The sequence below is a fragment of the Bacteroides clarus YIT 12056 genome (assembly GCF_900129655.1).
GTDB lineage: Bacteria > Bacteroidota > Bacteroidia > Bacteroidales > Bacteroidaceae > Bacteroides > Bacteroides clarus.
The window spans coordinates 1-57,671 of the sequence record NZ_FQWK01000001.1 but is presented as its reverse complement, the minus strand read 5'-3'; the positions used below and the strand labels follow the sequence as shown (position 1 = coordinate 57,671).

Genomic DNA, 57,671 nt, shown 5'->3' with positions numbered 1-57,671 from the left:
ATTGATATGCTTCTTGAACAAGATGTTATAACCTTCCACGGAAACATTCACCTGCGGATAGGCAACCAGCGCCTTGGCTGTCGCTTCGGTAATGGCAGGCATATAGGTCAGTTTCACCCCTTCACGTTTAAGGAAAGCCTCCTTATTCTTCTCACGCCACTTCACAAGTTTCGTCATATCCACTTCCACCAGCGTGGTTACGTGCGGAGAAGTATGTTTGGACATCACCATGTGGTCGGCAATCATCCGGCGGACACGATCCATCTCTTTCACCTCGATGCCTTCTGCGGAAGAGGTTGCAGTCGCGGACGAGGGCCGAGACGCTACCGATGCCGATGTGCCTTGTACGGGAGATACCGCCGATACCGGTTTCGGCGCGGCAGCCGCGCTCACCTTCGGAGCCGGCGTCACATCCGGCTTCGCAACGGCAACGCCCGCCCCGCCATTCTGTTTCCGTATGATATATCGCTTGATATCCTTTTTGCTCAAACGCCCCTGATAGCCTGTACCCGGTATCTTATCCAACTCCTCTTGCAATATCCGGGCTTCGCGCGCCAATTGGAGAACCACCGGAGAATACCAGCGCTCATCTTCCGACTTGGCGGCTTGCGCCTCAGGCAGTTCCCGCGCCGCGGCCGAAGCATCGGACGCAACATTATCCGCCGCAGCGACCTTAGTGCTTTCCGCCGTACCGGCAGGAGATTCGGAAACCTCATCGTCTCCACCCATATCCACCACAGCCACTACCGTACCTACCGCAACGGTATCGCCCTCCTGAAACAATATCTCCACTATCTTACCCTCCACCGGCGAAGGAATCTCCGCACTGACTTTGGCTGTATTCACTTCAAACAGCACATCATCTTCCTTGATGACGTCCCCCACTTGTACCGACCAGGAGACAATAGTCCCTTCGGTTATACTTTCGCCCAGCTTGGGCATCTTTATCTCAAATCTCGACATATAGTTAAGTTTTAGGTTATTAGTTCTTATTATGTAAACAAATCGCCCGGAAGTAAAGTTTACCTCACACCGAAACCGATACGGCCTTATCGTATATCCACTCCCCGCAGGCGTATTTTTCGGCCTTCAGCCGTTCAATCTCCTTCAAATCCCCGGGAGTGAAACGATAGATACGGCTGTCTCCCTTCTCAAAGAAGAAGTGAAACAGCAGACGGGCGAAGCGTCTCAGAGGCAGGACGGGCGACAGATGCTCACTGATATTCGTCACCGTACTTCTCACAGACGGAACGGCACGCAGCACGCGTGAACCGGGCAATAAATCCCCGTCACCGCCCTTTCCGCATAATGCGGCGTCCAGCGCCTGCAAGTTGGTGGAATACAATAAAGTACAATGATACATCACCCTGTTCTTATGGATGCACTGCGCACTGCCCGACACTTTCCGCCCGTCTACATAGATACCCATCCGCTTGTCGGTATACGCCACAATGCCGAGGGTTTCAAGGAAATCCACGGTCTGCCGCAGGTAGTACTCAAAGTCGGGACGCTCCACCGTTTCTATAAAGCTCAGATTGAGGTTACCCTCATCGTGGTACACAGCCCCGCCACCGGAAAAACGGCGCGCCAACGCGATATCGTTCGCGCGCAGATACGCCTCATCCGTTTCCTTCCGTACACTCTGGTGCTTGCCTATCACCACAGAAGGGGCGGACTGCCACACCATAAAGAAATTATCTTTCTTTTTCTTGAGAAGGTACTCTTCCGCCGCCAGATTGAAATACACATCCGTACAGCGGTTATCTATGCAGGATGTCATGCAAACAGTGTTTCGTGAAATATCTCTCCCACCGTAGGATGCGGGAATACGCTCTTTTGAAACTCCTCCACCGTATAGCCGTGCTGAACGGCAATGCCCGCCACTACGACCATCTCCGATGCCGGATTGCCCAGCAGGTGGCAGCCGATAATCCGTTCGTCATCGTCCAGTACCAGTTTGCACAGCCCGTTTCCCAATTCGTTTTCGGCAACGAAACGTCCGGAATACGCCATAGGCAGCTTCTGTATGTGATAGCCGGTGCCGGCGGCTTTCAGTTCTTCTTCGGTCTTCCCCACTCCGGCGACTTCCGGATTGGTATAGACCACACCCGGTATGCAGTCGTAGTTCATCATATCCTCTACTCCCAGAATATGGTTAACCGCCACTTCACTCTCACGAATCGCGGTGTGCGCCAGCATGGAGCGCCCCGTTATATCGCCGCAGGCGTAAACGCGGGGATGGGACGTTTGCATATGCTCATCCACCTTCACGCCGTTGCGCAGCAACTCGATATCCAGTTTGTCCAATCCCGCCTTATCAAGATTCGCCTTACGGCCTACGCTTACCAAAACTCTTCCGGCCTCTATCAGGGAAGCCTTGCCGTCCTTTTCGACAGTCACCCCCTCTTGGGACACCGCCGTTACTTTCGTATTCAGATAGAAGTTCACGCCCCGTTTCAGATATTCCGCACGCAGCATGCCGCTCGTTTCCTTGTCCATCGCCCCCAGTATCTCGGGCATCATCTCCACAACGCTCACCTTCACCCCCATACTGTTGAAGAAAGAGGCGAACTCCATGCCGATAACGCCGCCGCCGATGATAACCAGCGATTGGGGGAGCTCCTTGCTCTCGAGCGCTTCTTTGGAAGTCCAGTAATCCGTATCGGACAAACCGGGTATCGGCGGGACAACCGTATCGGAACCGGTACACACCAGCAGATAGGTTGCTTCGTAGGTTTCACCGCCCGACACGATGCGGAACATTCCGTTCTCCTCACCCGCTATCACGGCTTCCCGCTCCACTATGGCGACACCATACGAGCCGACTGTCATCTTCACGCCGCCCGTCAGTTTCTTTACAACTTTGTCTTTGCGGTCGATTATCTTTCCCATATCGAAAGCCGCCGCATCGGGAACGGTTATACCGTATTTGGCGGCGCCTTTCATAGTATCCCACAGCTTGGCGGAATACAACAGTGTCTTTGTTGGAATACATCCTTCATTCAGGCACACGCCGCCAATGGCTTTCTTCTCAAACAAGACGGTCTTCAAACCGCCGGCAGCCGCTCTCTCGGCCGCTGTATATCCGGCAGGCCCGCCGCCGATAATGGCTATATCATATCTCATAACGTTAAGGTTTTAAGTTAGTTATAAACTACTAACAAATAAGAGAGTGACAGAGTTCTGCATTCGGGCGAAATTCATTTCCCCGCATTATAAGGATGATACAAAAATAATCCGTACTTTTGCGGGCAAACCCTGTATCTTTATGACAACTCCCGAAATAGCAATCGTCGCTCCCAACACACTGACCTCTTTGGGATTGCAGAACCTTCTGGAAGAGATTATCCCGATGGCCACCATCCGCGTGTTCCGTTCTTTCGCCGAACTCATGGACGACACGCCCGACATGTACGCCCATTACTTCATCTCTTCCCGGATATACTTCGAGCATACCTCTTTCTTCCTGCCCCGCAAACCCAAAACCATCGTACTGGCAGGCGGCGACAACCAGCCCCAGCTATCGGGAGTACCCACCCTGAACATCTATCAGGACGAGAAAAGCCTCATCAAAGATATTCTCCAACTGCACCGGTACGGCCATCACCACGGGCATCCGGGCAAGCAACCGGACGGCTCCCGCTCCTCCATGCCGCCCCATGCCGCCAACGGCGCCGACGACCACGACCTGTCCGCCCGCGAAATAGAAGTGCTGGTACTCATCACCAAAGGGCTCATCAACAAAGAGATTGCCGACAAACTGAACATCAGCCTCACCACCGTCATCACCCACCGCAAGAACATCGTGGAGAAGCTGGGCATCAAGTCCGTATCGGGACTGACCATTTACGCCGTGATGCACGGCTACATTGACGCCGACGGGATATAATAAAGCGCTTCCCCCTCATAATCCTCATAAATTAGGATTGCACGGACTGGAGATTTCGCGTTACTTTGCAGCCGAAATAAAACCAGTTATGAAACAATATAAGATTATCACCCTGATTCTGATGCTCCTCACTGCCGGCAATGCGCTTGCAGAAGACCTGGACACCCTGAAAGTAGTGGACGTTGAAGAAATCCTCGTCATCGCAGCGCCCAAAGAAAACCGCAAGTTGCGCGAGCTGCCCACGGCCGTCACCCTGCTTTCGCAGGAAGACATGCAGGCTGCCCGGGTGGGCTCCATCAAGAACCTGACAGGACTTGTTCCCAACATGTTCATCCCCGACTACGGCTCACGCCTGACTTCCGCCGTTTACATCCGAGGCATCGGCTCGCGCATCAACACGCCGTCCATCGGACTGTATGTGGACAACATCCCCTACATCGACAAATCCGCTTTCGACTTCGACTACTCCGACATCGAACGCATCGACGTATTGCGCGGCCCGCAAGGAACCCTGTACGGACGCAACGCGATGGGCGGGCTGATTAAGATTCACACCAAATCGCCTTTCTCCTATCAGGGCACAGACTTCCGCATGGGCGCGGGCACGCACAATGCCTACAACACTTCGCTGACGCATTACCACCGGGTGTCCGAGCGTTTCGCTTTCTCCACCGGCGGCTTCTATGACTACGAAGGCGGTTTCTTCCGCAACGCGGCGCTGAACAATAAGAAAATAGATAAAGGGCAGTCGGCCGGAGGACGCTTCCGCGGCATCTACCTGCCTTCCGAGAACTGGAAAGCGGACTTGAACATAAGCTACGAATACAGCGACCAGGGCGGCTATCCGTACTATTATACAGGCAGCGTCAATCCCGCCGCCCAAAGCGAAGACATGAAATCCTATATCGGTACAATCTCCAACAACCGCGAAAGCAGTTACTACCGCAATCTGCTGAATACAGGGCTGAACCTCGAATACCAGGCGCAGCGCTTCACCCTGAGCGCCGTAACGGGTTATCAGTTCCTGAAAGACCGCATGTTCATCGACCAGGATTTCACCGCAAAAGATATTTATACGCTGGAACAAAAGCAGCGCATCCATACCCTGAGCGAAGAGATTGTGATGAAAAGCAAAGGTAACGGCCGCTGGCAATGGGCCACGGGTGTATTCGGCTTCTACCAATGGCTGACAACCGACGCACCGGTGACCTTCAGAGAAGACGGCATGAATATGCTGGGGCAGATGCTGGGCAGTGTAATCCCTTCCAAAATAGAAGTTACCATGATGCCGGGCATGGGACTCAATATCCTGCCGTCCTTGCAACTCGGCAGCGGCAATCTGCTCATTAACGGCAATTTCGACACGCCGCTTCTCAACGGAGCGCTGTTCCACCAATCCACTTTCCGGGACTTATTCGGTCTGACGGGATTATCCTTCACAGCCGGATTGCGTCTGGACTACGAGAAGATGAAGATGAACTACGACTCCGGTACCGCAATGGACTATACGGTAGGTATCAAGGGAGAAATGGTACGGGGCGGACAGGTTATCAAAGAAATACCGATGATGCCCGAAACGGCGCTCACCGTACAGTCACGCTACCGGGGTTCCATCGATAAGGATTACCTGCAACTGTTGCCTAAGTTTGCCCTTCAATACGATTTCAAAGACAATCTGGGCAACGTTTACGCAACCGTAAGCAAGGGCTACCGTTCGGGCGGATATAACATCCAGATGTTCTCCGACCTGTTGCAGTCCAGCCTGCAAAACGACATGAAGCGACAGACGAAAGAAGAAGTACTGAAAGCCATAGAAAACTCCCCCGGCGCATCTTACAAAGATTTTATCAGCGAAAAGTTCCCCGATGCAGGCGAGAACCCCGACGCCCGCTCCGCCACCGAGTACAAGCCGGAGCAAACCTGGAACTATGAAATCGGAGCCCACCTGAACCTTTTCAATAACCGTCTGCGCACCGACGCCGCACTCTTCTGGCTGGAGACGCGCGACCAGCAAATCTCACGTTTCGCGGGAGCGAGCGGCTTGGGACGCGAGACGGTCAACGCGGGCAAGAGCCGCAGCCTCGGCGCCGAACTGGCTCTGGCTGCCGCCATCACCACCGACTTCACGCTGAACACCAGCTACGGCTATACGTACGCCACCTTCAAGGATTACGTAACCAACGCCCGCGTCAACGGCCGACTTCAGGAAATCAGCTACAACGGCCACTACGTACCTTTCGTCCCCAAACATACGCTGACCGTAGGCGGGCAGTACATTTTCCGCATCAATCCGGGATATTGGCTGGACCGCATCCAACTGAATGCCGGCTATACCGGTGCAGGACGCGTCTACTGGACGGAAGAAAATACCGTCAGCCAGTCGTTCTACGGTACGCTGAACGGACGTGTCAGTTTACAGAAAGGCCGCGGACAGATAGATTTCTGGGTGCGTAACGCGCTGGACAAGGATTATGCCGCTTTCTACTTTGAGAGCATGGGCAACGGGTTCATGCAGAAAGGACGCCCCATCCAGGCGGGAATCGAGCTGCGCTGCAGATTTTAGCAAATGAAACCGAACGTTTTCGGCAAGCCTGCGAACAGGTTTCGCAAGCCACTTACCATAAACAGGTTACGTGTACCAAAGTAATACCATGCTTTGGTACGCGAAATACCAACCGTTGGTACGGGAAGTACCACACATTGGTACATGAGGTACCACGCTTTGGTATGCGGAGTACCAGCCGTTGGTACATGGAATACCGGCCGTTGGTAGACAACATACCCGCCTTTGGAACGGAATGTACCAACCGCCGATACCGATGAAATACTTATTCATTGATTGCCCCGCAATGCGGACAAATTCCTTTCGCCCCTATCTTCTGTCCGCAATTGCCGCAGCGATAGCGGGATGCAGCCAGTGACGAACGCAGTTTCCTGAGGAATACCCACACAAATACGGCGATAAACAAATAGCCGATATATATCTGGGTAGTCAATATAAAGAAGAAATAACAGAAGATGCAACAAGAGGCCAGCCCCAACAGATAGAACACTGCCGCCGCCGGACTCAGCAGACGGAACAAATCGTCAAGCACCGCCAGCAGCACAATGACAAACAACCAAAGGCTCATAAGGAACACAGAAAGCACGAACGGTACTTTAAACGGCGATAGCGTAGGATTGAAATAAAAATGCTGCCACGTCTCCGGCACAAATACCTGCATAGACTCGTACACGGTGGCGCTGAACGCCAGCAACAGACATAGCAGCAACGGATATACACTGTCTATATCATTGAAGCAGACCATTTGCAACTGCCTGCGCCGGAACGCACGAAACAGCCATACCGCCACGAACAAGGCGAAAATAACAATGAAATAGGACGCATGCGTATCGCTGAACAGGTAAATAGCCTGGGAGATACTATCCGTAGGAACAAAAGCCCGCATCATATCCTTTTCCCGAAGCCAGCCCTGCACTTCCTGAGAATGGGCGAGTTTCACCCATACGCTATCCACGCTGTCCGCGGGATGAATGGCAAACTCCGCCACTACCACCCTGTCCCCTTTGTACAGCGTGTTGTAACAATCCTTTACAGGCAGACAGGCTATCGTCACCGAATCATCCTGTACCTCCAAGTTCGTATTCCACGTATAATGACGCTCATACAGATAGGCCAGCGAATCGCGGGTCTTTGCTCCCAGTTTTCCGTTTTCCAAGTCGGGACGGGGGTAATGGCAGGACGTAAGAATAAAAACAGTAAATATGAAGTATAAAGTATAAGGTATGAAGCATAAAGGGCGGGGCACACGCCGGACGGTGGTGTCGCGTTTACAGCTACTTATGTTTACTTCCTCTTTCTTCATATTACACATTTCCGATACTCATTCGTAATCATCCTATTCTGAATCGTCTTGTACAGTCTGTCATTCAGAGCGGAGAGAATACTCTTTTTTTAGATGTATAGAGGGAAGAGATTCTTCGCTTCGCTCCGGATGGCTGATAGTATAAGCTGATTATATGCATTTACTTATACTGTATACCTTATATTTTATACTTCATACTTTCTCTTCACTTACTTTCATCTGGCAGTTCTTGCAGTCAAAGGCGAGACGGAAGCGTTTGCCGTCCGTTCCTACCAGATAATAAGGTTCCCGGTACGGGGACTGTCCCTTTTGATGCGTAGGACACCAGCCCATGCTATAACGCAGGCAATGTTTGCAGAACATAAGTACGGCTTCGGGCACGGCCTGTTTCTCGTAAGCCGGTTCTATGGAAGCTACCCCGTGAGCCTGATAAAAGCCGCGGGCGGCAGTATTCATCACATTACCCAAATAGGTCAGGGACGTTATCGGGAAACGGTGGCGGGTAGGTTTCCACACGTGCAACTCACGGCGGTAAGTAATACGACGGGCGGCAATCAGCCTGTCTATCGCTTGGCGGCGCCAGTCGGCTATCACCGAGGCGGGTATGAACCAGTTCTGCGACAGGTTGATTGCAATGGCGGGAGCCGCTTCCGGGGCACTGTCCCGTACCTCGAAAGGAGTATTTCCCAATTTACCGAGCTGAGTTCGCAGGTTGTCCTGTTGCGGAGTACGCGCAAGCTCTTTTGAAGAGGGGAAAGACAAGGTTATACGATTGTCGTCCTCGTCCTCGGCGGTCAGCGCAAAGCCCGAAAGGGTATCTGCCAGTTCCCATTTTATGCCGATTTTACGCTCGGCGGACTTACGGGCCAGGACGCGCTCAAAGTCCTGGTCGAAATTACGGTAAAGACGGGTGCGCGGTTTGATGCGGGGCATATCGCCTGCCGGATACAATTTATTGCCGTCCACCCGATTGATGCGGAAACCTTGCAAACGTCCCTGTTCGTCGAGAAAGCAAACACCGTCTCCGTTATGGAAGGGTTTCACTCCGGCCACGGTAAGGTAGTTGCCACGCTGCTCTTTCATCGTTCCCATCTCCTCGCCCAAGGATTTCGGCGTATCGAAAGAGGATATTTCCCGGTCGCGGCCTTGCAGAAAGTAATGGGTGAAGCCGCGGCTGAAACTCTTGTCCAATTGTGGCTTGAAACCGAAACGGCAAATGCCCGAGGAAGCGCGTACATACTCCTTGCGGCGAGCAAAGACAGCATCCAGTTTCTGACGGTAAGTGGCTGTGACATTCTTCACGTAAGAAACGTCTTTCAACCGCCCCTCTATTTTCAGGGAAGAAGCGCCGGCATCCAGCAGGTCTTCCAGCACTTCACTTTGGTTCAAGTCTTTCAAAGAGAGCAGGTGCTTGTCGCGGACGATGGTTTTTCCGTCCGCATCCACCAGACTGAACGGCAGGCGGCAGAACTGGGCGCATTCTCCCCGGTTGGCGCTTCTGCCAAAGCATGCCTGACTGACGTAGCACTGTCCGCTATAACTTACACAAAGCGCGCCATGTACAAAGACTTCCAAAGGCGTCTCCGGACAGGCCTCATGGATATTGCGTATCTCCTGCAATGAAAGCTCGCGCGCCAGCACCACTTGGCGAAAGCCCGCATCCGCCAGGAAACGAACTTTCTCCGGCGTACGGTTGTCCATCTGCGTACTGCCATGCAACGGTATGGGCGGCAGGTTCAGACGGGTAATGCCCATGTCCTGCACAATCAGCGCATCTACACCGATACGGTACAATTCCCAAATCATCTTTTCCGTTTCCGCCAGTTCTTCTTCTTTCAGAATGGTATTTACCGTGACATAGATACGTACATTGTATAAATGGGCGTATGCCGTCAAAGCGGCAATGTCTTCCAGCGAATTAACCGCCGCAGCACGTGCGCCGAACTTCGGAGCGCCTATATATACCGCATCCGCACCATGATTGACGGCTTCAATGCCGCACTCCAGATTCTTGGCGGGCGCCAACAGCTCTATTTTCCGTTGCTTTATCATACTATTTGATATCTTCAATGTTGAACGGGGTTTCCTGATATACAAAGTAGTTCAGCCAGTTGGAAAACAACAGGTTGGCATGCGCGCGCCAACGCACCAATACGCCTTTGTCCGGATTATCATCCACATAGTAATTGCGGGGCATCTCGATGGGCAACCCCTTATCCAAGTCGCGACGGTACTCCGTATCGAGCGTCAGCGGGGAGTATTCGGAATGACCGGTTACGAAAAACTCACGTCCGTTACGCGCCATCACCATGTAGACTCCCGCGTCTCTCGACTCCGAGAGCAGTGTCAGTTCGGGAACTTTCAGAATATCTTCCTTGCGAACTTCCGTATGGCGGCTGTGGGGCACATGGAACACATCGTCAAAACCACGGAAAATGGGATAGAGAGGTTGCAGCGTACGATGCTCGAATATACCGAACATCTTTGCGTCCAACGAGTATTTGGGCACTCCGTAATGATGGTAAAGTCCGGCTTGCGCCGCCCAACAGATATAAAGGGTGGACGTGACATGCGTACGCGCCCAATCGAAAATCTCGGTAATCTCGTCCCAATAGGTCACTTCCTCAAAATCCATCTGTTCCACAGGAGCGCCGGTGATAATCATGCCGTCATACTTCTCGTCACGCATCTTCTCAAAATCCGTGTAGAAAGTTTTCATATGCTCTATCGGAGTATTCTTTGAGGTATGGCTCTTGATTTTCATAAACGAAATCTCCACCTGCAACGGAGTATTGGACAGCAAACGCACCAAATCGGTTTCCGTCGTAATCTTTAACGGCATCAGATTCAATATGACAATCCGCAACGGACGAATGTCCTGTTGGGTGGCACGTGAATTATCGATAACGAAGATGTTTTCCTCTTTCAGCAGCTCTATCGCGGGAAGTTTATCGGGTAAATTTAAAGGCATAAGCTCTGTTCTATGGTTTAACTAATTACTGTTTACGATTTTAGCGTGTAAAGTTAGATAAAAAATCAGAGCGATATAAATAAATTGCGGAAGTTTTTGTTGAATTATATCCTTTATCGGAATCTCCATACCATATTTTTGCAAATAGTTCATTGGAAAGGGGATAATCTTGTGAATTATAGTACCTTTGTGACCGAAACTCAAAGCATCGATTACATAATGGCGAAAATTATCGTTCAAGACACGCTGATTACCGTTCTTAATTTTGAAGAACAAGATTATATATCTCTTACCGACATGGCTTCTGCCAAAGAGGGGGACAGCAGAGCGGCGGATGTGATTAAGAACTGGATAAGAAGCCGTTATACGATTGAATTTCTTGGCACATGGGAAGTCATCCATAATCCTAATTTTAAAGTGGTCGAATTCGACCACTTTAGAAAGAGCGCAGGACTACCGTCTTTTGTACTAAGTGCTTCCGAATGGATAGAACGCACCAATGCCATCGGTATCATCGTAAAGAAGGGGCGTTATGGCGGAACGTACGCCCATAAGGATATCGCTTTTGAATTCGGTTCCGCAATCAGCGTACCTTTCAAGCTCTACCTTATCGAGGAATTTCAACGATTAAAGACTGAAGAACAACGTCAACTCGGTTGGTCGGTAAAACGTGAGCTGTCGAAAATCAACTATCGCATACATACTGATGCCATAAAACAAAACCTTATTCCACCGGAAGTCACACCGGCGCAAGCAAGTATTATTTATGCCAATGAAGCCGACGTGTTGAATGTAGCCATGTTCGGTATGACAGCAAAACAATGGCGGGAAACAAATCCTGACCTAAAAGGTAATATTCGTGATTATGCTACTGTCAATGAACTGATCTGCCTGTCGAACATGGAAAACCTGAATGCCGTTTTTATCGAGCAGGGTATGACACAAAGGGAACGTCTTGTCAAGCTAAACCAAATAGCGATTCATCAAATGAACATATTGGGAAATGGCGATAATAATAACCATAGGTTATTGGAATAAAGAGTTATGGGATTAGGTTAGGAATATACTTCACGTAACCTGTTTTTTTGAGGTAGCAAAAATTCAATCCACCTTGCTGCATATTACTCAAATTTGTAATAACGCAGTGTATATACTTTAAATTGAACGGCTGTTTTTGTGATTATTCCAAAGATTTAGTATACTTTTGTACCCTTGTCTTATAGAGATATAAAAAGAAGAAGAAAAGTACCGGGCTATCAAGCGTGACAGCCAACAATAGAAATCCGGAAGCGTAAATAACTTTCTCATAACATTTGTGGTTCTGCCCAATCTGATATATCAATAACACATAAGCTTTTGAGTACGAACCAAAGACGAAGTTTTTTCGTCTTACAAAACTACTGTAACATGAGTATAATGAAAAACGCTTTCAAGAGGATAAATAATGTACTATATCTGATTATAGCCTTATTAATAGCCTCTTGCGTCAACAAGATAGACGATGAAATCAAGGAAGGTAATATCCCGATTTCCTTTTCCGTCAAAACAAGTAAAACTACCACCAAAGCAGCCAAAAGCACTTTTGAAATCGGAGACAGAACCGGAGTCTTCGCCATGCTGACGGGCAACTCTTTGGATAAGCAACGATATATTGACAACCTGCTGCTGGAATGCGGTGAAGGCAGTAAGCTGATACCCAAGAAAGAAGTATACTATCCGGAAGGTGATGCCACACTGGATTTCATCAGTTATTATCCGTATCAGACCGCAAGTGTCTCCAAAGGAAGTTCCTTACTGAACGTTGCTGTCCAAACCGACCAGAGTAAAGCCGCCGACTACAGCCTCTCCAATTTCATGACCGCCCGTATCGAGGATGTATCCAACAGCGAGAAAACCGTAAAACTGGAATATAAGCACCAGTTTGCGAAAATAAAGTTAGTCCTTACGCCCAAAGAGGGCGAAGATGCAGACGATATGCTCAAAGCCAATCCCAGAATCATAGCTACGGGATTCAAAACGCAAGCCGTATACGACCTGCAATCAGATAAATTATCCGATATCGATGATGCCAGCGAAATGGATATTATTCCTTTCGGCACGTGGAAGAAAGAGGGTAACTCTTTATCCGGTAAGGAGTTTATCGTTATTCCGCAGACACATTCCGACAGCGGACAGGCTTTTACATTGGAATGGAACGGCAAAATCTATATCTGCTCTCTCCCGTCGGCAGCCATCAAGGAGGATACGGAATTGGAAATTCGTATCAACGCGCTGCAAAGTACAAGCGAAACCCTGACCGGAGTTATCGCCGGCATCAAGGAATGGGGATTCAGCGAGCAAGGAGAGAGCGAAAACAGATATGACATCACCGCCATCCATACAGCCTCACTGTCATTCAAAACATCCGACGTTTACAGAATATATCATCAGGGAAAGCCCGTGGCAGAAGTATGCCGGGAGTACCTTTACGCAACCGCTGCCGATGCTGTCGATTCCAAAGCGATTGTAGTCTATCCCGTACAAGACAATGAGCGGACGGACTTAATGAACGGTATCGTTTTACAACTGCCGGACAAGACCGCCATGATACACGGCGGCAGGGTGAGCTGGAATGAATCGGAAAACTCACTGGCCTACACCTCCGGGCACTCCCAACCTATCGAAAAGTTCTATATAGACGCAAGCAAAAAGATAGTCACTGAAAAACCTGCCGCTGCAACGCTGGCTATCAACGTCAGCAGTTATGTGATCAGAGATATACGAAACGGGATTTTACAAACCTATCCTATCGTGAAAATAGGTACACAGTATTGGATGAAAGAAGATTTACAAGCCGTCTATTATAACGATAGCAGAAGCATGCCTCTCGGAAAAACCCTTGGTGGAGGCGAAAGTTACTTCAAATGGGCCGATTGTGACGCCTGCTTTTATAACGGTGAAGCAGTCCTGACCGAGAAGCTGGCTCCGCTGGATTGGAAACTGCCTGCTCCAAATGATTGGAGCAGGTTGAAAGAATACGTGGGGGAGAATGCTTCCGCACTAAAAAAGGCGGACGCATGGAGCTCCGACGTTTATTCCGCAACCAATGAAACCGGATTCGGTATTCAGCCCAGAGGACTGCTTCTGGAAAGAGAAAACAAAACAACCTTGGTAAACGCAAATTCATCTACCGCCTACTGGGTGTACAACAGTACACAAAAGCAATTGGATACGGTCGTAATGTTTACGAACGGCAATAACGACATCGCTTTAAAGAATGCCGTCAAACCGGAAGGCAAAGATTATTATAATGCGTTTTCCGTTCGCTGCATAAAAGAATAGCCTGCCCGGCGGGCATTTCTCATTTCTTTTTCGTATTTTTGTTCCCAATGTGCAGGATTCTGCTAATTAGACAAAGACAACGAAGAAGAAATGAGAGTAATCGATCTGATAAACAGTAACGAAAAAACAGCTTTTTCTTTTGAGATATTGCCCCCTCTGAAAGGTACAGGCATCGAAAAGTTGTACGAAACGATAGATACATTACGGGAATTCGACCCTAAATACATCAATATAACCACACACCGCAGCGAGTACGTGTACAAAGACCTCGGCAACGGACTGTTTCAACGCAACCGGCTTCGTCGCCGTCCGGGAACCGTATCCGTGGCGGCAGCCATCCAGAACAAATACAATATAACGGTAGTGCCGCATATTCTTTGCAGCGGTTTCAGCCGTGAAGATACCGAGTACGTATTGCTCGACCTGCAATTTCTGAATATCACAGACCTTTTGGTGTTGCGCGGAGACAAGGCGAAGCACGAATCCGCCTTTACACCCGAAGGCAACGGTTATCATCACGCCATCGAATTGCAAGAGCAGATTAACCAATTCAATAAGGGTATCTTTGTAGACGGTTCCGAAATGAAAGTCACCAATACTCCTTTCTCATACGGAGTGGCCTGTTATCCGGAGAAGCACGAAGAAGCTCCCAATATCGATACGGACATTTACTGGCTGAAGAAGAAAATGGAGACCGGAGCGGAATATGCCGTTACCCAATTATTCTATGACAACCGGAAATATTTCGATTTCGTAGAACGCGCCCGCAAAGCCGGGGTTACCATCCCCATCATACCGGGCATCAAGCCATTCAAGAAGCTGTCACAGCTCAGCATGATACCCAAAACATTCAAAGTGGACTTACCCGAAGAACTGACAAAGGAAGTCTTGAAATGCAAAAATGACGCCGAAGCGCAACAAGTGGGTATCGAATGGTGCGTACAGCAATGCAGGGAATTGATGGAACATCGTATTCCCAGTATCCATTTCTACTCCATAGGCGCGGTAGACAGCATTAGAGAAGTAGCCAAACAGATTTATTAACCAAATAGCGGTACCGTGTTTTTTAAAGATGTAATCGGCCAGGACGCAGCCAAACAGCGATTGATACAAGAAGTGCAGGAAGGACGCATTCCCCATGCGCAATTGTTCTGCGGACCGGCGGGAGTAGGCAAACTTCCGCTGGCTATGGCGTATGCCCGTTACATCTGTTGCCCGAACCGTACTGAAACCGATGCCTGCGGCACGTGTCCTTCGTGCGTGAAGTGGAATAAACTGGTGCATCCGGACGTACACTTCGTATTTCCCATTGTGAAAAGCGCCAAAGGGAAGAAAGAAGTCTGCGACGACTACATAGCAGACTGGAGACGTTTCGTTCTGAACAACCCCTACTTCTCATTGAATCACTGGCTGAACGAAATGGGAGCAGAGAACGGACAAGCGATTATCTACGCAAAGGAAAGCGATGAAATCACCCGTAAACTCAGCTTGAAATCCAGTGAAGGCGGCTATAAGGTAACCATTGTATGGCTGCCGGAAAAGCTGCACGAGGTCTGCGCCAATAAGCTATTGAAACTGTTGGAAGAACCGCCAGAGAAAACAATCTTCCTTTTGGTTTCGGAAGCCCCCGAAATGATATTATCCACGATACTCAGCCGTACGCAACGTTTCAATATCCGCAAAATAGAAGAAGCGAGCATAGCAAACGCACTGCAACAAAAATACGGCGTACAACCGGTGGACAGCCAGACCATTGCGCATCTGGCGAACGGGAACTTCATCAAGGCGCTGGAAACCATCCACCTGAATGAAGAGAACGAACTCTTTTTTGAATTGTTCGTCAAATTAATGCGTCTCTCCTATCAACGGAAAATACGGGAAATGAAGCAATGGAGCGAACAGCTGGCAGTCATGGGACGCGAACGCCAAAAGAATTTCCTGGAATATTGCCAGCGCATGATACGGGAAAACTTCATCTATAACCTGCATCGGAAAGAGATGAATTATATGACGCTACCCGAACAGAACTTCGCAACCCGATTCGCCCCGTTCGTCAATGAGCGGAATGTTATGGGCATCATGGATGAGCTCAGTGAAGCGCAGGTTCATATCGAACAGAATGTGAATGCCCGTATGGTATTCTTTGATTTTTCACTGAAAATGATTGTTCTGTTGAAGCAGTAAGAAAAAATATCATCGGAAGATATTTCCGGATGACAGGATGATAAAACAATAAGATAAGAGAATAAATATAAAGAGCATTTGAATCGTAAATAAAATAAAGAAATGGAATTTAAACTACATAACGGAAGCGGTAGTCTCTGCTGCAAAAGCTGCGGCAGGCAAGACAAACAGCTGAACACCTACGACTGGCTCGCCGATATTCCGGGCAATGCCGAAGAATCGGACATGGTGGAAGTTCAGTTCAAGAATACCCGTAAGGGCTATTTCCGCAACAGCAACAAAATTCCTTTGGAAAAAGGTGATATAGTGGCCGTAGAAGCTACTCCCGGGCATGATATAGGCGTAGTAACCCTTACGGGACGGCTTGTTCCGCTACAAATGCGTAGAGCAAACATCAAGTCGGAAGCAGATATCAAACGTATCTACCGCAAAGCCAAGCAGGTGGATATGGAGAAGTATAATGAAGCGAAAGCGCGCGAACACAGTACGATGATTCGTGCCCGCCAGATAGCTCTTGACCTCAACCTCAACATGAAAATCGGAGATGTGGAATATCAGGGAGACGGCAACAAAGCGATCTTCTACTACATTGCCGATGAACGCGTAGACTTTCGCCAGCTGATTAAAGTGCTTGCCGACGCTTTCCATGTACGTATCGAGATGAAACAGATCGGTGCACGTCAAGAGGCCGGACGTATCGGCGGTATCGGACCTTGCGGCCGTGAGCTGTGCTGCGCTACCTGGATGACGTCTTTTGTTTCCGTTTCAACCAGCGCCGCCCGTTTTCAAGACATCTCACTGAACCCGCAAAAGCTTGCCGGACAATGCGCCAAACTGAAATGCTGCCTCAACTACGAAGTGGACTGCTACGTAGAAGCGCAAAAACGCCTGCCTTCCAAAGAAATCGAATTGGAAACCAAAGACGGCGTATTCTATTTCTTCAAAGCCGATATTCTCAACAATCAGATAACTTACTCCACAGACAAGAATATTCCGGCCAATCTGGTTACCATCAGTGGCAGACGGGCTTTTGAAGTTATCGGTCTGAACAAGAGAGGTATCAAGCCGGAAAACCTATTGGAAGAGACACACCGCGCCGAGCCTAAGAAACCGGTAGACTTATTGGAACAGGAAAGTCTGACCCGTTTCGACCGCAACCGTAAGAACAAAAACGGCGGAGACGGCAATAACAATGGAAACGGTAACGGAAACAATGGCGGTAACCGGAATAAAAAGAGAAAAAAGAGCCCCAATAACCGACCGCAAGGCGGTGAACAGTCTGCCGCTCCGCAACAACAAGAGCAACCCAGACAGCAGGGAGACGAAAAACGACCGCAAGGAGATGAAAGACGCTCACAACGGAATAACAACAATCGTAAACGTCCTCACAACAACAGACCCAAACCTCAGGGAGATAAACCTGTTCAAAATGACAAACCCGCTCAAGAATAAGATAAAGTTTCTGAGATATATCATACTTCTGTTTATCGTAAGCGCATCAGGCGCTTGCGATAAACAGACTGTATATCACGCGTTCCAATCCATTCCGCAAGCGGGTTGGAAACGGCAGGACACACTGTTCTTCAAGGTCGCCGTACCCGACTCGCAAACTTACTACAAGCTGACTGTGGAAATCCGAAACCGTAACACCTACCCTTATCAAAACATAAACTTATCCGTTTGCTATGACAGCCCTGAATCTAAAAAGTTACAGGCAGACACGCTGACAGCCGTCTTAGCCGACAAAGAAGGAATATGGAAAGGAGATGGTTGGGGCGGTTTATATCAGTCCGCGTTTCCCGCCGGAAGCATCAAAATAGAGAAACCCGGCGATTATCTTTTCAAAGTAGCTTATACATTGCCTGACGATATTCTGCCCGGCATCAATGATGTCGGAGTCAAATTGCAAAGATAACATTATACCAGCCTCCTGTTTCTCCCCGCATCGATACGCAGGAATATAAACAACAGTATTGTAAAGCCCCATAACGAAGAACCGCCATAGCTGAAGAAAGGCAGCGGAATACCGATTACGGGTGTCAGGCCAAGCACCATACCGATATTTATAAAAAGGTGAAACAAAAAGATGCTCAGCACCGAATATCCGTATACCCTGCCAAACGCGGACTGCTGCCGTTCTGCCAATGCAATCAGACGAAGTATCAGGGTCAGAAACAAAAGTAACACAATCGTTGAACCGATAAAGCCTTCTTCTTCGCCTACGGTACAGAAAATGAAGTCCGTATCCTGTTCGGGGACATATTTAAGCTTAGTCTGCGTGCCGTTCAAAAAGCCTTTTCCGGTCAGGCCACCCGACCCGATGGCAATCTTCGACTGATTTACGTTATAGCCCGCTCCCGCCAAGTCCTCTTCCATACCCAACACAACCTTGATACGAATCTGCTGGTGAGGTTCCAATACTTTATTGAAGAAATAGTCGCTGGAATAGAGAAAACCTATCGAGCCTATGGCAAACAATCCGATAAGAAAATAGCTCCAATGACGTTCGCTCAAAGCAAGAAAGAATAAATAACAGGTTACGACTACGCATAATCCCCATTGCACCCATACCAGATTAAAGGGAGTCATATACTCCGAAACCAGATAAGCAATAAGCAACACGACAAAAGAACCACCGATGATATTACGGACAGGCTCCCATTTCTTCTTATACACCCATACCATTCCACCGGCAAAGAGCAAAACCATCGACAATACTGCAAACTCTCCGATAGGCGTTGGAGTATCCGCTATGAAAACCTGATCAAAGCGAATTCCCACCACAAAATATACCACAGCGCAAATACCTGAAAAGAGTACCACCCCGGGCATGCCTTCACGATAAAGCATCAAAAAGAAAGCCGTATAAACCAATGCCGAACCCGTTTCCCTCTGAAGGATAATCAGCATCATCGGCAAAAGGATAAGGAAAGCCAGCATCAACGCATTCTTCCAGCTTTTTATGGTAAACGAGTAGGCGCTCATATACTTAGCCAATGCCAATGCCGTGGCAAATTTGGCAAATTCGGCCGGCTGCAGACTGACAGGCCCTAAAATAAGCCATGAACGCGAACCTTTGGTATCAGGAGCGATAAAGATGGTTACAACCAATAAGAGAATGAGCCCTATATATATAATGTAGGAAAACATATCATAGAGCGTATCTTCCAGCATCAGCAAGATGAATCCCAATCCGAATGAACAGACAATCCACATGAACTGCTTGCCCGCACGAGTGGAGAAATCAAGAAAATCACGGTCACCATAGTCGTAACTTGCCCCGCAAACGCTGAACCAGCCGAATACAATCAACATCAGGTAGATTACAATCGTCACCCAATCCAATGATTTCCATATATTGTCTCTTCTTACCATTTATACCGCTAATGTTTGACTGTTTACTACCTTTCCTCGTCTCCGTACAAAATGATACGGTTACTGAACTCCTCCGCACGTATCTCGTTCTCCGGTGATAACTTGCCATGCAAATACTGATCCATCATCATTGCACCGATAGGAACACCGTAAGTCGCACCGAAACCGCCGTTTTCCACATACACCGCAATCGCAATCTTCGGGTCGTTCATCGGAGCGAATCCCATGAATACCGAATGGTCTCTACCCCGGTTCTGTGCCGTACCGGTTTTACCGCATGCCTCCACACCCGGCAGCATTGTACCTACCATACGACAAGTCGCACTACCCGTACTTCCTGTAACAGCGGCACGCATGCCTTCCACGACCTCATCGTAATATTCCCGGTCAACCGAAGTGACACGTGGAATACGATAGATGCTGTCCAGTTCATTATCTTGTATTTCCTTTACAATGTGCGGGGTTATGAAATGTCCCCGATTGGCAATGGTCGCGCCTAAATTGGCTATCTGCAACGGAGTGGCAAGAATCTCCCCCTGCCCGATGGCGATACTGATAACCGTAAGCCCGTTCCAGGAACCACGATATGCCTTATCATAGAACTTCGCATTAGGAATCAAACCGCGTTGCTCTCCGGGAAGGTCGGTACCGAGACGATAGCCGAATCCTTGGGAAACCATATGGTCTTTCCATACCGTTATGGCATTTTGAGGAGAGCCGTACTTCTTGTCGCTGAACATCCGGAACAGTCCCCAGCAAAAGTAAGAGTTACATGAAGTTGCTATGGCCGGAATCAGCGGCAATGGAGAACCATGTCCGTGACATCCCACATGTAAGCTTCCATAATTGAATCCGTGTGCACAGGGAAAAGTCGGATAATCCTCGTGAATGATTCCTTCCTGCAAGAATGTCAAGGCCTGCGCAGTCTTAAAAGTAGAGCCCGGTGGATATGCTCCCATGATTGCGCGGTTCAGCAAAGGCTTCCGTTTGTCTCTTTGCAACATCCGGTGGTTCTTTCCACGCTGGCGTCCAATCATCAGGTGAGGATCGAAAGTAGGAGAAGAAACCATGCAAAGTATCTCTCCCGTAGCCGGCTCAATGGCTACAATAGCTCCGATTTTATGTTGCAACAAACGTTCGCCCAGCCTCTGCAATTCAATATCGATACCTAAAGTCAGGTTCTTGCCGGGCACGGAGGGGCGGTCGAGCTTCCCATCCATGTAATGTCCCTGGATGCGTCCATGCGCATCACGAAGCAGAATCTCCACCCCCTTTTCACCACGAAGATACTTTTCGTAAGATTTCTCGATACCTTGCTTGCCTATATAGTCTCCCCGGATATAGTAATTATCCGCTTCAATATCTTTCTTTGACACTTCGCCTATGTCTCCCAACGCATGTCCGGCGGCATCATAGGTATACTGCCGGATAGTACGCCGTTGGATGTAGAAGCCGGGAAACTTGAATAGTTTCTCCTGAAATACACCGCACTCTTCTGCCGAAAGTTGTGTCATAAACACCTGATGCGTATATTTGGAATAACCGGGATTCATCCAACGGTTCTTTACATCCTTCATCCGCTTCTGAAACTGCTCGAGCGTGATGTTCAACGCACGACAAAAATCCAGCGTGTCAAGCTGTGTCACTTCGCGAGGCACGAACGTGATGTCGTATGCAGGCTGGTTAAAAACCAGCAGTTTACCGTTACGATCGTAGATAGCGCCGCGCGAAGGATATTGAATCTTATTCAAAAAAGCATTGCTGTCCGCATTCTTCTTGTAATCATCCGTCATGATTTGCAAGTCGAACAGACGAATCACGTAAATAAGGACAATGACGACAGCCGCCATACCTATCACATATTTCCGTTTCTCCAGCGTATAATCCTTCATACCATCGCGACCTATGAGTTATAAATACGAATACACATAACCAAGCAACCTCTTTTTACTTCTTCCGTATACCCTCTACCGCCATTATACAAGTTACAGTCAGCAAAGCGCTTGTTACAATTCTCAACAACAACGTGCCGATGTGGGCAAAGGAGAAGAATTCGAGGGTAAGCAACATCCCGTGATGTACCAAGACACTGACAACCAAATATTTCAGAAAAGGAGAGATTCCCATTGTACGGACTGCCGGAACCAATGTATCCAGCGTATCGCGAGGTACGAACAAACGTAAGAATGTAGGACGCAAAAAGGCCAACAGCACCGTAGCCGCCGCATTCATTCCCGGAGTATCGGAAAAGACATCAACCGCCAGCCCGAGAAAGAAAGCCCATAACATCAATGCATTACGGGGCACATCCGACTCAAACTTCAAGATCAGATATATATATAAAAACGGAGTGGCATATCCGGCAATATGCACATTGTTCAGTATCAGCACCTGCAATAACACCAAACCGATAAACCACCCTATCTTATGCAAATAATTGATTATCATTTTTCCCCTTCTTTTTCCAGCATGTCCTGTTCCTCCTGCCCGCTACGCGAAATGACACGCACATTGCTCACTTTACCGAAATCCGTAGCCAGCTTTATCTTCAACAGATACGACAGCCCGTCATGAGAATCGGACATATCATCGACCGTCCCTACCATAACCCCTTCGGGGAACACCGTAGAGTAACCGCTTGTCACTACCGTATCACCCAGGTTAAATTCCGCGTGACGAGGCAAATCTTTCAGATAGGCGAAACGCGAATCTCCGCCTTCCCACTTTAAATAGCCGAAATAATCACTGCCCACAATCTTGCAACTGATGCTCGACTTGCTGTTCAGCAACGGAATAACCAGCGAATAGCGGGGAGAAGTCTTATACACGATACCTACTACCCCGTTTGCATCCACTACACCCATCTCCGGACGAATGCTGTCTGACGAACCACGGTCTAATGTGATGTAATTATCCGCCCTGTTCAGGCTGTTCTTAATGACATTCGCCTTGAATATGCGGTAATCATCCGGAGCAAGACGGGCCATGCTATATAACTTTACCGAGTCCAGACCTCGTTCCTGCAGGCTTCTTTCAAGAAAAGCCACCCGTTGTTCCAGCCACATATTCCGGTCGAGCAAATCCTCGTTGACCGATTTCAAATGGAAGTAAGAACTGATGCCTCCCGATATCTCATAAACTTTCCCTGCCACTCCGTTTGCCGAGGTGAAATACACACTCTGCTGATAATGATTGAAGCGGAACAATAAAACAAAACTGGTAACCTCCAACAGAAGAAAGAGGAACCAGTAATTGTATTTAATAAGAAAGTTCAGTAAATTTCGCATACCTATCTCATCAGGAATGAGAAGCGGTCAACATTCTTCAATGCAATGCCCGTACCTTTGGCAACGGCATGCAAAGGGTCTTCCGCAATGTGGAACGGTATGTTAATTTTATCGGTCAGACGTTTATCCAATCCGCGAAGCAGCGCACCACCACCGGCCAGATAGATACCGTTGTGCACGATATCGGCATACAATTCGGGCGGCGTATTCTCCAATGCGCTCAAGATAGCGGTCTCAATCTTAGAGATAGACTTCTCCAGACAGTGCGCCACTTCCTGATAGCATACGGGTACTTCCATAGGAAGCGCCGTGATACGGTTCGGGCCATGAACGATATAATCTTCGGGAGCATCCTCACCCAATTCGGTCAAGGCTGCGCCTACATTAATCTTGATACGTTCCGCCATACGCTCACTGACCTTCACGTTGTGCTGGCGGCTCATGTACTCCTGAATATCGGCAGTCAAATCGTCACCGGCAATACGGATAGAGTTATTGGAAACAATACCGCCCAATGAGATAACGGCGATTTCCGTAGAACCGCCACCTATATCCACGATCATATTACCCTCCGGCGCTTCCACATCGATACCGATACCGATAGCGGCGGCCATCGGCTCAAATATCAGGTAAACGTCGCGTCCGCCGGCATGTTCGGCAGAGTCGCGCACGGCACGAAGCTCTACTTCCGTACTTCCCGAAGGAACGCCTATTACCATACGGAGCGAGGGAGAGAACAGACGATTGCGGTTGTTCACCATTTTAATAAGTCCGCGTATCATCTGCTCGCAAGCATAGAAGTCGGCAATTACACCGTCGCGAAGCGGACGGATAGTGCGTATGTTCTCGTGGGTCTTTTCGTGCATCATCTTTGCCTTTTCACCCACGGCGATCATCTTGTCCGTACGACGGTCCAAAGCTACTACCGAAGGCTCATCCACTACTATCTTGCCATTTGTGGTGATGATAGTATTGGCAGTGCCAAGGTCCATCGCTATTTCTTGTGTAAAAGAGAATAATCCCATGTTTCTTAAATGAAAAATTAGGAATGAAGAATTAAGAATACTATGCGGAATACCAACGCAAGCAAAGACAGCGCAGCCAATTCCTCATTCTTAGTTCTTCATTCATCATTAATATTAGTGTTTAAAGTGACGGAACCCTGTTATCACCATTGCAATGTCATGTTCGTTGCAATAATCAAACGAGAGTTCATCCTTGATGCTTCCGCCCGGCTGAATTACAGCCTTAACGCCTTCATTACCTGCAATTTCCACGCAATCGGGGAAGGGGAAGAAAGCATCGCTCGCCATTACGGCGCCGTTCAAGTCGAAGCCGAAGTTCTTGGCCTTCTCAATGGCCTGTTTCAAGGCGTCCACACGGCTGGTCTGACCTACACCGCTTGCCAACAACTGTTTGCCTTTAGCCAATACAATAGCGTTGGACTTGCTGTTCTTCACTATCTTGTTCGCGAAAAGCATATCTTCGATTTCCTGTGCAGTCGGAGCTTTGGTCGTCACAGTTTTCAAGTCTTCGGAAGTCTCGATCTTCAAGTCACGGTCTTGAACCAAAACGCCATTCAACAAAGAGCGGAACTGTTTCTTAGGCAGAGCAGCCTGCTTGCGAACCAGAATTATACGGTTCTTCTTCTGACCGAGAATTTCCAGTGCATCCACGTCATAATCGGGAGCTATGATAACTTCAAAGAATATCTTGTTGATTTCTTCGGCAGCCGCCTTGTCAATCACGGCATTTGTGATGAGCACACCGCCGAATGCAGATACGGGATCACCTGCAAGCGCATCGTTCCATGCTTCCAGTACAGTAGAACGTGAAGCCAAGCCGCAGGCATTGTTATGCTTCAGGATAGCGAAGGTCGTATCCGTAAATTCATCAATCAAATCAACGGCGGCATTGATATCGAGCAAGTTGTTATAAGAGATTTCCTTACCGTGAATCTGGTCGAACATGGCATCGATATTTCCATAGAAATAACCTTTCTGATGCGGGTTTTCACCATAGCGCAAAGTCTTCTGGTTATTGGCGGATTGACGGAAAGCAGACCCTTCTTCACCATCGAAATAGTTGAAGATAGCCGAATCGTAATGAGAAGATACGGCAAAGGCTTCCTTAGCAAACCAACGGCGTTCTTCGAGCGAAGTAGTGGCGCCATGCTCCATCAGTATATCGCGAAGCGGCTGGTACTGGGCTTGGGAAGCAACGATAACAACGTCATTGTAATTCTTGGCTGCGGCACGAATCAATGAGATACCGCCTATATCGATCTTCTCGATAATAGCCGGTTCTTCGGCACCGCTTGCAACAGTCGCTTCAAACGGATACAAGTCTACGATTACGAGGTCTATTTCGGGTATTTCATATTTTTCTATTTGCTGCATGTCTTGTTCCAGTCCGCGGCGGCAAAGGATACCTCCGAATATCTTCGGATGCAAAGTCTTTACACGTCCACCCAGAATGGAAGGGTATGTGGTAAGGTCTTCCACCGCCTTGCAGGGATAGCCCAAAGATTCGATAAATTGACGGGTTCCACCGGTTGACAGGAACTCTACACCTTCTTCATGCAGTTTGGTAATGATTTCGTCCAAACCTTCTTTATGGTAAACGGATACCAGAGCTGTTTTGATTCTTTTAGTTTCAGACATGGATTTGCGTATTAAAGTAATGCGTACATTTTACTATTTGATGTGCAAAGTTACGAATTTTGTTTATTCATACATACATTCATACACAATAAATTAGGTATAATTAAAAAAGGAAGTTATTATTAAATCCGGCACCTTCGCACAATGACATAAAAAAAGCCCCGCTGAAAAGGCATCCATACCTCTCCAGCGGGACTGAAATCTTTTATGGCAACCGGTCTGTTACCAGATGGAAACCCGTTTTTCTACCGGTACAAACATCGGATCATTTTCCGTCACATTGAAAGCTTCATACCAAGCGCCTATTTGCGGCAAAGCGCCGTTTACACGCCATTTACCCAAAGCATGCACATCGCTCTTAGTACGGTTCAGCACTTCTTCCGGACGGATATTGTTTCCCCATACGCCCGCGTAGGCAAGGAAGAAACGTTGTTCGGGAGTGAAACCGTCCATTACAGGCAGCGGATTAGCGGCCGTAGCTTTCTTGAATGCCTGATAAGAAACCTGCAAGCCGCCATGGTCGGCAATATTCTCTCCCAAAGTCATACGGCCATTGCCATACACACCCGGAGCGACTTCAATGCTGTCGAATACATTCACCATAACCTGGGCACGTTCGTCGAAACGTTTGGAATCCTCTTCAGTCCACCAGTCTTTCAAGTTTCCGTCCTTGTCATATTGGCGTCCCTGGTCGTCGAATCCATGAGTCATTTCATGACCGATCACCACTCCGATGGCACCATAGTTGAAAGCGTCATCCGCATTCATATCGAAGAACGGATATTGCAAAATACCGGCAGGGAAGCAGATTTCATTCGTTGTAGGATTATAATAGGCGTTCACTGTTTGCGGGGTCATCAGCCATTCGTCTTTATCCACCGGTTTGCCGGCTTTAGCCACCATCTCCGCATGACTCCATTCATTGGCACGCTCCATGTTCGCCCAATATGAATCATCTTTGATTTCCAGTGTAGAATAATCCTTCCAGGTATCAGGATAACCTATTTTCACATGGAAAGTAGCCAGTTTTTCCAACGCCTTTACCTTTGTAGAATCACCCATCCAAGCAAGGTTTTTGATGCGCTCACCCAAGCTTTCCTGCAAATTCTTCACTAAAGTCACCATACGTGCTTTGGCAGCGGCAGGGAAATATTTCTCTACATACATCTGGCCTACGGCTTCACCCAAAGCGGAACTTACAGTACCGACAGCTCTCTTCCAACGGGGTTGCATCTCTTGTGTGCCACTCATCGTACGTTGGTAGAAATCGAAATTCTGCTCCGCCATGGCATCATTCAAAGTACCTGCGGCGGCGTCAATCAATCTCCATTGCAAGTAGAGCCCTTGTTCGTCAACAGGCAGAGTATCCAGAATATCGGCGGCGGCTTTCAAAGAAGCAGGCTGGCCAACGATAATTTCCTTCACATCTTTCAAATCCAGAGCAGAAAGATAAGCGTCCCAATCGAAGGTAGGATAAGCTTTCTTCAACTCTTCCATGCTCATTTTATTGTAATTGGCATGCGGGTCACGCAACTCCGTACGCGAACGGAAAGCCTTGGCAAGACGTGTTTCCACATCCATCACGACATCCACACCTTTTTGGGCAGTAGCCTCATCGAAACCTGCCAACTGATACATCTTCTGTACGTGCGTACGGAAAGCGTCACGAATCTTAGCGGTAGCCGCATCATTTTCCAAATAGTATTCACGCTCACCCATACTCAGACCCGTTTGATAGGTCTGTACAGCATTCATGCTACTATTCATTTCATCCGCCCCTACATACAGAACGTTATAGGAAACAATACCTTTCTTCTGCATCTCGCCCAACAAGGCATAAAGTTCTTTTTTGTCTTTTAAAGCCCCCAGCCTGTCGAGTTCAGCCTTAATAGGAGTTATACCATCCTTATTCAGCTTCACACTGTCCATTACGATTTTGTACAAATCACCGACTTTCTGCGCTACACTTCCGGCTTCATGCTGAGTGGCAGCCAGTTCTTCGATAAGCCCCTGAATCTGCTTACGGTTATTTTCCGCAAGAATGGTAAAAGAGCCATACTGTGAGTACTCGGCAGGAATCGGATTGTTCTTCATCCAACCGCCGCAAGCGTATTGGTAGAAATCTGTTCCGGGCAAAGCCGTTGTGTCAAGATCGGCAAGATGAATGCCGGCCGTAAGTTCAGCCTGGTTCTTGCCAGTACCGCAAGCACCTGCCATCAGGCAAAATGCTGCAATGGGTAAAAAATGAAATACTCTCATACTTATATAAAATAAATGTTATTACGTTATCACTCCTTTTTCATCTCCTCCAGTTCACAGGAAGCAGAATCCCATTCTTCCATTACACGGTCTAACTGGGCTTTCAGTTTCTGGTGCTGTTCGTAAAGCGTCATATCCGAAGCACCTTCCGGTGTAGCCATTTTAGCTTCCAGAATAGCAATAGCCGCCTCCGTCTGCTCTATCTCCGCTTCACAATCCGCTACACGACGTTCCAGTTTTTTGAGCTTCTTATTGAACTCTTTTTGTTCCTCGTAAGAAAGCTTCGCGGCAGAAGGTTGCGCTGCTTCAGCATTACCGCCGGCAGCCGCTTTCCCCGCAGCCGGTGAAGCAGATAATGAAGGAGACTTCTGCAAATCGTTCAAGCTCTCTATCTGCTTTTTCTGCAAGAAATCATAGATACCGCCAAGGTGTTCTTTCACCAACCCGCCACCGAACTCATATACTTTAGTCGCAAGTCCATCCAAAAAGTCACGGTCATGGCTGACAATTATCACCGTACCGTCAAAATCACGGATGGCCTCCTTCAGTACATCTTTCGAACGCATATCAAGATGATTCGTCGGTTCGTCGAGAATCAGGAAATTCACAGGTTCCAGCAACAGCTTAATCATGGCGAGACGGGTACGTTCCCCACCGGAAAGGACTTTTACCTTCTTGTCCGAAGCCTCTCCGCCAAACATGAATGCTCCTAAAATATCGCGTATCTTCAGCCGGATATCTCCCACCGCCACCCGGTCGATGGTATCGAAAACCGTCAGGTTTTCATCCAGCAGTTGCGCCTGATTCTGCGCGAAATAACCAATCTGCACATTGTGCCCCAAAGTAAGCTTCCCGGTATAATCCGTAATCTCATCCATGATGCACTTTACGAGTGTGGACTTACCTTCGCCGTTTTTGCCGACAAAAGCCACTTTCTCACCGCGGTTAATAGTGAGATTTACATCGTGAAATATGACATGGCTTCCGTACGCTTTGGCAACATTTTCACAGATAACGGGATAGTTACCGCTACGGCTGCTGCACACAAACTTCAACCGTAAAGAAGAATTATCCTCTTCGTCCACTTCGATGCGCTCTATCTTCTCCAGTTGTTTGATACGGCTCTGTACCTGTACAGCCTTAGTGGCCTTATAGCGGAAACGCTCGATAAAGTCTTCCGTATCCTGTATCTGTTTTTGCTGGTTTTCGTAAGCACGAAGCTGCTGTTCTCGGCGTTCCTTACGGAGTACCACAAACTCATCGTACTTCACTTTATAATCATAGATACGCCCGCAAGTTATTTCAATCGTACGGGTAGTGACATTATTCAGAAAAGCGCGGTCGTGACTGACAAGCACCACTGCGTTGGCACGGGTGGAGAGGAAGTTTTCCAACCACTGGATACTCTCGATATCGAGATGGTTCGTAGGCTCATCAAGCAGCAACACATCCGGACGGCGAAGCAACAACTTGGCAAGCTCGATACGCATACGCCAACCACCGGAGAACTCACTCGTAGAACGGTCAAAATCCTCGCGGCTAAAGCCCAGTCCCTGAAGGGTACGTTCTATTTCGGCACGATAGTTTGTACCGCCCATCATCAGAAAACGCTCGTTTTCATGGGTAAAACGGTCTATCAATTTCTGATAATCTTCACTGTCATAATCGGTGCGTTCGGCCAACTGCCGGTTCATACGCTCTATATCAGCCTGCATCTCAAAGATATGCTCAAAAGCAAGTTCCGCCTCTTGCATGACGGTACGCTCATCACTGAGTATCATCACCTGAGGCAAGTACCCGATCGTACATTCACGGGGAACGGCCACAACACCGGAAGCGGGTTGCTGAATGCCGGCCAATATTTTGAGCATGGTGGACTTACCCGCCCCATTCTTACCGACAAGAGCTATGCGGTCTTTCTTATTAATAACATAAGAAACGTCTTCGAACAGAGGGGTAGCGTTAAATTCCACCTTCAGTCCTTCTACAGATATCATAGTGTCAATGAATTAATCGTTTAAGGCTGCAAAGGTAGCGATATTATTTTTATTCTCACGCAATCGTGTATTCAAAGCATACAACTACATTCATTTAAATTTCAATACTTGCTATATGACGTATCAAATGATATGGCGAACGGTCTGTCGAGGATTTTATAGTTACAATGCGATGTTTATCGCATTCAGATGTATTTTGAGGCAAGCTCAGTCCCATACTCAGGGTACCTCAGTCGTATACTGAGACAGGCTCAGTCCCATACTTAATCACGCTTTATAAATCAAACTGATAATCAATTAGTTACAAAACCCTCTTACAACTCATAAACCTTTACAAAAAATCCCCTCTCTCCCTTTCCGTCCAACCAACCTGGAGAACAAAAGAAGGAAAAGAGGGGATATTTTTATAAAGTAAACCGCTCGGATATTCCCTTAGAATAACTTAGCGGGATATTCTCCGGCATCTACCAACGCCTGAATCTTATCAACCACACTCTGACGGTCTTCCGGATAAGTCACGCCGAACCATTTACTGTTCGTATCGAGTACCTCTACCGTAGCAGTACCGTCATTAATCAGTTTATCCACCATCAAAGGAATAAAGAATTCGCTCTTCAAATTTTCCATATTCTTCGGATCACTGAGGAATGTCTTAAAGAACTCCTGGCTATAAGCAAAATAGTCGGGAGTAAAACCCCAGAAATTCATGCTGACCGGAGTAGTGTCGGGAGTAGCAGTCCACTCGCCATTATCATCGATATACTTCACCTCACCGTCCATACGTTGAATCTTGGTACGTTCTACAACGGAAGTCAGCAGATTATCGGCATCCGTACCGCAAAGACCGCGAGATACCGTGCCGCTTTCACTTAATGTATTTCCAATACGGAAACCCACCATCGAATATTTATTCTTGGAACCATCGGGAAGTTCTGACAAGAATTTACCCATTACCCGGAAAGAATCGCGACCGTAGAAATCATCGCAATTGATAACGGCGAACGGTTCCTTTATCACATCGGCGCCCATCATTACGGCATGGTTAGTACCCCATGGTTTGGTACGGTCTGCCGGGCAAGTAAATCCTTCGGGAAGCGCATCCAGTTCCTGGAACACCAGTTCGCACGGAATATGTCCTTCGTATTTGGAAATGATTTTATCGCGGAAGTCCTGCTCAAAGTCTTTACGGATAACGAAAACGAGCTTACCGAATCCGGCATTGATAGCATCGTAAATAGAATAATCCATAATAGTTTCGCCATTGGGGCCCAGTCCATCTAACTGTTTCAAGCCACCGTACCGGCTGCCCATACCGGCTGCCAATAAGAATAAAGTTGGTTTCATATTAGTTATTATTTAAAAAGGTTAGTGTATCATGGTTGATAACAGATGCAAAAGTAGTAAAATTTATATCAGAAAAGGGGAGATTTTAGTCCATTCTTTTCTATAATCGTACAAAACTCCACCTTATTGACCGGTACTTCCGCATTGAGTCCGTTTTTGGGCAAATACGATTCACTATTGTCTGCAAAGCCGGCAGAATCTCTTAGAACGGATAACCGATAGCGAAATGCAAAGCAAGACTGTCCTTGAACTTAGGAATATTGTAGTATCCCGACTTACCGGTATCATACGGGTCGTGCAGTCCTACTCCGCAGTCCAAACGGAACACCAGAAAATCCATATCATAGCGCAAACCCGCTCCCGTACCCAAAGCCACCTGTTTGGCAAAGTTCTTTAAAGTAAGTTCTCCACCGGGGCGGGAATCATCCTTACGCATCAGCCACACATTACCGGCATCCAAAAACACCGCTCCATGCAAGTCGCCGATGATACGGAAACGATACTCAACATTAGCTTCCATACGTATGTCGCCCACATGGTTGATGAAAGAATACTTACTTTCCTTATCCGGAGCATAACCGCCCGGGCCTATGCTGCGGGCGGAGAAAGCACGTACGCTGTTGGCGCCGCCGATATAGAACTGCTCGGTATAAGGAGCCGACAGCGCATTTCCGTACGACCATATCACTCCTCCGGCAATGCGTGAAGCGATCATCTGGTTTTTATCTATCTTATAGTGATAGCGGAATTCACTGTTAACCTTCAGGAACTGCGCAAAAGGTACACCCAGCAGTTTTTTATCCTTCTCGCTGAACGGTTTGCCGAAGACACGATAAATACACGAAGTCAGATTACCTGCCGAGCTTACCGTCGTCTGCCACCAAATGGGATTGCGCACACGTTGTAAAGAAGCGTTATCATACGTGTACATATATTCCATGACAGGGATAAACTGGTCGCGCAGACTGACGTAGAGCGCAGGATTCTCCGCCTGCAATTCCTTAAAGGCTTCCGTCGGGTTACGAAGCACATTAAACGTAAGTTTAAACGGCGTGAAACTATGTTTGGTCGTACGCTTCGGCTGGAAATCATACGTAGCGTTTCCACCAAACGCCAACAGTTTATAATACTTGGCGCGGTTCAACTGGTCGATGTACAACTTGAAGGTGGTAGTGGCCGGAAAGTCGTACTCCTTATCGCCGAAACGGGGAAAGACCACACGTGGGAACATCAGCGAAGTAGACAATCCCACCTCATAACTGTTCATCAATGAAGACCGGTCTTTACCCGTCTGCCACTCATACGAACCGTCCAGCTTCACATTCCATGCCTCACCACCGCCAAACACGTTGTTTTTCGTTACGGTGAACGAAGCTCCCGGTCCGGTCTGGTTATTACTTTTCATCTTCACGTTGAAATCCAGTTCGGCATCGTAGGGTTTGTCGAGAGCCGCATGGATATTCACATCCAGCGTATCACACGCGAATGTCGTATCGCGCGGAGTATACTGCATTTCGAGATAGCGGAAGATACCCACATTATTCAAACGCTCCTGCACACGGGTCTGACGATATAAACTGTAAAGGCTTTGCATGGAACGTCTGCGGGAGATACCCGTACTGTCCTGCACCTGACGTTTCTGACGATATGCCTGATAGTTGAGCCACCTGTAAATCATGTTGGGACGTACCCGCAATTTATCATGATAATAGATGCGCAGTCCCTTATAATCCATGCTGTCGTTAGGAGCCTCGCCATGCTTGCCATAGAGGTGGAATGCTTTACTGCCCACATAAAACGGTTTTTCGGCGACAGAAGGCATACCGGGAGCAGGCACCATACGCATCACGACATGGCCGCCGGGCACTAAAGTCGTATCAGCCTGATAAGTCAGATAGTCGGGACGGAAATAATAGCACCCTACATTACGCAGCAAAGTACTGATACGAGTACGCTCTCCGTCGAGGTCGGTCACATTAAACTGTTCTCCCGGACTGATGAGCGAACGGCGGCGGCTCATATTCATAATGCGCGACGTACGTTCACTGAAACCGTGGTAGTAGACCGTATCGATAAAATAAGGATTACGCATGTCCACCGTATATTGCAGCTTCGCCTTTAATGAATCTTTCGGATTTACAAACGTCTTATAACTGACCGTACCGTTGAAGTAGCCGTAGTCCCGCAACAGATTAGCAGCAGCCTTCTGCCTGATATCAGGATTGACGGACGACATCAATACCGGCTTTGCAGCAAAGCGGTTGAATATCCACTTTCCAAACCCCTTCTCATATTTCACAAATCCATTGTAGATCCATAATCCCACAGGGAACGGTATGCGGATACTGGAACTGCCCAACAAAGAGTTGTTCGGAGCAGTGGCCAGCGCAGCTTCCACCTCTTCCATGGCGGTTTCGCCTACCGGAGTCTTGCTACGGTTCTCGACAATCATCGTTTTTTGTCCCGTATACAGGATTTCACCTTCCGGCAAATGCTTGGTTGTGGAACATCCTGCCAGAAACAGTATACCCGCTATATATAATATCAGTCGTTTCATATCATTCTACAGTTTGTTTCTTCTTTTTCCTGAAGATAAAGAGTTCGCCCAGACGGTCCATCTTACGGCGAAGCACAAGACCGACTCCGGTTTCCGTTATTTCCCCGTCGAGCACGCTTTCGTAGTTCTTGTCATAGAACACACGGACATAGCGCGTACCGGACGTATCCAACCTGTACTCCAGCGAAATATTATCGATAAACGATTCCGCATCATTCGTGGCATTGGCGCCCGTTGTTACTTTACCGCCGATAACAATCTGCACACGGTCGTTGAAAAGGCGTTGCGAATAGCGGAAGCTATAATCCGTTTGCTTATCTCCCGTTTCGGCAGCCGTACGGTCTTCCATACCCATCGTGAAACTTGCATTAATGCTTTGGAAAGCCGAACCCGCCAATGAGTTGATCTGACTTTGGATAACGCTGTTCAGAGCGCTACCCATAGAGAATCCGCCACCTTTGACACCGCTATTCATATAAACACCGGTCGCCAGCATGGCAATGGCCTGTTTACTACGCTCCTCAGTACCCATAGCCTGCAACTCGTTCTCGATGGCGGCGTCATCCGGCGCCGTTATATCGAAGATAAGTTCGGGAGCGTCAAGCCGGTTCTTTATGGCTATGGACACATCGAAGTTTACCACGCGCGAACCGCCGTCGTCACCGTCGGCTACCGAAGCGCGCATACGCTCCGTCGCTTTCAGGTTCAATGTCGGGTTCATCGGGTCGCCGCGCCAGTCCACATAACTTCCGTTGTTAATCTGGAATTCCTTCAACGGAATGATAGGAAGCGAATACTTCATGATTCCGCCCGAAAGCGTATAGCGTCCGGTAAGGCTTATATCGCCTTGCGGAGTGTATTGCATATTCAAGTCCCCACCGCCTTCCAACTCTATAAACTTACTGCGGTCGGGGCTCAAATCGGCACGAAGGCGTACGGCATTGTCTATATGCACGGACATAATCATATCCATACCGCCCAAAGACATGGCAGGGGCCTCATCCGCACTCACCGAGGTCGTGTCCGCAAAGGAAGTAAAGGTAACCAGGCCTTCAAGACGGTCTTCCACCGTCAGCGGCGAGTCGGTGAGCACATAGGTCACATCCGTATTTCCCAACAGATTCATATTGCCGCGCATGGTCAAGGCATCCAAAGGCCCTCGTACCGTTGCGTTCAAATCGACAAATACCTTGCCGTAAATGAGACTTTCGCGGGTACGCGGCGCATCCAGCAGCGTATAGTTCTCTGCCAGCAATTTCAAATCCGCCGTAGGGCGTTCCAGATTACGGAAATCCACCTTACCGTTAATGGTGAACGGATTCTTACTGGTGGTATAGATAGCGAACTTATCGAATATCAGTTGATTATCTTTAATCTGTACGGGGCGGTCGTCGAACCAGTAGCGGGCTCCTGCCTGACGCGCATATACCGATACGCTGTCCAGTGTAACATCTCCGTGCATCTTGGGTTTCTCCAACGGTCCGTAGATATACATTCCGCCGTCAAGGTCGCCGGTGAAGGAAACCATTTGGTCGGGAATAAAGGCATTGGCAATCTTCATCGGGAAATGCTCAAAAGAGGTGGTCACTTCCAGCGTATCCCTGCCATTCTTTTGCGTCAGTATACCGTCTGCGGTCAGCACTTCCTGATTGTCGTAACTGAAATACGTATTCAGATAATGCGTAGCGCCTTTATCTCCCGGCAGCCATGTGGCGCCCATACCGATGTCTCCTACATGTTGCCGCTCGTAAGTCAGTTCATTGATGCTGGCTTCGGCGGACACTTGTAAGGAAGTAGGAGTCTGTATATACTGTGCTTCGGCGGAGAACAAGCCGGTCAGTCTGGGCATATAAGGAAGCACTTCGCTTAATTCTCCCAACTGGAAGCGGCTTAATTCCACGTTCATATTCTGCAACGAGATACTGTCGTTCTTGTCCGACTGCATACGGAAACATAAGCCGTTGTCGCTATCCATATCGATATTGGCATAGACACGCATATTCTTATGCAGATATATCCAGTTACTGTTATCTACGAAATGGAACTTACGGTATGCGATAACCGGTTCGGCAGGTGTCAGATTCAGCAATACTCCGTTGCCTTTGCCGTGTCCTTCGGTCAGCGGGCGGGCATTTATACCGAACAGCACTCCTGTCTGCCCCTCACCGTCCACATAATTTACGGTCAGTTCGGCGTCTTCACTCCGAATCTCGCCTGTCAGCGTACTCCGGAACACAAACTGCGGGTTCTTCGGCCCGTTAATCACCCCGCTTTGCAGCATCATCCGGGAGGTATCCTGCTTCACGGTAAAGAAAATCGTATCGAGTTGCAACGAGTCCACACGCAATCCATGCACAGCAGTCCGCCCGTTGATACCCCGCGTCGGCGTGGTACCGAAACGAAGGGTAAAGTCATTGAACGTCACATCTTTTGTTTTCAGGAAATAGCTGACCGGATTAGACTGTCCCGCCGTCAGCTGCATGCCTGCCGAAGGCAACACCCGACGCAAAGCCGCATGGTCCAGCCGCCTTTCATCTATCTGCTTCATAAGAATGGCGACGAACTCGTCCGATTGTTCCAACAGCTCCTTCAAAGTGCTGCGGGCACGGAACTGCAAGTCCATATCGCCGGCATCCATCCGCAACTTAATGGAATCGTGGCGCGCTTCCGCACCCAGATTAAACGCAACCGAATGTTCCAAAGGCTTGGGGGCAACGCCCAGTTTATATAAGTCCAGCTCCTCGACATTCATATTCAGCTTGCCGTCCATGTATTTGCGGTCGAGACGTAAGTCGGCCTCGGACTGCATCTTCAATAACTCATTATCACTCGTCAGTCGCACTGAAGCCACCGATGACTTCAAACCCGCATTCAAATCCACGCCCGATATATTCCAACGGGCATACTGCAATTCCGCCAGCTTGGCCTCTATGCGCGCCATTGTCTTATGAGAAGCGATATCCACTCCCTGGCCTTTGGCGGAAACATGGGCCGTAAGTGTATAAACAGAGTCTTTAGGCAGGAAATGATGGAGTTGCAAAGCATCTATAGCGAGGTCTGCATGATAGGCCTCGGTAGACAAGTTGTAGGCGGCATCCAAATCCAGACTGCCTTTGCCTTCCTTTACTTTCAGAAGCGCGTTGCATTGCGGCCCGTCAAGACCGAAACGCGCCACGAGATTCATACTGTCGGGCACAACGATAGAGCCGTCGGGAGTTACCCCGGTAAGTCCGGTCAGGAAATTAAGGTCTTGCGTCTGCATTTCAAAATCAAGCTCTCCGCTACGCCTCAAGCTGTCCGTAAGGTTCCACAACTCACCGCCGCCGCTCAACGAGAAAGCGCCCGGCAATTCAGCGGTGAAACGTGAAATCTGCATTTGCTTCAAGTTCCCTTCCGTACCGGCATGAATCACCAGCGGCCGGAAAGGATAAGCCTCTTTAAAGGTTTCGGGCAATCCGCCTGCAAAGAGCAGTACATCCTGTTTGCCGATATTGGCATTAAAGCGGGCAGACAGACGTCCGGTAGTAGGTATATCGACAAGTTTCCAATAGGTCTGCGCCGTCAGGTTCATTTCACTATGCGGGGTCGTAAGTTGCAAATGGGGCACGCGGATAAGGGTTGAATCGGCAAACAGGCGTCCGGTCAGAGAAGTTACAGTCAGTCCCGAACGGTCGTACATGGAGAACTCGCGGATAACGGCGTTCATGTCGCGGCCGCAGGACATCACCGAATCTATGCCGATACGAATGTCGCGCAACGCGATATGCGAAGCGTCAAAACCCTCGACGGGAGCGGCTGTACCCGAATCGTAATTTACGGCAGTACCCGTAAGCGCGAACTTACGCCAACCGTAGAACTGACGTTTGAGGTCGGCATTGGCATCTTCTATGCTTGCATCTCCTATATTGGCAGCCAACGTCATGGAGTCGAGCGGCATCTGCAAATCCACCGAAACATTCTTCAGTTTCAGGCTGTGCAACGCTATCCGCCAGTTCAAGGCGGTTTCAACAGTATCTTTCGGAGCCTCGGCAGTATCGGCAAGTGTTACTTGCACATGGGTATTACTCAACTCCACGCTATTCAGCACGGCATTCTCTTTTTTCAGGTCGATGCCGTGACTCTCGAGGAAGAACCGTCCGAGCGTTCCTTTGATGCGCATACCTTCCAGCAAGGTGGAAGAGTTTACGGCTACCTGCTGCAAGGTAATATCGTCCACCTCTACCCTGCCTTGCAACAAAGGCCACGCCTGCACGCGCACGTTCAGGCTTCCAAGGTTCAGCAAGGTATCGGGATGTTGCACATCGACGGCATCGTTCTCCGACTGCACCACCTGTACGCCACGCACAAGCAGATTCAAGGGAAAACGAAGGTCAATCCGTTCTACGGAAATATTCATGCCCGTAGCATCCGACGCTATCGCCGTAGCCTGTTTCCGTATAAAATTCTGCACGGGCGGCACATACAGCAATATCATCAATATTACAAATAGGATAATAGGAGTGAGCAGCACCCAAAGTGCTCCCTTTAACCATTTTCTTCTCATTGGAACGTCAAACTGTCATCTATTAAAAGTTGTACAAAGTAAACAATTAATTTCGAGATAAAGTTCCTAAAGAATAAAAATACTGTGACACACCGGTGTTTATGACCACTTATATCGACCGCTTACCCAAATCGGTCTGTGCCGGTAAACGAACAATATCCTCGATAAGAGCAAGCGAACGGAGCGCGCGCTGTCCCTGTTCGGCAGTGAAGGGAGCGCCGCGCAGGCTTTCCAGTATCTTAAGTTCCGACACCAGTTCCGTAGCGCCAATCAGCGTAAAGAGAGGAATCATTTTGTGCGATACGGCAGCTACCCCGTCCATGTCCGCCGCATCCACCGCCTGCCGCAAACGTTCGGCATTGAGACGGGTTTCAGTGACGAAACTCTCAAGAATGGACTTTGCCGCTTCCGGATCGTCACCGGAAAAAGCGGTAAGCGCCGAGAAATTATAAGGAAGCTCCGGAGATGAAGCCTCAGCCGCAACCGCTTCTTCACATTGCGGGGCAGGAACAGGCTCTTGTCCGATACCCTCCGCATTCAGTTCCCGGAAAAGCTCCGCTACCGTAAACGGTTTGTGCAAACAACCGGCAAAACCGTGTTCCTTAATCTCCTCCCGTTTCATGTCGCTACGGGCTGTAACGGCTATCACAGGAATGGTCTGAGCTTGAGAAAGGTTCGACGCCCGCAGCAGTTTCAGCAGGTCGAAGCCGTTTATGGCAGGCATCTGTACATCGGTAAGCAGTACATCGAAGGTATCGGAACGCAGGGCATCCAGCAATTCATCCAATTGCATGCACGACACCGAAGCGATACCGCTATGTTGGAGCATGGCCGCGGTGAGCGTAAGCTGAATACGGTCATCATCAATCAGAAGTACGCGAAGCGAGCGTTGTGAAGGAACGGATATTTCCCCGGAAAGAGCGGAAGAAGCTTCGGTTTCCGTCTCCTGACGCTTCCCGCCGGCATTCTCCGATACCCTCACGGGGAACAAAGGGATACGTAATGTAAACGTACTTCCCTTACCCGGCACACTGTCCACATCAATCGTTCCTTCCAGTAACTGTACAAGCATGCGCACGATGGACAATCCGAGCCCGAAGCCCTCTTTGCCCTGCGCGCCGGGCAGACGGGTGAACTCCTGAAAAATCCGTTCCCTGTCGGCAGGTTCCATACCTTTGCCCGTATCGGCTATGGCAACGACCAGCCGGCGGTTCTCGTAACGTGCCGTTATCGTTATGCCGCCCTCGTCCGTAAACTTCACGGCATTGGAAAGCAGGTTATTGATAATCTGGCGCAACCGGAGCGGGTCGCTGATATACGTGCTCTCCAACTCGGGAGCAATATCGCAATGTAAGCCCAGTCCCTTGGCGGAAGTCAGCGGTTCGAAGCTGACATGGATTTCTTCCAGCAGACGGGCGGGATGGAAAGTAACCCGGTTTATCTCGGCCTTATGAAGGTCGAGCCGATGAAAATCAAGCAAATCGACAACCAGTTTCAACAGATGTTCCGATGAAGTTTTCATGTTATCCAGATAGAAGCGCTGCCGTTCGTCCACCGTCAGACGGGAGAGCAGGTCGGCATAGCCCATGATGGAGCCGAGCGGCGCCTTAAAGTCGTGGGTAATGGCAAGCATCATCTTTTCCCGCGTAGCCAGCAAGTCTTCGGCACGGCGGCGGGCTTCTTCCAGTTCGCGGCGATAACGGTTGCTGCGCGTAATGTCACGCCCGATGACTATCAGGAAAAAGGCGGAAAGCAACACAGCGCCGGCCGCGATACCGCTGATTATCTTAATGGAGTGATGGCGCACGGATTGCTGATACTCCGCCTCTTCGCGGGCGCGCTGCAAAGTTTCCTGTTCATAACCTTTCAACAGACTGTCGATACGGGCGGTCAGCATCCTGTCCATGCGCTGCAAAGTGCGCCTGCGGCGTTGTACAATGGCATTATTCTCTTTCTTCTGCTGCGCCACGGCACGCAGCTTTTCTTGCAGGGAGTCCACCGGATTGTAGACATCAATCACCGTATCCGTAGCATATTCGAGGGAAGTCTTTACCTGTATGGCAGTATCTTTTTTAGGCGGAACGAACACCTCTCCCAAACGACGGAAGAAACCTTTCTTCTTGGGCTTGGTAACCACCGTGTCGCGATGCGTAATGATACGGCGCTGCACCCGCCGGTTGGTAACGACCGAATCCTGCCGGGTAGCGATGATGCTCTCTATCTCCCGGGTAGAAACCATACTGTCGCTCGTTTCGCTCAGCACACGCAACATGTAAATGGTGTTCGCGTCCTTCTCCCTGAGAAGCGTGATGAGACTGTCCGTCCACTGCACATCCTGATTATCGGAAAGCATAAGATTCTCCATTTCCCTATGCACGAAGAACAGGGAAAAAAGCAACACTCCTAACAACAGAGTGTATCCGACAGCTATCTTTACTTTCGATACGCTATTCATAATAGGTGATAAAAAGGTGATAGAGTGACAGGACGGCGAATACCGCCTCTTTTATCATCTCGTTCCCGTTTTATAGCGGAAGCGCAGCCACAGCATCAGTCCGGCGCTGGTCAGTCCGAACGGGAAAGCCATCCAGACACCGACCAATCCCCAGCCCAGCACGAAACCGCAAAAATATCCTACGGGCAAAGATATAATAAAATAAGAAATAAATGCAATAATCATCATCGGCTTTACATCCGATATGCCTCGCAGCGCATTGGCAAAGTTGATTTGCAATCCGTCGCCAAACTGATAAATCAGGAAGGGAAAGAACAAGGACGCCACCAGCGCCGAAGCCTCGGCGCTATCCGTGAACCAACCGCCCACCTGTCCGCGCATCACAAAAACAATGCTCATAAGCACCACTTCCATAGCCATTATCAGGTGGAAGCCCGCAAATGTGGAACGGCGTACATTCTCCATATCGCCCTGCCCCTTAAAATTACTGACACGCACCGCTACCGCAGCCCCCATACCGTAGTACATCATGAAAGTGAATTGCGAAATGGTCAGCATTATCTGATGGGATGCCAAAGCGATGGTACCCAGCCAACCCACCATAATGGCGCTAAGGCTGAAAGAAGCCGTCTCCATCCCCATCTGCAAGCCGACAGGCCAGCCCAACGCATTGAGCCGCTTAAACACCGGAAGCGACCACCCCATGCGGGAAAACCCAAGCCGGTAACGAATGAAGCGACGACCGCGAAGTACAATCAGCGCGAAAACCACGACCATCATAATACGCGAGAACAGCGTACTGATACCTGCTCCCAGCAAACCCAACTCCGGAAAACCCAGCTTACCGTTGATAAGAATATAATTACCTATGATGTTCAGCGCGTTTCCGCCCAGCAGTATCCACATGGCGGTCTTGGTGTCGGTGATACCGTCCGTAAACTGCTTGAAACCATTGAACAGCATCACGAAAACCAGCGAAGCGAGCAATACCAGATAATAAGGTTTTATCAAAGGCATCAGTTCCTCGGGCTGCCCCAAACGCTCCACATTGAAGTAGACCACCGTCATGATGAAAGTAAGAAGCAAAGCCACCAGGACATTCGCCACCAAACTGCACCGCAACGCCTGCCCCGCTTCCGCAAAACGGCGGTTGCCGTAAAGACTGCCTACAATAGGCGTCAGTCCGTAGCTGAAACCGGTACTGAAAATGATGCAAAGCGTAAATACGTTGTTTACGAAAGAAGCCGCACCCAGTTCCTCGGTACTGTGATGCCCAATCATCAGGGTATCCGCGAAACCGAGAACAATTACGCCCACCTGCCCGATAACAATGGGAAGTCCCAGAAATATCAACGCTTTATAATGCTGTTTATAGCCGGCTATCAAATTCATCATCTTATTATCTAAAATTTGTTTCATCGGACGAAATCCACAGTCTGTCAGACAGATGTTCCGCACATCCTCACTGTTCCCTTTTAATGTTGTTTATCACTCTTATAATATAATACTACGGTATTGTTCTCGCAGAAAGTATGCTGCGCCACAGTGTGCAGTTGCTCCGTCGTAACGGAGCGATAACGCTCTACTTCAAGGTCAATATCTTCCGCCTTTCCCGTCAGCTCAAACCAAGCAAGATTTGTGGCTACGTTCAGGTAATTGATATTGCCGAATATCTGGGTAGATTCAAACTTATTTTTGACTTTCTCCAGTTCCTGTTCGCCTGCCGGAGATTGCCGCAACTCTTCCAATTCCTTACGGACAGCAGCTTCCGCCTGTTCCAACGACACGCCTGCCGCAGGCTTACCGCTGATTTGCAAGAGCCCCGCATCACGCGTACCGCTAATGTATGCGTCGATACCGGAAAACAGGTTCTGCTCCTGCACCAGACGGCGGTTCAAACGGCTGGAGCGTCCGTTGCTGAGAATATCGGACAGGATATCGAATGCGTAATAATCCGCGCTCTCACGACTGCACATGTGATAGCCCATGAACAAGGCATCCAGCGGCACGTTTCTTTCCACCGTCAGCCTGCGTTCCCGCGTTTGCTCCGGTTCCTGCGGCAATTGCCGCGCCGAAACATCCCGCCGGGGAATGGGCGCAAACCATTTCTCGGTGAGCCTGACGGTTTCATCCCATGAAATGTTCCCCGTCACTGCCAGTACGGCATTATTCGGGGCGTAGAAGCGGTAGAAGAAGTTCTTCACTTCGTCCAGCGTGGCCTGCTCTATGTGGGAGAGTTCTTTGCCGATAGTAGGCCAGCGGTACGGATGCACCCGGAACGCCAACGGGCGGAACAAATGCCCCACATCACCATACGGCTGGTTGAGACAGCGTTGCTTAAACTCTTCCATCACCACGCCGCGCTGTACTTCGAGGCTTTGCTCGCTGAAAGCCAGTTCCAGCATCCTGTCGGACTCCAGCCAAAAGGCTGTCTCTACGTTCGGTTTCGGAACGGTCAGGTAATAATTGGTAATATCGTTATTCGTCCAGGCATTATTTTCTCCCCCCGCCAATTGCAAAGGCGTATCATAATCGGGAATATGCACCGAACCGCCGAACATCAGATGCTCGAACAAATGGGCAAAGCCGGTATGTTCGGGATGCTCGTCGCGTGCGCCGACATCATAAACGATGTTCAGCGCCACCATTTGCGTACTGGTATCCTCGTAGTGCACCAGTCGCAGGCCGTTGGGGAAACAATGCTTATTTATCTTCATTCGTTAATCGATCACAGTCACCTTTTCAATCTTCACATCCTCTTCCGGACGGTCACTGCGGTCTGTCTTTACTTGTTGAATCTTATCTACGATATCCATGCCCTCAACCACTTCGCCGAATACGGTATATTCACCGTCCAGATGCGGTGTACCGCCGACAGTGGTATAGGCCTTCACCTGTTCCGGCGTGAAACGGAATTCCGGTTCATCAGCCACCTGAGCCTCAGCCTGCGCGATAAGCGTATCCTGCAGGTTCATCAAACCTTCCTGGTCGCCGTCCTTACGCATCTTGTAGATTTCTTTCATGTGCTTCTGCGCCAAAGCATTGAAAGCATTGTTCAAACGCGCCTGATTCATCTGATGTTCCATGCCGAGAAGCGTAGAGTCGTTATACACCTTTCCGGTCACGATATAGAACTGGCAACCGGACGATTCCTTCTTCGGGTTCACGTTGTCTCCCTGACGGGCGGCAGACAGCGCACCTTTCTTATGGAAGTATTTAGGATAGACAAACTCCGCAGGAACCGTGTATCCCACATCACCCGCTCCCAGCATCTTGCCTTTCGGGGCATTCTTCGATTCGGGGTCGCCCGCCTGTATCATGAAGTCCTTGATGACACGGTGAAACAGAGTACCCTCATAAGTACCGTCCTCGGCCAGCTTGATAAAGTTATCGCGATGCTTCGGCGTCTCGTTATACAGTTTCACGATGATGTCACCCGCACTTGTTTCAATCTTCAATTTCGTTTCTTTTTCCATATTTCCGTCTTTCTTTTGTCCCGGTTTGCAGGCCGTCAGACCGCAAACCAGTATGGTTAATAATACTATGAGATTTCTTTTCATCTGTCTTTTTGTTTAATTTAAGTCTGCAAATATACTAAAATCGAACAAAACGATTTACCTTTGCATCATAAAAGAGATAAAAAGCAGAAGGGATGAAATCCATATTAATCGTAGAAGATGACATCACTTACGGTATGATGTTGAAAACATGGCTCGGCAAGAAAGGTTTCCAGGTCAGTTCGGTCAGCAGCATATCCCGTGCCCAGAAGCATATCGAAGCCGAGACAGTAGACTTGATACTGTCCGACTTGCGCCTGCCCGACCGTGACGGCATAGACTTGCTGAAATGGCTGGGGGAACATTCCTTGCATATACCTCTTATCATCATGACGAGCTATGCCGACATACAGTCCGCCGTACAAGCCATAAAGCTGGGCGCATGCGACTACATCGCAAAGCCCGTAAATCCCGATGAATTATTGAAGAAAATGGATGAAGCCCTGAAGCCCTCGTCCGCCGCACCTCAACAGGCGGCACATTCATCCGGGACAGATAAAGCATTTGCCGCCGACAGCACGGTGGACGCATCTTCCGACTACCTGGAGGGCGAAAGCGATGCCGCCAAACAACTTTATAACTATGTAAATCTGGTTTCTCCCACCAATATGTCCGTCCTCATCAACGGAGCCAGCGGAACAGGTAAGGAGTATGTGGCGCAACGCATCCATAAGTTGAGCCGCCGCGCCAAGCAGCCGTTCATAGCCATTGACTGCGGAGCCATCCCCAAAGAGCTGGCCGCTTCCGAATTCTTCGGTCACGTAAAAGGTTCCTTTACCGGTGCGCTGACCGACAAGACCGGCGCATTCGCCGCAGCCAACGGCGGTACCATCTTTCTGGACGAAATAGGCAACCTCAGCTACGAGGTACAGATACAATTGCTTCGCGCCCTGCAAGAACGTAAGATACGTCCCATCGGCTCTAACAAGGAGATACAGGTAGACGTGCGCTTAGTATCCGCTACCAATGAGAATCTGGAACAAGCCATCGAGAAAGGTACATTCCGCGAAGACCTCTACCACCGTATCAATGAATTTACCCTGCGTATGCCGCAATTGAAAGACCGTCGCGAGGATATCCTTCTCTTTGCAAACTTCTTCTTAGACCAGGCCAACCGTGAACTGGACAAGCACCTCATCGGCTTTGACGAAAAAGCATCCAAAGCCTTATTGGAGTACCAATGGCCGGGCAATCTGCGCCAGATGAAGAATATCGTCCGCCGCGCCACTCTTCTTGCTCAAGACAAATTCATTACCCTGAATGAGCTTAGCGAACTGCAAAATCAGGTCACTCCGTCCGCAGGCATGCCGCTCCGTAACGAAGAAGCAGAAAAGCAGCAAATCATCGAAGCCTTGAAACAGACAGGCTACAACAAAAGCCGCGCCGCACAACTGCTCGGCATAGACCGGAAAACGCTCTACAACAAACTTAAGCTATACGGCATAGAACTGTAATTGTGGAAAAACTCCACACCACGTTCCACACTTTCCACACAAATCCACACATTTCTACGATGCGGCATTCTGTCACGACCAAATTAGCGTACTAATTACCAGCACCTTATCATTTCCTTATCAATTCTGGCACATCATTTGACGTACATTCCACGTGGATATCCAATCCACAGCAGTATTAAAGCAAAATCTACCTAAACTAAGACTGAACCGAATATAAACCTATTAAAGTAAATGAAAAACAAAAAGATTAGTATTAGTAGCAGCCCTGTTTATGTTTGTTTGTGACGGATCGTTCTTGGCCTGAGCACAGATGCAAATGGCCAAGAGCATCCCAAGCACAACTTGAAGTGGCCGAATAATAGTAAGCGCACTAACAACAAAAAAGCCGTTTCCTCCTTGTCTATTCCGGGAAACGGCTTTTTTATTACCTTTCATTTACCAATGCCTTTCCGGGTAAAGGTCATTCCACCATGCCGGACTGTCCTGCAACCAACGTGCAAACCATGCCATGATAGAGTTGTGCCACAGCTCGCGCTTGGGATAATCACTGATGAAGTGGTTCTCGCCATCCACCGTTATAAACTCTACCGGCTTGCCCAATATCTTCAATGCATTGTACAACTGGATGCTTTCGCCGACAGGCACATTCGTATCGACCGTACCGTGCAGCAACAGCAGCGGGGTCTTGATTTTATCCGCATTGAACAGGGCCCCGTGTTTTGTAAACAGGTCGGGATTATTCCACGGATAGCTCCCGGCAGCGGCAACGGAGTTATAGGAATAGCCCCAATAGCCCTCGCCCCAATAACTGGTGACGTTACTGATGCCCGCATGCGAAACGGCAGCGGCGAACAAATCCGTCTTTGTCTGCAAGTACATCGTCATGAAACCGCCGTAAGACGCTCCGATACAACCGATACGCTTATCGTTGACAAACGGATGAGCGGCGCAGAACTTCTTCGTTCCCTCGATAATTTCGTCAGCGGTACGTTCCCCCCACGCATTGACATGGCGGGCGGAGAATTCCTGACCGTAACCGATAGCCCCACTGGGCTGGATAACATAAACCACATAATCGCGTGACGCGAACAGTTGCGCACAATAAGGCGAAGTGATACCGCGTGTGGTAGGTGTAGTCCCGCCGTAGTAATAGACGATAAGCGGATATTTCCTATCCGGGTCGAAATCCGGCGGCAGGCATATCATACCTTTAATCTCCGTACCGTCTTCCGCCGTGAAGTTCCATTCCTTCATGGCACCCATATCTATCTTATCCAAAACGGGTTTCATCGGGTTGGCAAGCAAGACAGACGTTTTCTTCTTCACATCGTACGTATAGGCAACTCCCACACTGGTATTTCCACCGCCGACATAGGCGGCAACCGCAGGATTGTATTCCGCCAGGTCGAAGGAAGAAATCACATCTTCCTGCAGCGGCAGCATTTCAAAACTGTCCGTCTTCGGAATATAGCGGTAGATATGTCTGCAATCTTCGTCCGTTGTATTGAAGTAAATACAGCCGTCTACACGGTTCCACTGCAAGAAGTCGACGGTGGGATTAAAATCGCGTGTGATAGGACTGACCTTTTTCGTGGCTTTGTCCATAATGAACGCCTGGGTATCGAAATCATTGGCGACAGGATGCCCGCCGCAATTCTTCCCTATTCCGTCAAAAGCCATCGGACTGCCTATTACCAGAAGCTGTCCGCCGTCGGGAGAGTAAGCCGCCCTGTTGACATAAGAGTTCCATGTCACCAGCGTATCCGCCCGCAACGTAGCCAAATCCACCTCGAAGATGGAAGTGAGGGAGAAAGGACATTGAGTGATATTCGATTTAGAAGTGGAGCATAAAAGCTTCCTGCCGTCAGAAGATATATCATTCAGATAGACGGCATGGCTGCCATAAGTGAGTCGTTCGGAAAGACCTGTGGCAGGGTCGTACTTAACGAGATAGTTGCGGGAACGCACATCGGGAATACGGTCGTCGGGATGCAGCAGCCGTTTCAAAGGACCGCTGACCGTTTCCCCCTTATCATCGGGAGAGTAGATAAGATAATCTTCCGCGGGCGACCATGCAAAATATCCTTCGGGAACATCTTTCAGCAACACTTCCTCGCGCATGGTAACCGGGTCGAACACAACCAAATCATTCCGTTGCCTGCCGGTTACGGTATAATAAAGCTTATTGCTGCGGGGCATCCAGCGCATTTTCTCATCGGCAGCGGGCAGTATCACCCTGCCCGTCTTCAGTTCGGTCAACTCACAACGTGTCCTTGAACGCTTCAACGAATAGTTATCCGCATAGCAGGTAAGCAGATACTTGCCGTTCGGAGAAAGACTGACCGAACGCACGCGGCTTCCGAAAGCCGTATTGTGCAACGCGAAACGCCTTTTCAAATCGGGTGCAATCCGATAGTCGACATCGGTAAACTCCTTATCCTTCTCAAACTCGCACTTCAATGCGGGAACGGCCTTATCGGCAGCCGTCGACAACAATTTAACGACTATCTCATAATCCGCTTCCGGTTCCAGACGCAAGCCAAGTACCGAAGGGGAAACCTGCGACAAGCTATCTTCCGCAGTCGTCTTGGATTGTTTGGAAACGCCATTCACAAACACCTCGAAACGTGCGGGAGAATAAATATTCAGCTTTCCTTTCATAAAGCGTTCCGCACGCAGGTTGGTGGCAAACAGATAGAACAGATTATCCTTATCCGCTTTCTCCACACGTACATACCCTGCGGTATCCGCCGACATGCGTTCGTAAGGACGCCCGTCGAAGTCAAGGCTGATGTCGGTCTTCAGCAGGTCATCGACCGTGAATTTCTCTCCTGTAAAGTTGATGCTGTCACCTTGAATGGGAGTACGCACCGCAACGGCAGGACGTACATTGTATTCGGTCACTTTATCCTGCGCCCGGACTGCGAGCGCCGCAAACAGGGACAGTCCCGAAAGAATCAGAATCTTTTTCATTGAATTTGTTATTAACAGATTATCAAATCATTTCAAAGCCATTCCACAGATTACCGCCAGGAACAGGGGCTTCCACCTCTATCAGTTCCTTGGACACCGGATGTACAAAGCGCACAAAGCGCGCATGCAGACAGATGCTTCCGTCAGGGTTGGAACGGGGAGAGCCGTATTTCAAATCCCCTTTAATGGGACACCCCATCTTTGCCAACTGGCAGCGTATCTGGTGATGCCGCCCCGTTTTCAGGTCTATCTCCAATAAACAGTAGTTTTGTGACTTGGCTATGAGCCGATAATGCAAAATCGCTTTCTTGCTGTTCGGCACTTCCTTATCGTAGGCATAACTCTTGTTTTGCTTCTCATTACGTACCAAATAGTTCACCAGCTCGCCTTCTTGCTCCCGAGGCTGGTTCTTCACCACTGCCCAATAGGTTTTCTTCACCTCGCTGTTCTTGAACATCTCGTTCAGACGGGTAAGCGCCTTACTGGTTTTGGCAAAAATAACAAGACCGCTTACGGGGCGGTCCAGACGGTGCGTGACACCGATAAAGACATTGCCGGGCTTTTGGTATTTCTCCTTGAGATACAGCTTTACGGTCTCCGAAAGCGGCGTATCGCCCGTTTTGTCTCCCTGAACTATCTCGGAAGCGGTCTTGTTTACTATAATGATATGATTGTCCTCGTATACGACAGTCATCTATTCAGTGATTTGGATGTTACATATTCATACCACCGTCTACCTGAATTACCTGTCCTGATACATAAGAAGACATATCAGAAGCCAGGAAGGTAGCAATGTTGGCAACGTCTTCGGGTGTACCGCCGCGACGCAAAGGTATCTTCTTGCACCATTCGGCCTTTACTTCTTCGGACAGGGCATCTGTCATGGCCGTCATAATGAAGCCCGGAGCGATGGCGTTGGCACGGATGCCGCGAGAACCCAGTTCTTGTGCGATGGATTTCGCCAATGCAATCATACCGGCCTTGGAAGCAGAGTAGTTGGCCTGGCCTGCATTGCCGTGAACACCTACAACAGAAGCCATATTGATAATGCTGCCGGCTTTCTGGCGCATCATAATCGGAGTACAAGCGTGAATGAAGTTGAAAGCCGATTTCAGGTTCACGTTGATAACCATATCCCATTGCTGTTCGGTCATGCGCATCATCAAACCGTCACGGGTGATACCTGCGTTGTTTACCAGAATATCGATGCGACCGAAGTCTGCATGGATAGCCTCTACCACTTTAGCGGTATCTTCAAAGCTTGCCGCATTGGAAGCATACGCTTTGGCTTTTACGCCCAACGTTTCGATTTCTTTTGCCGTAGCTTCAGCATTTTCGTCAATCACCAAATCGGTGAATGCTATATTAGCTCCTTCTTGAGCGAACTTTAAAGCGATGGCCTTACCAATGCCGCGAGCGGCTCCGGTTACAATGGCTGTTTTTCCGTCTAATAATCCCATACTGTTTTTAAATTATTGATTAAATGTTTTTATGTTCTATGCAGTGCGCCAAACACAAGGTTCACAACGTATTTGTCGCGGGTCTCGTCATCCAGCTTTGCGCCGATATGGCCGCGGATATAGGGCACTTCAATCCCTTTTACACAATAATGCACCAGCTCGGCGGTCATGTCGATATCGTCTATTCTGAACACGCCTTTCTCCACTCCTTCGCGCAATACATCCTTAAACAGCAGTATCTCCTTGGCATCAAACCGCTTGCGCACTTTCTCTACCCGCCAAATGTCGCGAAAGAAATTGGCCCGAAGCGTGCCGTTGCGGAATACCACCTCTTTCACTGCGTCCAGACGTGTGTATATCATCTCAATCATCTTCTCGTCCGGCGATATGTTCTTCTCCGCCACACGCTTCATCATATCCGAAAGCATATCCAGTTCCGATTCGACAACAGCCATATAGATATCTTCCTTGCTCTTAAAATAGGTATAAAGCGTTCTCCTACCTTTTTTAGAAGCGAGGGCAATATCATTCATTGTGGTATTCTCAACACCCATTTTAGCAAACAACTGACGGGCTACATCCACTAATTTAGCTTTTGTCTTCGATACGGCCATAGACTAATTGCACATTGCTTAATAATTTGTGCAAAAGTAAGATATTTCCGCATATATCACAAACAAAAGCACATTTTATTAACAGTCAAGCCGATTGGCGAATAGAAATGTTTTATATTTTATCAGACTATTTATCAGTGCATTATGTATATTAGTGCATTTTTTATGAAAAATAATCCGGCTTTTATTTGCATATTCAAATAAAAGCCGTACCTTTGCACCCACAAAACATCGCGGAGTGGAGCAGTTGGTAGCTCGTTGGGCTCATAACCCAAAGGTCGTCTGTTCGAGTCAGGCCTCCGCAACTAAAAAAGATCGTCAATTCGGCGGTCTTTTTTCATTTTATCCCCTTCTCAAACACAAAATCACCCCAAGGAACGGGGATACCTATAAAAAATGAGAGGAGCTAAGAATCACTCTCCACTCCTCCCGACACGACAAACAACTAAAATTATTGCTATTTGATGCCGTCCAACGCCTTTTTAGCTGTGGCATTGGTGGGGTCGATAGCCAGAATTTTATTCCAATACTCTTTTGAGACCGGATAATTGCTCTTCAGCAGATAGTAGTATCCCAGATAGCTGTAACACTCAATCAGTGCAGAGTTATACCTCGGCTCATTCTTAGCCAGCAACATTTCCGCCACCTTTTCATAATAAGGTTTTGCCAGCCCCTCGGTAGTCTCCGGGTCCATGGCGGAATTGGTACGGGCGCGCCACATATCACCCAGATAGCTGTCGGGAGCTTGTCGGGCAACCAGCGCAAACACAGAGTCTGCAGCCTGCAATGCCGTTGCACGGTCGGCAGGCCGAACGGAGAGCGTATCCGAAGATGTGCCCTGGCCGTAATAGAGACGTCCGAGCTGGAACAGGGACTCAGCCGTCTTTTTATCTTGACTTAAAGCGTCATAATACTTTTGATAGGCGGTAATGGCCTGAGCATAGTCATTCTTCAATTCGTACGCATCGGCTATTTCGCGCCAGATATCGACCTGGTCGCTATCCTTCTCAAGCGCCTTGCCATATTCCGCAACGGCTTGGTCGTACTTCTTTAGAGCGCTCAGCAAAGCTCCGTAGTATCGGTAGTCCAAGTACGAATAGTCGGCATTGTCCGAAGCGTTAAAAAAAGCATTGGCAGCTTGCTCCGCTTCATCATAACGTTTCAAGTCGGTATAGTTGTACATGGCCAGACGGTTGAATGCCGCATGACGTCCGTTCTTTTGCAAACCTTTCCGAACCACTTCCAGTGATTTCTCAAAATCATGGTTCAGGAACAGGGCAAAAGCATATTTCAAGATATCGTCTTCCGTAGCAACGGGAGTATCTATGAACTTGGCATAGGTTTCTGCCGCCTTGCCGAAACGATTGGTGGCATAATACACCCCGGCAAGTTCTTTATCCGCTTCCAAATAGTCCGGAGCCAGTGATTTCAACTGTTGCAGTTTGTCGATAGCCTGCGAGGGACTGGCCGACTTATAGGCACGGGCATATTTCAGATAAGCTTCCTTGCAATCGGGATTAAAGTAAATGGCCTGTTCGTAAAGCTGGCAGGCACGTCCCACATCCTTTCCGGCAAGCGCAATGTCTCCTTCCAGTACGGACACGCTTGCATCCTTACTATCCGCCTTTTTGGCTGCTTTCAGATAGTTTTCCGCCTCTGCCGGCTTACCGGCATCCAGATAGGCACGGGCTACAGAGACAATCAGCGACACATTTTTCTTGTTTTTCCCTTTCAACAAATCTCCGGCCGTTTCGGACGCTTGTTCGGGATTCGTCTTTATCAGACTTTTTACTTTATCTACCCCGGCCTGCCATTCGGGTACAGGCGTTTGTGCGGCAAGCGTACCGGATAACAGCAGCGCTCCCATACAAAATAATAATTTACGTTTCATGTTAGCATTCATTTTAGTTATTCATCTTTGACGTTTACCACACGCACCGGTTGGGTGGCGGGTACCAATCCCGACTTCAATATAATCCGCTGTCCCCGGTCGGAAGCGAGGAAAGAAGCAAAACCCCACGGGAGTGCGCTCCGCGGATCATTCAATAGAACATAGATGCTGCGCGCCAGCGGATAATCGCCGTAAAACAGATATGCCTGGTAAGGCTTGTAACTGTCGGCCGGCGTAGCCTTGTCGGCAGCGCTGACAGACATTACCCGCACTTCCTTGCTGAAAGAAAGCCCCGTACTGTCGTTGCGGTCGCTCAGCCAGTTCACTCCGATTACACCCATGGCATCCGGCGTGCGCGCCACGTAGTCAATGACTTCCCTGTTTGTTTTCAGCGCCTTCACTTGGTTCGAAAGCGGTGCTCCTCCGGCTATGGAGTCCATAGCAAAACGTACGGTACTGGAATTCTTGTTATCGAATACCAGACGAATATCTCCCAAGCGGGACAACGGATAAATATCCTTCCACCGCCCGGCATCCCCGGTAAGAATACGGCGAAAATCCTTCACGCTAATCAAGGTATCCGGATTGCTCCGATTGGTGATTAATGCCAGTCCATCCGTCGCAATCTTTATCTCTTGCGGGAAAAACTTGCGGCTGTTGAAGGAGTTCATCTCCTCCGGAGTCAGCCTGCGGCTGGTTATTGCCAACCGCAAACTGTCCTTAAGCAAAAGATTGACGGCTTCCACTTCCGTCACGTAACGGGGCACAATTCCCGCCAGAGGGAACAAACCTTCGAACACGTCTATCTCTTCCTGCACAATCGGCCGGAAACTCTCGTCGGCGGCAATTGCTATGACGCCGGAAGTATAGGTATCCGTCAATCCGTCCTTGGGCTTTTGCCGGCAGGCAGAGGCCAGAACCAGCATTACTATCAAGCCCGAAAGCTGAAGTCGCTTCACCGTTTTCATAACACACAATTTATTGTAACCTAAAGACAATAGGAACCGTATATTTCACAGACACCGCCTTACCGTTCTGCTTGCCGGGTATCCATTTGGGCATCGACATAATTACGCGAAGAGCCTCTTTGTCACAGTAGGGATCCAGGGTCTTTACAACTTTGGCATCTCGTACGCTACCGTCACTGCCTACCACAAACTGGCAGATTACCCGTCCCTGCACACCGTTTTCCTGCGCAATCGTCGGATACTTCAAATGATCGGCAATGTATTTCATCAGCTCACCGGCACCACCGGGGAACGTCGGCATCTGCTCTACCATATCAAAAACCTTCTCCTCTTCCACGGGAGCTTGTGTCACTACCTGCTTCAAGTCGGCGATATCCTTGCCGTTGGCTTCGTCATTGCCTTTCACATCGGCAATGGAGATGGCGACTTTCGTCTCCGTCAATTCGGTCTGACTCTTGATTTCATCTTCATCTCTCACTTCTTCATCTTTCTTGATGACAGGAGCCGTGAACTTGATGGAACTCTTCAAAGCCGGCGGTGGCGGAGCAACAGGCTCTACACGTTTCATCTCTTCCTGTTTCACTTCGGGTTCTTCCAACTGCGACAGAGTGGTTACCTCGGTCATCACTTCCTTTTGCTTCGGAGTCGCCATCTTTATCAGGGTGGGAATACTGAAACCTATCAAGGCTATCACTATCACCAGTATCACGGCTATGTTGTGACGGCGTGGAGAATTCTCACGCATCTTATAGGCGCCGTACGCTTTATTCTTACCGTTGAATATAAGGTCACACCATTCCAAAGAACTTAAATCTACTTTAGCCATATTCTTCTGTTTTTAGGTGTTACTATTCGGCGATATTCTGCGACAGCTCGCCTTTGCTTTCGTAGTTCTTCATCAGGAACCGGTCGGCATCGGCAATGTCCGTTATCACATACTTGCCTATATTACATATCTGCATTTCATCGAGGGCATCAATCAGATTCTTGTACGAGGCTGCATCGGTAGCCTTGATGATAACCGTAGGCGTGTCTTTTCCGCTCTTTATCTCGGAAAGCTGTTTACGGAAATCATCCTCTGATATTTTAAGTTCCAGTTTCTGCTGTTTCAGCTTGTTCACCTCATTTACAGCAGTCCTATTACGTTTCAAGAGCATAGCCCGCAGACCGTCAGCCTGATAGGAAGTCTCCTTCAGTGAAGTATAGTCTTTATAGTCGGGCTCTCCTTCGTAGTAATACAATTTATCGGCATCTCCCAGTAACAGTGTGATTGCCTGCGACGCTTTCACTTTACTTTGCTGTTCTTCGGTGATGCTCTTGTCATTGCTCGGCATGCTTATCTCCATTGTCTGAGGTTTGCTCAGTGAAGTACACAGCATGAAGAAAGTAATCAGCAACATATTCATATCCACCATCGGCGTGAAATCCACCCGTACGGTCATTTTCTTTTGCTTGCTTTTTCCACCTTTCTTATTACCGTTTTCTTGTATTTCGGCCATAATATTTCCTTTCGTTAGTCTTCAGATGTGGTCTTTAGGGAAGTAATCAGGTTATACCGGTTCTCTCTAAGATCCTGAAGTGAGTTCATAACATTCTTGATTACGGAATAAGGAGTGTTGGCATCCGCCTTGATGGCAATACGCAAATCGGAATTCGTGGCACGGGCATTACGCACCCAGGCTTTGAACTGATTGTCGATACTGTCGGTAGGTATTCCCTCATTCTTTAACACAGCGTCCTGCCGGTCTTGCGGCAAATTGAGGAATTGCTTCATGCTCTTCATCGGCACGCCGAAAGTGGATGCCAGCATAAACTTTTTCGTTTCCTCGGGAGTAAAAGTCACCCCATATTCTTGCCCCATAGCTTCCAGCACATTGCGCAAGTCGGACTGCTTGTCCAGGCTCATAAATACTTTTCCGTTCGGATCGACCAATATTTGGAGAACATTCGTTTCCGGTATCTTAATCTCGGAAACGGATGCCGGAGTGGTTACCTGTACCGGCTCTTTCTTCACAAACGTAGAAGTCAGCATGAAGAAAGTAAGCAACAATACGGTTACGTCACTCATGGCCGTCATGTCGATGAACGTACTTTTCTTTTTTATTTTTGCTCTACCCATAATTTTCAAATTAGAAATTGAGAATTAATAATTGAGAAATCTCACATCCCAATTTATTTATGCGTAGCGGCAAAAGTCTGCACAATAGAGAAGCCAACCTCATCAAGGCTGTAAGTCAACTTATCAATCTTATTGGTATAATAGTTATAAGAGATAACCGCCAAAGCACCGGTCAAGATACCGAAAGCTGTATTAATCAACGCCTCGGAAATACCTTGTGACAATGCCATAGAGTCTGCACTGCCTCCGGCAGCCAAAGCGGCAAACGAACGGATCATACCGATAACCGTACCCAGCAATCCCATCAATGTACCCAAAGTGGTGATAGTACCGATAATCGGCAGGTTTTGTTCCATCATCGGCAACTCCAATGCGGTAGCTTCTTCCAGCTCTTTCTGGATGGCAAGCAATTTTTGGTCTTTAGCCATCTCCGTGTCATTCTCCATTTCGGCATACTTCTTTAAAGTAGCGTTTACTACATTGGCTACGGAACCACGTTGCGTATCGCAGATTTCCTGAGCCTTTTTCATATCACCAGCCGCCAAAGCAGCTTTAATATTAGCAACAAACTTCACCAGAGAGCCTTTACCGAAGGCGGCGCGAATAGCAATGTAGCGTTCGATACTCAAAGCAATAACGGTAAGCAAGAGAGTTTGAATCACCGGAACAATAAAGCCACCTTTATATATAGTGCCCAGGAAGTTTCCGGGTAACGGGTGGTTGTTCGGGTCATTGTTCATGAAGTTGGAAGGATTTCCAAGAACAAAATTAAAAATAAGCACGGCAATGATAAAGCAAATTACGATTACCCAACCGGCGGACTTGATGCCTTTAAAAGAGGCTGCTTTTTTTTGAGTTGTTTCCATGATTAAAAGTTTAATTGTTGGTATTAAAATTGATTTTGAGAATAAAGCGTAGGGGTATAACTTCCCTCTTACGGACCAATAGGGCGTAATTCATCCTTGCAACCTCAGTCAGCACATATGCGCACACAGGTCACCTACTCTTACTTCCCTTCACAAGTGAAAAAGGAAGAAAAAGGGGGAAATTAGAAAGGGAAGTCAGTGGCTAAATCAAAATCCGCCGAAGCGTGTAGATGTAGTAATCACTACCCGTCACAGCATAGTACGGGTCTTTGTCCGAAAAGTATTGTTTGCTCCGACCATGTACGAGTAAGTTCTCATGGTTGGACAATATCAGGAATATGTTTCTAAGGAATATATTATCTTCTATCACTCTGCGTATACGCTGCTGGTGAGAAGAGTAAATTTCAGAAATAGGCTTGGTACCCAACTCAACATCTGTTGTCCATGAATAGCTGATATCCGCAAATCTTGAGTTTTCCTGTTTAATTTTTTTAGATGAGGTCGATGAACATGAAGACAACGTAGCAGAAGTTTTACATGCTTCAGCAGACTTTACACCGATTTGGGCAAAGTCAACAGCTTTTCCACTAATACTGCAAGTGAGTATCAGTAGCATGCTAATCCAAAATGTCTTTACAGTTGTTTTCATGTCGTTCAATAAATCTACATAATAAACATAAACTGATTGCATTTAGTTTCACCAAATAGCTGCTTTCTTTTGTCAACCAATAAAAATGTTCATTGATTAAAGGTTTTATCATACCTTTTAATATGAAGTAAAGGTACAAAAAAAGAATGAAACAGAGATATAAAACAATGGGATAATTACCTGGTTTTAAAGACTTTTAATCATTGTAATATTCCCTTCATCAAAGGAATAGAATGAGGTAAAGGAAAGTTCCCAAAGGGACAAAAACAATAAAGCCCCCGTATCCTTCTATCGATACGGGGGCTTCTCTAAAAAAAACGGCGACTACCTACTCTCCCACTGTTACGCAGTACCATCGGCGTGACTGAGCTTAACTTCTCTGTTCGGAATGGGAAGAGGTGGAACC

Annotated in this window: 42 protein-coding genes, 1 tRNA gene and 1 rRNA gene (1 of these 44 running past the window's edge); 10 read left to right on the top strand and 34 right to left on the bottom strand. The window is 48.5% G+C overall.

Features of this window, described 5'->3' with window-relative positions; genetic code table 11:
- The 3 genes from BUB52_RS00225 to lpdA form a co-directional block, all read right to left on the bottom strand.
- Nucleotides 1–963: the 5' portion of a dihydrolipoamide acetyltransferase family protein gene (locus BUB52_RS00225; RefSeq protein WP_009122872.1), read on the bottom strand. 414 nt of this gene lie to the left of the window's left edge; the window shows 963 of its 1,377 coding nt (coding positions 1–963); its start codon is at nt 961–963; its stop codon lies off the left edge, out of view.
- A gap of 64 nt (nt 964–1,027) precedes the next feature.
- Entirely contained in the window at nt 1,028–1,780 is a 753-nt protein-coding gene (locus tag BUB52_RS00220) for a lipoate--protein ligase family protein (RefSeq protein ID WP_009122871.1), read from the bottom strand.
- A complete protein-coding gene (gene lpdA, locus BUB52_RS00215) occupies nt 1,777–3,126 on the bottom strand; it encodes a dihydrolipoyl dehydrogenase (RefSeq protein WP_009122870.1) in 1,350 nt (449 codons plus the stop codon). Before lpdA ends, BUB52_RS00220 begins: the two co-directional genes overlap by 4 nt.
- A gap of 142 nt (nt 3,127–3,268) precedes the next feature.
- On the opposite strand from lpdA, the gene BUB52_RS00210 reads away from it, so the two are divergent.
- The gene (locus BUB52_RS00210) at nt 3,269–3,889 is read left to right on the top strand and encodes a response regulator transcription factor (protein ID WP_039951145.1); all 621 of its coding nucleotides are present in this window, start codon (nt 3,269–3,271) and stop codon (nt 3,887–3,889) included.
- An 88-nt stretch (nt 3,890–3,977) separates the two neighbouring features.
- Complete coding sequence (locus tag BUB52_RS00205) at nt 3,978–6,452, top strand: TonB-dependent receptor (protein WP_009122868.1); 2,475 nt, start codon at nt 3,978–3,980, stop codon at nt 6,450–6,452.
- Nucleotides 6,453–6,518: 66 nt separating this feature from the next.
- On the opposite strand, the gene BUB52_RS15680 is transcribed toward BUB52_RS00205, so the two are convergent.
- The 4 genes from BUB52_RS15680 to metA all read right to left on the bottom strand — a co-directional run bounded on the left by BUB52_RS15680 (nt 6,519) and on the right by metA (nt 10,726).
- The gene (locus tag BUB52_RS15680; protein WP_157183393.1) at nt 6,519–6,725 is read right to left on the bottom strand and encodes a hypothetical protein; all 207 of its coding nucleotides are present in this window, start codon (nt 6,723–6,725) and stop codon (nt 6,519–6,521) included.
- Nucleotides 6,718–7,764, bottom strand: coding sequence for a hypothetical protein (locus BUB52_RS00195; RefSeq protein WP_039951046.1), 1,047 nt, complete (start codon nt 7,762–7,764; stop codon nt 6,718–6,720). Before BUB52_RS00195 ends, BUB52_RS15680 begins: the two co-directional genes overlap by 8 nt.
- Nucleotides 7,765–7,947: 183 nt before the next feature.
- On the bottom strand, nt 7,948–9,807 hold the full coding sequence (locus BUB52_RS00190; protein ID WP_009122865.1) for a peptidase U32 family protein: 1,860 nt from the start codon (nt 9,805–9,807) through the stop codon (nt 7,948–7,950).
- 1 nt (nt 9,808) lies between these two features.
- Entirely contained in the window at nt 9,809–10,726 is a 918-nt protein-coding gene (metA, locus tag BUB52_RS00185) for a homoserine O-acetyltransferase MetA (RefSeq protein ID WP_009122864.1), read from the bottom strand.
- Nucleotides 10,727–10,945: 219 nt separating this feature from the next.
- Between metA and BUB52_RS00180 the strand changes: the two genes are divergently transcribed.
- The 6 genes from BUB52_RS00180 to BUB52_RS00155 all read left to right on the top strand — a co-directional run bounded on the left by BUB52_RS00180 (nt 10,946) and on the right by BUB52_RS00155 (nt 18,146).
- The gene (locus BUB52_RS00180; RefSeq protein ID WP_039951045.1) at nt 10,946–11,764 is read left to right on the top strand and encodes a KilA-N domain-containing protein; all 819 of its coding nucleotides are present in this window, start codon (nt 10,946–10,948) and stop codon (nt 11,762–11,764) included.
- 369 nt (nt 11,765–12,133) lie between these two features.
- Entirely contained in the window at nt 12,134–14,047 is a 1,914-nt protein-coding gene (locus tag BUB52_RS00175) for a fimbrillin family protein (protein ID WP_009122860.1), read from the top strand.
- A 90-nt stretch (nt 14,048–14,137) separates the two neighbouring features.
- Nucleotides 14,138–15,091: a methylenetetrahydrofolate reductase [NAD(P)H] gene (gene metF, locus BUB52_RS00170; RefSeq protein ID WP_009122859.1), complete on the top strand. Its 954-nt coding sequence runs from the start codon at nt 14,138–14,140 to the stop codon at nt 15,089–15,091.
- Nucleotides 15,092–15,106: 15 nt separating this feature from the next.
- Entirely contained in the window at nt 15,107–16,231 is a 1,125-nt protein-coding gene (locus BUB52_RS00165) for a DNA polymerase III subunit (protein WP_009122858.1), read from the top strand.
- 102 nt (nt 16,232–16,333) lie between these two features.
- Nucleotides 16,334–17,683, top strand: a complete 1,350-nt coding sequence (locus BUB52_RS00160) for a PSP1 domain-containing protein (RefSeq protein ID WP_009122857.1) — start codon at nt 16,334–16,336, stop codon at nt 17,681–17,683.
- Nucleotides 17,661–18,146 carry a gliding motility lipoprotein GldH gene (locus BUB52_RS00155; protein WP_009122856.1) on the top strand — a complete coding sequence of 162 codons (486 nt, stop codon included), beginning with the start codon at nt 17,661–17,663 and terminating at the stop codon, nt 18,144–18,146. Before BUB52_RS00160 ends, BUB52_RS00155 begins: the two co-directional genes overlap by 23 nt.
- 2 nt (nt 18,147–18,148) lie before the next feature.
- On the opposite strand, the gene rodA is transcribed toward BUB52_RS00155, so the two are convergent.
- The 15 genes from rodA to BUB52_RS00080 all read right to left on the bottom strand — a co-directional run bounded on the left by rodA (nt 18,149) and on the right by BUB52_RS00080 (nt 44,271).
- Nucleotides 18,149–19,606 (bottom strand): rod shape-determining protein RodA, encoded by a 1,458-nt coding sequence (rodA, locus tag BUB52_RS00150; protein WP_009122855.1) that lies wholly within the window; start codon nt 19,604–19,606, stop codon nt 18,149–18,151.
- A 26-nt stretch (nt 19,607–19,632) separates the two neighbouring features.
- Nucleotides 19,633–21,498: a penicillin-binding protein 2 gene (mrdA, locus tag BUB52_RS00145; protein ID WP_009122854.1), complete on the bottom strand. Its 1,866-nt coding sequence runs from the start codon at nt 21,496–21,498 to the stop codon at nt 19,633–19,635.
- 55 nt (nt 21,499–21,553) lie between these two features.
- Entirely contained in the window at nt 21,554–22,054 is a 501-nt protein-coding gene (gene mreD, locus BUB52_RS00140) for a rod shape-determining protein MreD (RefSeq protein WP_009122853.1), read from the bottom strand.
- Nucleotides 22,051–22,893 carry a rod shape-determining protein MreC gene (gene mreC / locus BUB52_RS00135; RefSeq protein ID WP_009122852.1) on the bottom strand — a complete coding sequence of 281 codons (843 nt, stop codon included), beginning with the start codon at nt 22,891–22,893 and terminating at the stop codon, nt 22,051–22,053. Before mreC ends, mreD begins: the two co-directional genes overlap by 4 nt.
- A gap of 2 nt (nt 22,894–22,895) precedes the next feature.
- Nucleotides 22,896–23,918 (bottom strand): rod shape-determining protein, encoded by a 1,023-nt coding sequence (locus tag BUB52_RS00130; RefSeq protein ID WP_004288960.1) that lies wholly within the window; start codon nt 23,916–23,918, stop codon nt 22,896–22,898.
- A 114-nt stretch (nt 23,919–24,032) separates the two neighbouring features.
- Nucleotides 24,033–25,556, bottom strand: a complete 1,524-nt coding sequence (gene purH, locus BUB52_RS00125; RefSeq protein WP_009122851.1) for a bifunctional phosphoribosylaminoimidazolecarboxamide formyltransferase/IMP cyclohydrolase — start codon at nt 25,554–25,556, stop codon at nt 24,033–24,035.
- 222 nt (nt 25,557–25,778) lie between these two features.
- Entirely contained in the window at nt 25,779–27,815 is a 2,037-nt protein-coding gene (locus BUB52_RS00120) for a M13 family metallopeptidase (RefSeq protein ID WP_009122850.1), read from the bottom strand.
- A 29-nt stretch (nt 27,816–27,844) separates the two neighbouring features.
- A complete protein-coding gene (gene abc-f, locus BUB52_RS00115; protein ID WP_009122849.1) occupies nt 27,845–29,812 on the bottom strand; it encodes a ribosomal protection-like ABC-F family protein in 1,968 nt (655 codons plus the stop codon).
- Between the two features lie 432 nt (nt 29,813–30,244).
- Entirely contained in the window at nt 30,245–31,156 is a 912-nt protein-coding gene (locus tag BUB52_RS00110) for a nucleotidyltransferase family protein (protein WP_009122848.1), read from the bottom strand.
- Nucleotides 31,157–31,358: 202 nt separating this feature from the next.
- Nucleotides 31,359–33,713, bottom strand: coding sequence for a translocation and assembly module lipoprotein TamL (gene tamL, locus BUB52_RS00105; RefSeq protein WP_009122847.1), 2,355 nt, complete (start codon nt 33,711–33,713; stop codon nt 31,359–31,361).
- A 1-nt stretch (nt 33,714) separates the two neighbouring features.
- The gene (locus BUB52_RS00100; protein WP_009122846.1) at nt 33,715–38,256 is read right to left on the bottom strand and encodes a translocation/assembly module TamB domain-containing protein; all 4,542 of its coding nucleotides are present in this window, start codon (nt 38,254–38,256) and stop codon (nt 33,715–33,717) included.
- A gap of 109 nt (nt 38,257–38,365) precedes the next feature.
- Entirely contained in the window at nt 38,366–40,711 is a 2,346-nt protein-coding gene (locus BUB52_RS00095) for a hybrid sensor histidine kinase/response regulator (protein ID WP_009122845.1), read from the bottom strand.
- A gap of 54 nt (nt 40,712–40,765) precedes the next feature.
- Nucleotides 40,766–42,106: an MATE family efflux transporter gene (locus tag BUB52_RS00090; protein WP_039951143.1), complete on the bottom strand. Its 1,341-nt coding sequence runs from the start codon at nt 42,104–42,106 to the stop codon at nt 40,766–40,768.
- Nucleotides 42,107–42,186: 80 nt separating this feature from the next.
- Nucleotides 42,187–43,428: a M16 family metallopeptidase gene (locus BUB52_RS00085; protein WP_009122843.1), complete on the bottom strand. Its 1,242-nt coding sequence runs from the start codon at nt 43,426–43,428 to the stop codon at nt 42,187–42,189.
- A 3-nt stretch (nt 43,429–43,431) separates the two neighbouring features.
- Nucleotides 43,432–44,271, bottom strand: coding sequence for a peptidylprolyl isomerase (locus tag BUB52_RS00080; protein WP_009122842.1), 840 nt, complete (start codon nt 44,269–44,271; stop codon nt 43,432–43,434).
- Between the two features lie 92 nt (nt 44,272–44,363).
- Here BUB52_RS00080 and BUB52_RS00075 point away from each other — a divergent pair, with 92 nt between their 5' ends.
- Nucleotides 44,364–45,722: a sigma-54-dependent transcriptional regulator gene (locus tag BUB52_RS00075; RefSeq protein WP_009122841.1), complete on the top strand. Its 1,359-nt coding sequence runs from the start codon at nt 44,364–44,366 to the stop codon at nt 45,720–45,722.
- 438 nt (nt 45,723–46,160) lie between these two features.
- On the opposite strand, the gene BUB52_RS00065 is transcribed toward BUB52_RS00075, so the two are convergent.
- The 4 genes from BUB52_RS00065 to BUB52_RS00050 are packed head-to-tail and all read right to left on the bottom strand — an operon-like array spanning nt 46,161 to nt 50,772.
- Nucleotides 46,161–48,698: a prolyl oligopeptidase family serine peptidase gene (locus BUB52_RS00065; protein WP_009122839.1), complete on the bottom strand. Its 2,538-nt coding sequence runs from the start codon at nt 48,696–48,698 to the stop codon at nt 46,161–46,163.
- Nucleotides 48,699–48,720: 22 nt separating this feature from the next.
- Nucleotides 48,721–49,392, bottom strand: coding sequence for an RluA family pseudouridine synthase (locus tag BUB52_RS00060; protein ID WP_009122838.1), 672 nt, complete (start codon nt 49,390–49,392; stop codon nt 48,721–48,723).
- Nucleotides 49,393–49,411: 19 nt separating this feature from the next.
- The gene (fabG, locus tag BUB52_RS00055; protein ID WP_005652328.1) at nt 49,412–50,158 is read right to left on the bottom strand and encodes a 3-oxoacyl-[acyl-carrier-protein] reductase; all 747 of its coding nucleotides are present in this window, start codon (nt 50,156–50,158) and stop codon (nt 49,412–49,414) included.
- Between the two features lie 29 nt (nt 50,159–50,187).
- Complete coding sequence (locus BUB52_RS00050) at nt 50,188–50,772, bottom strand: TetR/AcrR family transcriptional regulator (protein ID WP_004288944.1); 585 nt, start codon at nt 50,770–50,772, stop codon at nt 50,188–50,190.
- 232 nt (nt 50,773–51,004) lie between these two features.
- Here BUB52_RS00050 and BUB52_RS00045 point away from each other — a divergent pair.
- Nucleotides 51,005–51,077 (top strand) — tRNA-Met (locus tag BUB52_RS00045).
- Between the two features lie 152 nt (nt 51,078–51,229).
- Here BUB52_RS00045 and BUB52_RS00040 read toward each other — a convergent pair.
- From BUB52_RS00040 to rrf, 8 genes are all read right to left on the bottom strand, one after another.
- Entirely contained in the window at nt 51,230–52,675 is a 1,446-nt protein-coding gene (locus tag BUB52_RS00040; protein WP_009122837.1) for a tetratricopeptide repeat protein, read from the bottom strand.
- 5 nt (nt 52,676–52,680) lie between these two features.
- Nucleotides 52,681–53,631 carry a PstS family phosphate ABC transporter substrate-binding protein gene (locus BUB52_RS00035; RefSeq protein ID WP_009122836.1) on the bottom strand — a complete coding sequence of 317 codons (951 nt, stop codon included), beginning with the start codon at nt 53,629–53,631 and terminating at the stop codon, nt 52,681–52,683.
- Between the two features lie 10 nt (nt 53,632–53,641).
- Nucleotides 53,642–54,457 (bottom strand): energy transducer TonB, encoded by an 816-nt coding sequence (locus tag BUB52_RS00030; protein WP_009122835.1) that lies wholly within the window; start codon nt 54,455–54,457, stop codon nt 53,642–53,644.
- Nucleotides 54,458–54,479: 22 nt separating this feature from the next.
- The gene (locus BUB52_RS00025) at nt 54,480–55,133 is read right to left on the bottom strand and encodes an ExbD/TolR family protein (RefSeq protein ID WP_087413363.1); all 654 of its coding nucleotides are present in this window, start codon (nt 55,131–55,133) and stop codon (nt 54,480–54,482) included.
- An 11-nt stretch (nt 55,134–55,144) separates the two neighbouring features.
- The gene (locus BUB52_RS00020) at nt 55,145–55,750 is read right to left on the bottom strand and encodes an ExbD/TolR family protein (RefSeq protein ID WP_009122833.1); all 606 of its coding nucleotides are present in this window, start codon (nt 55,748–55,750) and stop codon (nt 55,145–55,147) included.
- A gap of 53 nt (nt 55,751–55,803) precedes the next feature.
- Nucleotides 55,804–56,616 (bottom strand): MotA/TolQ/ExbB proton channel family protein, encoded by an 813-nt coding sequence (locus BUB52_RS00015; protein ID WP_009122832.1) that lies wholly within the window; start codon nt 56,614–56,616, stop codon nt 55,804–55,806.
- Nucleotides 56,617–56,818: 202 nt separating this feature from the next.
- Complete coding sequence (locus tag BUB52_RS00010; protein ID WP_229028150.1) at nt 56,819–57,265, bottom strand: hypothetical protein; 447 nt, start codon at nt 57,263–57,265, stop codon at nt 56,819–56,821.
- A 315-nt stretch (nt 57,266–57,580) separates the two neighbouring features.
- Nucleotides 57,581–57,671, bottom strand: a 5S ribosomal RNA gene (rrf, locus tag BUB52_RS00005); the annotation flags it as partial.

Coding starts and splice junctions, on each gene's coding strand:
- BUB52_RS00155 (WP_009122856.1), top strand. CDS start 17,661: ATGACAAACCCGCTCAAGAATAAGATAAAGTTTCTGAGATATATCATA.
- BUB52_RS00080 (WP_009122842.1), bottom strand. CDS start 44,271: ATGAAAAGAAATCTCATAGTATTATTAACCATACTGGTTTGCGGTCTG.
- rodA (WP_009122855.1), bottom strand. CDS start 19,606: ATGGTAAGAAGAGACAATATATGGAAATCATTGGATTGGGTGACGATT.
- BUB52_RS15680 (WP_157183393.1), bottom strand. CDS start 6,725: ATGAATAAGTATTTCATCGGTATCGGCGGTTGGTACATTCCGTTCCAA.
- BUB52_RS00195 (WP_039951046.1), bottom strand. CDS start 7,764: ATGTGTAATATGAAGAAAGAGGAAGTAAACATAAGTAGCTGTAAACGC.
- BUB52_RS00020 (WP_009122833.1), bottom strand. CDS start 55,750: ATGGGTAGAGCAAAAATAAAAAAGAAAAGTACGTTCATCGACATGACG.
- BUB52_RS00175 (WP_009122860.1), top strand. CDS start 12,134: ATGAGTATAATGAAAAACGCTTTCAAGAGGATAAATAATGTACTATAT.
- mrdA (WP_009122854.1), bottom strand. CDS start 21,498: ATGAAGGATTATACGCTGGAGAAACGGAAATATGTGATAGGTATGGCG.
- BUB52_RS00095 (WP_009122845.1), bottom strand. CDS start 40,711: ATGAATAGCGTATCGAAAGTAAAGATAGCTGTCGGATACACTCTGTTG.
- BUB52_RS00160 (WP_009122857.1), top strand. CDS start 16,334: ATGGAATTTAAACTACATAACGGAAGCGGTAGTCTCTGCTGCAAAAGC.
- BUB52_RS00085 (WP_009122843.1), bottom strand. CDS start 43,428: ATGAAGATAAATAAGCATTGTTTCCCCAACGGCCTGCGACTGGTGCAC.
- metA (WP_009122864.1), bottom strand. CDS start 10,726: ATGCCTTTAAATTTACCCGATAAACTTCCCGCGATAGAGCTGCTGAAA.
- BUB52_RS00130 (WP_004288960.1), bottom strand. CDS start 23,918: ATGGGATTATTCTCTTTTACACAAGAAATAGCGATGGACCTTGGCACT.
- BUB52_RS00090 (WP_039951143.1), bottom strand. CDS start 42,106: ATGATGAATTTGATAGCCGGCTATAAACAGCATTATAAAGCGTTGATA.
- BUB52_RS00075 (WP_009122841.1), top strand. CDS start 44,364: ATGAAATCCATATTAATCGTAGAAGATGACATCACTTACGGTATGATG.
- BUB52_RS00210 (WP_039951145.1), top strand. CDS start 3,269: ATGACAACTCCCGAAATAGCAATCGTCGCTCCCAACACACTGACCTCT.
- BUB52_RS00065 (WP_009122839.1), bottom strand. CDS start 48,698: ATGAAAAAGATTCTGATTCTTTCGGGACTGTCCCTGTTTGCGGCGCTC.
- lpdA (WP_009122870.1), bottom strand. CDS start 3,126: ATGAGATATGATATAGCCATTATCGGCGGCGGGCCTGCCGGATATACA.
- mreD (WP_009122853.1), bottom strand. CDS start 22,054: ATGATAATCAATTATTTGCATAAGATAGGGTGGTTTATCGGTTTGGTG.
- BUB52_RS00010 (WP_229028150.1), bottom strand. CDS start 57,265: ATGAAAACAACTGTAAAGACATTTTGGATTAGCATGCTACTGATACTC.
- BUB52_RS00180 (WP_039951045.1), top strand. CDS start 10,946: ATGGCGAAAATTATCGTTCAAGACACGCTGATTACCGTTCTTAATTTT.
- BUB52_RS00205 (WP_009122868.1), top strand. CDS start 3,978: ATGAAACAATATAAGATTATCACCCTGATTCTGATGCTCCTCACTGCC.
- BUB52_RS00030 (WP_009122835.1), bottom strand. CDS start 54,457: ATGGCTAAAGTAGATTTAAGTTCTTTGGAATGGTGTGACCTTATATTC.
- BUB52_RS00100 (WP_009122846.1), bottom strand. CDS start 38,256: ATGAGAAGAAAATGGTTAAAGGGAGCACTTTGGGTGCTGCTCACTCCT.
- tamL (WP_009122847.1), bottom strand. CDS start 33,713: ATGAAACGACTGATATTATATATAGCGGGTATACTGTTTCTGGCAGGA.
- BUB52_RS00110 (WP_009122848.1), bottom strand. CDS start 31,156: ATGAAACCAACTTTATTCTTATTGGCAGCCGGTATGGGCAGCCGGTAC.
- BUB52_RS00190 (WP_009122865.1), bottom strand. CDS start 9,807: ATGATAAAGCAACGGAAAATAGAGCTGTTGGCGCCCGCCAAGAATCTG.
- BUB52_RS00015 (WP_009122832.1), bottom strand. CDS start 56,616: ATGGAAACAACTCAAAAAAAAGCAGCCTCTTTTAAAGGCATCAAGTCC.
- purH (WP_009122851.1), bottom strand. CDS start 25,556: ATGTCTGAAACTAAAAGAATCAAAACAGCTCTGGTATCCGTTTACCAT.
- BUB52_RS00035 (WP_009122836.1), bottom strand. CDS start 53,631: ATGAAAACGGTGAAGCGACTTCAGCTTTCGGGCTTGATAGTAATGCTG.
- BUB52_RS00120 (WP_009122850.1), bottom strand. CDS start 27,815: ATGAGAGTATTTCATTTTTTACCCATTGCAGCATTTTGCCTGATGGCA.
- BUB52_RS00220 (WP_009122871.1), bottom strand. CDS start 1,780: ATGACATCCTGCATAGATAACCGCTGTACGGATGTGTATTTCAATCTG.
- abc-f (WP_009122849.1), bottom strand. CDS start 29,812: ATGATATCTGTAGAAGGACTGAAGGTGGAATTTAACGCTACCCCTCTG.
- metF (WP_009122859.1), top strand. CDS start 14,138: ATGAGAGTAATCGATCTGATAAACAGTAACGAAAAAACAGCTTTTTCT.
- mreC (WP_009122852.1), bottom strand. CDS start 22,893: ATGCGAAATTTACTGAACTTTCTTATTAAATACAATTACTGGTTCCTC.
- BUB52_RS00040 (WP_009122837.1), bottom strand. CDS start 52,675: ATGAATGCTAACATGAAACGTAAATTATTATTTTGTATGGGAGCGCTG.
- BUB52_RS00050 (WP_004288944.1), bottom strand. CDS start 50,772: ATGGCCGTATCGAAGACAAAAGCTAAATTAGTGGATGTAGCCCGTCAG.
- BUB52_RS00060 (WP_009122838.1), bottom strand. CDS start 49,392: ATGACTGTCGTATACGAGGACAATCATATCATTATAGTAAACAAGACC.
- fabG (WP_005652328.1), bottom strand. CDS start 50,158: ATGGGATTATTAGACGGAAAAACAGCCATTGTAACCGGAGCCGCTCGC.